Here is a 57158-nt window from a genome sequence, read left to right as displayed (position 1 = left end):
CCGACGTCGTCCTCGCGGCCGCACGCTCCCGCGGGGAGAAGCCGATCCTGTTCGGCGACGACCTGCGGCCCGGGACGACCGTGGTGTCCATCGGCTCGACCGCTCCGCACCAGCGTGAGATCGACGCTAGTGTCATCGAGCGCTGCGACGTCATCGTCTGCGACAACCTGGCCGAGGTGACGGACGAGACCGGCGACCTGATCGCTGCCGCGGAGGCCGGGATCTCCTTCCGGGACAAGTGTGTGTCGCTGCACGACCTCATGAGCGGGGAGGCCCAGGACGCCGTGGAGCGGGCCGGTATTCGGATGTTCAAGTCGGTCGGCGGCGGCCTCCAGGACGTGGTGACGGCGGGCATCGTGCTGGAAAAGGCGGTGGCGGCAGGACTGGCCGTCCCGCTGCCCGTGGATTTCGCCCGGTAGCCCCGGTTGTTCGGAAGACAACAGAGGTAACAGCCCTACGAGCCCCGGCCGCCTGCCGGGGCTCGTGCTATACGCTCACGCGGGAGGAGAGAACCGACGAGCCGTCAGAAGGGGTAGCGCTGGATGTCCTGCTGGACCGTGATCCACTGCACCTCGCTGAAGGTGTCGAGGTTGGCCCTACCCCCGAAGGTGAACGCCGCTCCCGGACGCCTTCGCGCCGCCGAAGGGAGCGGCCGCCTCGTCGTCCTCGGTCTGGTCGTTGATGTGGACCGTGGCGGACTCGATACGACCTGGGAGTCGGCTTCCAGGCCACCACGCACGGCTCGTCCGTGTCGTTGAACCAGACGTGGTTGGCCGCGCTGGACGAAGACATCGCCGGCGTAGAGCCGGACCTGCTCTCCACCGTCCATTTCCTTACCGACCGTGTCACGGAACGACGCCGTAGTCGATGGAGTGGGTACGGAGTATCGACGAGCGGACCCCGGGCTCCAACTCGCCGACGCGGGACACCGCGCCGTCGGGTAAGGTCACGCCGATCTTGCGTAGGCCGCCGTCGGTCTCGTCGGAGTTTTTGGCGGGGCTGCTGACCGTGGTCCAGATTTGTTGGCCCTTGCTGCTGGGCTCGTCCAGGACCGTGTCGTTGAGGATGACAGCCAGTCCCTTGCCATCGTGGCCGGTGACCACGCGTCGGTTGGTGGTTGCGCCCATGGGAGCCTCCTGTTGCTCCGGGTGTCTGGTGTTGATGGGTGGTGAGTGGATGGTCAGTTGCCGCGTCCGGCGGTCGCGCGCATGGATGAGACGAACGGAGCGTCGGTTGCCGCAGCCACGTCCGCCTCGGTGCCTCTGGCTGCAGGTCGTGCAGAACCGGGCGACCGTCTCGGATGTCGAAGACGGCGATTTCCGTCACGACGACGTCGACCTCGCCGCACGTGGTGAGCGGGTGCAGGCACTCGGAGAGGATCTTCGATTCGCCGCGGGAGTTGCGGTGGGTGTTGGCCACGACAAACCTTCGGGCGCCGATGTCGAGGTCCATCGCGCCGCCGACACCGAGCGTCCAGTCCCGGGATCGGACGGTAGTTCGATTCAGTGACGGCTCTGCTGGAGTCCACCCGCGGCTCCGGCGCACGGGTGACCTACTCGGGCGCCGTCTGGAAGGCACAGACTGGGAGACTGGTTACTTCATGCTCCCCGGCGTGGTGACCTGGCCGCCCCACGAGTCGGACCTCGTCGCCCGCGAGCAGTTCGTGCCGACCACGCCGGTCGTCCCGTCGATGACGTCGACGACGCGGACTGCCAGGGCCTGCGCGGCCCTGGGTGGCGATGGCGAACCCGCTCAGGTACTCCGCCACGTCGGTCTCACGGGGGGAGTCGACTGCGAGAGCAGACGGTGCCTAACTTGTTCTCCTCCGAACAGCACATGACTGTTGCCTATTTTTCGGCTTGTCCGCGAGATCGAGGTATTCGCATTTCGTATGACACCCATAAGAATTCTTCATGGGGATGGCGGCGGCTTGGGCGTGTGCTGTAGCGGTGCGTGATGTGGGCATTCCGTACAACGCTTCGGCCTTTCGCCTGGTCAGCCGTCCGGCGCGGCACAGGTGGTCATCGGACCCGCGCACCTCGGGACTGTCCGGTCGAGGGCACCGGAATTGGGTATACGTTGCCCTCGATGCTCCAAGGTCTCGGGAGGCGGCAGCCAATCCGCCGGCGTTGGAAACGCGCTGTCTCCGGCAGGCATCAAAGGCACGAATAGCTGGTAGTTAAAGGCGTGCCTTGCCCGTCGGGCCGCTGCGCCCGCAGGATCGTCGTGTGGCGGACGAGGGCTGTGCCCATGTCGGGGTGCCCACCCGTCGACGGTGGTGTGGGCGTTCTACCGGCTGACGAACGAAATCCATGGCCGTGATGACCCCGCCTTGTCTGACCGTTCTCACCAGGGGAGGGCGGAGGCGTGAGCCGTGGCTTTCGTGTCCGCTGTGACTCCGTCGCACCGCATCGGAAGGCCGCTTCATGACAACCGCTTCTCCCTCCAGCCCCGTCTTCGTGTCGGGCGCCGCCGCGGAGGCCGTATTCCAGTGGAAGGACGCGGTGTCCGCGCTGCAGGCCGCGTACGCCCAGCCTTTCGATGCGGCGTCCACGCCGCCGCGCACCGTGGCGACGGAAGGCGGTGCCTCGCTTCGGACCCTTCCGGCGATCCCGGCGGGTGCGCGTTATTTCGGTGCCAAGGTGATGGGCATGACCATGGCCGGGGCCACGCCTGGGTGCGAGTACGTGATCGTGCTGTTCGACCGGGAGACGGGCCAGATCACGGCGTTCGTCGACGGCAACCTGGTCACGGGTCTGCGCACGGCGGCCACGTCCGCCGCGGCCCTGGACCGCCTCGTGCCCGAGCGGCCGGCGCGGCTCGCCGTGCTGGGCAGCGGGCTGGAGGCGGCGATGCACACCCGTGCGTTCGCGGCTGTGCGTTCGCTGACCGAGGTGATGGTGTTCAGTCCGTCACCCGAGCGGCGCCAGGACTTCGCGCGGCAGATCTCCGAGGAACTGGGCGTGCCGGTGCGCGCCGTGGACGGGCCCGAGGAGGCGGTGGAGGGGGCGGACATCGTCCTGGCCGCCGCGCGGTCCAGGGGCGAGAAGCCGATCCTGTTCGGCGACTGGCTGCGACCGGGCATGGCCGTTGTGTCGATTGGTTCGACCGTGCCTCACCAGCGTGAGATCGACTTCAGCGTCGTCGAGCGCGCCGATCTGATCGTCTGCGACGTGCTCGAAGAAGTCCTCGAGGAGACCGGAGACATGCTGGCGGCCGAAGAGGCCGGCATCGCGTTCCGTGACAAGTCGTTCTCAATGAACGCGCTGCTGGCGGGGGACCTCGACGATCGTCTTCGGTCGGCGTCCCTCCCCATGTTCAAGTCGGTCGGCAGCGGTGTGCAGGACGTGCTTGTCGCCCAGGTCATCCTCACCAAAGCGCTGGAGAGCGGCCAGGTGACGAGTCTTCCGATCGAGTTCGACACCAAGCGCCCTCACCGCAGCCGCTGAGAGAACACCTGAAGTGCACCCAATAGGAGGATTTGAAGATGGTCAGCTACAGCCGTAGTGAAGCCCGGGACTGGGCCCGGGAAAAGATGGTGGGCGTGGCGAACGTCACCATTCCCACCATGACGTCGGATTTCAAGCACCTCAATGAGAAAGCGATCCGGCACGATATCGAGAAGACGGTCGAGCACGGTTTCGCCGGCACTCTGGCCTGCTCCGAGGTGGCGATCACGCCCGAGGAGTACGGCCGCTTCGTCGAGATCATGGTCGATCAGGCGAAGGGCCGTACCTTCGTCGTGCACCACGCGATCTTCAACTCTCTCGAGGACAACATCGAGAACGCGCGGCGGGCGGAGGCCGCCGGCGCCGAACTCGTGCTCCTTGGTTACCCGCCGTTCTTCCACCCGAAGTCGCTGGAGGACGTGTACGAGTACACCAAGGCCTTCTGCGACGCGACGAACATGGCGGTCATGCTGTTCCCGGTGCCGACCTGGGGCTTCTCCCGGTTCCACCCAGCCGACCTGCCGGTGCCGCTGCTGCGTCGGCTCATCGACGACTGCCCCAACGTCGTGGCGATCAAGGCTGAAGGCGGCGCGCCCGTGGTCATGGGCGCGATCGAGGCGTACCAGGCGTTCCATAAGGAGGTCGTGATCTCCTACCCGCTGGAGTGGGAGTTCGTGCCGCTGTCGCGGCTGATTCCGGTGCAGTTCTGCGGGACCAACTTCTCCGCCTACTACGGTCCCTGGCTGCCGCACATCTTCGACCTGCTCCAGAAGGGCGACCACGACAAGGCCACCGAGCTCTTCTACCAGTTCCAGCCCGCCCGCACCGCCTTCAACACCGTGGGGATGGGCGGCGGCGTCAACCGTGCGATGTGGAAGTACCAGTCCTGGCTCCAGGGCTACAACGGCGGTCCGCTGCGCCACCCCACCGGGCGGGTGCACCCCCGCCAGATGACCGTGCTGCGCAAGGGCCAGGAGGCGTCCGGCCTCAACCCGACCGACACCCCTGACGAGGAGTTCTTCGTCGGCCGCAACCCCGCCTGACAGCCACTCGTCCACACCGCCGGCCGGTCGCCCCTTTCATGGGCGACCGGCCTTGGGCATCCACGGGGGAACCGGTCAGGTCAGCCCGGCATCGACGAACTCGACAACAGATCCGGCCCCGCCATATCGGAATGTGCGGCACATCCCGGATCAGTGCGGTGGACGGAACCTCTACAGGCCATCCATTTGCTTGCTCAAATAGATGGCCTGTGTGCTGGCAGTCGTACACCGCCGACATGCTCGCGAGACGCGGCCACCACGGAATTTCGGTGACCACGCCCGTCCGCAGGCCCTACGGCAGCCCGCCCTCGGCGACCGGTGTGCCCACCTTGGCGGGCGTGTAGGAGGCGGGGGAGCCCAGGGGCGCGGTGCTGTGGGCCTCCTGCGCTCGGCGGACGATGTCGCAATCCCCACCGAATCCAGAAGGCCCGCGTGCCGCCACCAACGGGCCCGAACAGCACATGTAGGGCCGAATGCCCACTTCGGCGGATGGCCCGGTGAGCTGGTGCCAGTGGCGATGCTGGCTCACCCGTGCCGCGGAGGGAGGGCATGGCGGTGTCGATCCCTGCGCCGGACTAGCAGAGGTGGAGCTGGTGTGTGGTTCGCCCGTGCCAACGACCTGTGTTCCGTCGGTGGGTGTCGGATGAGGCGTCCGAGGAGAAGCGTCCCGTTCGCTCGCGAGCGCTCACGGTGTCATCCTGGCTGGTGCCGAGGTGATTCGCCTGAACGTGAGAAGTCATTTCTTCCTCAACCGCGGTCGCGTCCGTACTGAGGCCGGCGAGGACTACGCTGTGAGCAAGGTGCCTTACGCGGCCAAGCGCCCCGGACGCGACTTCTCTGTGCTGGCGATGGGCGCGGTGACGTCTGTCTTCGTCTTCGCCCTCGGTGGCACGATGGTGACCTCGTACGGCCTCATCACGACCGTCATCACCGCTGTCTTCGGCTTCGTCGTCGCGACCGTCTCCTGCTCCGTCGTCGCCTGGCACGGCTCGGGCACGAGCATGGGCGTCGACGCCATGTCGCGCGGTGCCGGGTTCGGCTTCCTGGGCTCCGGCGTCAACATGCTCGCTTACGCGCTCACTTGGGTCGCTTACGCGACCTTCGAGTGCTCCTTCATCGCCAGTGCCGTACACGCACAGTGGTCCGCGCCGCCGCTGTGGGTGCTGTACCTCGTCAGTAGCTTGGTGGTGGTACCGCTGACCTGGTACGGCGTGTCACAGATCGCCTGGCTTCAGTGGGCCACGGTTCCGCTGTTCTTCATCGGTGTGGTCTACCTGCTGGTGAAGTCTCTCGGCGAGTCCGTCACCGGCACGGTGCCCGCCGGCATCACTGTCTCCGGGCTGGTCCGGGCAGCCGCGCTCCCGCTGTCGGTCGTGCCCATCCTGAGTCTGGCGCTCGGTGACTACGGTCGGTTCATCAGGCGTCGTGACCGATACTGGGCGGCGCCTGCCGGAGCCGCGCTGATGATGGGCGTTTGGGTGCTGGAGGTCGTCGCCGGAGCGATGATCACGGCGCATGTCGGCTCCGTGGACCCAGGGGGATACAGCGTTCAGTTGATGGGCTTGACCGGTCTGCTCTGGGTGATCGTCACCCAGATGAAGGTCCAGTTCGTGAACTACTACGGCGCCTCGGTAGCGCTCACCAACTTCTCCTCGCGGCTGCTGCGGGCGCCGTGGGGGCGGCGCGCGTTTCTGCTTGTCACGGCACTCCTGGCTTTCTGCTTCTCGCTCCTGGACGTGATCGACAACCTGAGCTACATCGCTGGGCTGATGGGAGTCCCGCTCACTGCCTGGCTGAGCCTGCTGGTCACCGACTTCTACCTGCGCCGGGGTGGCCGTGCCCGCCTGGGAACCACCTGGGTCGAGCATCGCCGGGCCCACCTCGCACCCGTGGGCTGGCCGGAGGTCCTCGCGATGGTGACGGTGAGTGCATTGGGCATCACCCTGATCACCGTCCACGTCCCCGGCTCGTACGACAGCATCCTGGCGCTGCTTCTCTCTTGGGTTCTGACCCCGCCTCTGGCCTTGGCTCTGCGGCGAACCGACCGGGGCCGGTCACCCGTGCTGGCCATGAGTCCGAGCCCGGACTGGCGCGACGAGCCGGGAAGCGACGACGAGAACTCCGACGCGGACCAGAACAAGGTGCTCTGCGTCACCTGCGGGAAGGAGACGTTCCGCTACGACGCCGTTCAGGTCTCCGCGTCGGGTGCAGGCCGCTGCTTCGCCTGCGATGCCGCAGGACATGCAGGGTGACTGCGCCGCTCTTGGGGGCTGACCATGGAACCGGCCGACGGGGAGCAGAAGCCGTTGCCGCAGCGAACCAGACGGGATATGTCGTGTGTCCATCGCTGCAACAGTGATGGATTATGGATCGGTATAGCACTATTTAGGGTTTCTGGAAGTCTAGGGACGAACGTATGCATGCCAAAGGGCTTCCCCGAGGTTCGCGGGCCACCATGGGGTCGCCCGAGTTGGGTCGGCTCAGCATGCTCGCTGCTCTGGGGGAGGACCACAGCGAGTCGGACGTTCTGCGGCTGGCCCTGCATCAGGCGGTCGCCGATCTCGGCGGGCTCGGCGGCTTCGTACACGTGCGGGGCCCCGGAGGAAGCCGGCGACTGCGGCTGACGACAGCGGCCGGACTGCCGCCGAGTATCTCCCGGATGTGGGAGGACATCGGCTGGGACGAGGCACTGCCCCCGGCTCGTGCCGCGCGCAGTCTCGGCACCGTCTGGCAGCCGGCCACCGGGATTCCGAGCGGTTACGTGCCCACGGCCGCGACAGGCGTGGTGGCCGTCCCGTTGCCCAGCCCTGACCTGCCACTCGGCGTGCTCTCAGTCGTCACCGTACTGCCTGACCCGCCCACCCCCGCTCAGTACGCGTTCCTGACGTCCCTCGCCGAGTGGCTCTCCGGGGTGCTACAGCGCCCCGCGGCCGCGGAGCGCGAGACGAGCCCCATCTGGTGGCGGAGCGAGGCGCCGACCGACCCCAGGCTCCAGCAGGCGTTCAACGCTGCGCGTGTCGGTGCCTGGGACTGGGACATCCGCACGGGTGAGGTCGTCTGGGACGAGGCCATGCAGCGGGTGCTCGGCATCGATCCGGAGTCCTTCGACGGACGCATCGAGAGCTGGGTGGCGTTGGTCCACCCGGAAGACCGGCCGTGGGTGATGGCGGGGACCGAGCAGTCGGTGCGCGAGCGAGGCGGATACAGCTCCGAGTACCGGGTGTGCCGCCCGGACGGCACGACGGGCTGGGTCGAGGCCCGGGGCCGGGTCGTACTCGGCGAGGACGGAGAACCGGCCCGCATGACGGGCACGCTGTGGGACACCACCGAGACCCGCCTGGCGATGGACGCGGCAGGACGTGCCCTCCGGCACATGAGTGACGCATTCCTCGCGGTCGACGCCGGCTGGCGCATCTCGTTCGTCAACCTCAGGGCGGAACAACTGCTCGGATCCTCCCAGCTCATCACCGGGCAAGTGCTATGGGACATCGAAGCGGTCCGCACCTCCGGCATCGAGCAACGGTGCCGCAGCGCCGCCGCACAGCGGACGCCGACCGGCTTCGAGGTCCCGTGGCCTGGCGGCGGGCGCTGGTATCACGTACGGCTGGTCCCGGTCCCGGACGGCCTGACCCTCTACTTCACCGACGTCACCGAACGACGGCAACGGGACGCTGAGAGCGCCGCTGCGGAGCGTGCCGCGGCCGAGCGGGCGGCTCGCATGGAGGAGCTGACCCAGTCTTTGGCCAAGGCGATCACGGTGGACGACGTGGTGTCTGCCGTGGCGGAACGGGTAATTCCGCCCTTCGGAGCCACAGGACTGCTGATGATGTCCACGGAGGACGAGCAGATGCGCCTGGTCGGAGTGGTCGGCTTCCCTGAGTCGTCACGCGCCCGCATCGCGGAGGTCATGAACGCTGGCGGCACGGCAAGCGGTGAGGTGCTACGCACGGGCGTGCCGAAGTACTTCACCTCCAGGGAGGAGTACGCCGAAGCCCACCCGCAGTCGGCCGAGCTGGCCGCCCTCGTGGGGAAGAGCGCCGGAGCGGTGCTCCCGCTCATCGTCTCCGGAAGAGCCATCGGTGCTTGCGTGCTCTCCTTCGACACCTCCCGCGTGTTCGGCAAGGAGGAGCGGACTTTGCTGAGCGCCATCGGCGGGCTCATTGCCCAAGCGCTGGAGCGGGCCCGTCTGTACGACGCCGAGCACGCCCGCGCCCAGGCACTGCAACGCGGCCTGCTGCCCCGCGCGCTGCCCTCGGTGCCCGCGGTCACGGCCGCGGCCCGCTATCTGCCAGCCGCCGGGGAGGGCATACAGGTCGGAGGCGACTGGTACGACCTGATCCCGCTCTCGGCCGACCGCGTGGCCCTGGTCATCGGCGACGTCATGGGCCATGGTCTGTCCGAAGCGGCCACGATGGGGCGGCTGCGGACGGCCGTGCACACCCTCGCCGGACTCGAACTCCCGCCGGACGAACTGTTCGCCTCCCTCAACGACCTGGTCAGCGGTTTCGGCGACGAGTTCTACGCCACCTGCCTGTACGCGGTCTACGACCCGACCGACGGGACCTGCGTGATGGCCCGTGCCGGGCATCCGCCGCCGGCCATTGTCGACTCCACCGGAACGATCTCCTTCCCGGCCCTGCCCGCCAACCCTCCGCTGGGTGCCGGCACACCGCCGTTCGAGACGGCCGAGCTCCGGCTGCCGGAGGGCAGTCTGATCGTGGCGTACACCGACGGCCTCATCGAGTCATCGCTCCGCGACATCGACACCGGTATGGACCTGCTGGCCGGGGCTATCGGCCGACACCTCTCCACGGCCTGGGGTCGGCGCCCACACGGTAACCTCAAACCGGTCCAGGCCGTCCAAGGAGAGCTGGCCGAGGGGGCTTGGGAGGCCAGGGACGAGGTCGAGGCCGAGCAGCTGCTGCATATCTGCGACTCCTTGACCTCCGCGCTCGTCCCCGCTCACGGCTTCGCCGACGACGACGCTGCGATCCTCGTGGTCCGGACCCGTGTTGTCCCGCACCGAAACATCGCGTCGTGGACACTCCCCGACGACCCCGTCGCTGCGAGCCAGGCCCGTGGCCACGTCCGGCGGCAACTGGCCGAATGGCTTCTCGAAGATCTCGTCATGTCGACGGAGATCATCGTCAGCGAACTCGTCGGCAACGTCGTCCGACACGCACGCGGTCCCATCCGGCTCCGACTGCTGCGCAGCCGGACGCTGATCTGTGAGGTCTCGGACGGGAGCCTCACCACCCCTCGTATCCGGCATGCCGATGCCACAGACGAGGGCGGCCGAGGACTCCAACTGGTCTCCGCGCTCTGCCAGCGCTGGGGCACGCGAAGCACCTCCGAAGGCAAGTGCATCTGGACGGAGCAGCCCCTGCACCCCGAGTCGCATGTGCTGAACGAACCGGCTCTGCTGGACGTGCTTTGAGAACCCGGCCGCGTGCTGAGCATGGGGTGTGGTCTCCCTGTCCGTCGACCGCTCTTCCGACTCTTGCGGCGGGGGCCGCCAGTATTCGTTGACGTGCGACAACGCGGTACCTATGGCCGTCTGTCCTGGGGCATCTGCCCACGCAGTGTGCGGGAGGCACCGCCCTGAGCCAAGCGCTGAGCAGTTCCTCGGGGCCGTACACCGCCTGAAGTCCAGAACAAGCGACTCCGCTGCGGGACACCGCCACGAGCGGTAGCGGCCCGTAGGTGATCGCGGCCCGGTGCTGCTGCAGCGTGGCCAGGTCGTGGCTGTCGAACGCGGAGTTCTCCAACCACTTGACCGAGCCGAGAAAGAGTAACTGCTCACCACCCGCTGCCGGTCGGCGCCCGACAGGGCGATTTCGACATGGTTGCTGCGGGTCCAGTGTCCGCCGATCGCCGGGGCTGCGGGCAGGAGCCCGTCTGGCAGGAAGCGGGCGAGGGATTCCCGGATCAGGGGCTCGTTCGCGCGGCCCCGCCAGCTCGTCCCCTGCTCCTTGATCCTGCTCAGCGTGAGATCTCCCCGCATCCGCTCGGCCCTGCGGGCTTTCAAGACCCCGAAGGGCGAGTACGGCGCAGCCGGGTGGGGAGGTGTGCGCGGCGGGCCGGGCACGGTACGTTAGTCGGCCGGCCCATTGGGACCGGCGCGAAATGGCTGAACTGGCGAGCCTGCTGCACCAGTTGAACCTGAGGACGGAGAGGTAGGCCCACAGGCCGTGTCACTCTGCGTCCCCGTCGGCGGGGCCGCCCCCGGTCAGGTGCAGGGTCGCCTCGGCGCCCCCGTCGGGATGGTTGCGAAAGGTGAGGCGGGCGCCGAGCAGCCGGGCCTGTCCGGCGGCGATGGTCAGTCCCAGGCCCGTTCCCGTGGACGCGCCGCCAGTACGAAATCGCTGAGGACCGGAGGCGGTGACGACGGCCAGCAGGTTGGAGGCGAAGCCTGGGCCGTGGTCGCGGACTCGCACGACCGGTCCGCCGCCGTCGTTGTCGTCGTCCGTCTCGACGTCCACGTCGACCGTCACCGGCGGGGCGCCGTGCCGCAGGGCGTTGGTGGCCAGGTTGGTGAGGATCCGTTCCACGCGTCGCGGATCGGTCTCCGCGAGGGTGTCGGCGACGATCTTGACCTGCACCCCGTCGAGCCCGGCGACCGAGCGGTAGACCATCGCGCTGACCTGACGGAGCTCGTTCTCCACCGATACCGCGTGGGCGTCGAGGCGGGCGACCTCCAGGACGTCCTCGACCAGTCCGCACAGCTTGCGCACCCCGCACGCCACCAGGTCGGTGGCTGGCCCGGCAGGCAGCAGGCCAGTTGCGGTCACCATGGCCGCGACGGGTGTGCGCAGTTCATGCGCGATGTCGGCTGTCACCCGTCGTTCTGCCTCCAGACGGGCGCCGAGCGCGTCGGCCATGGCATTTACCGAGGCCGCGAGCCGTGCGATCTCGTCCCGCCCCTGCGGGCCGGCACGGGCGTTCAGGTCGCCGCGAGCGATGCGTTCCGCAGTATCAGCGGCGGCCGTAGCCCGGCGGCCCATCCGCACGCCGAGAGCCAGCCCGGCAAGGGACACCACGGCAGTGGCCGTCGCGCCCGTTGTGACCAGTGTCTGGTCCAACGTGGCCAGTTCGTGGGTCTCATGGGCGTAGGAACGTGACACCGTAAGCACGGTGCGGTCGGAGACGCGGGTCGCCGCCCACAGCACCGGATGCGGTCCGTCCTGGAGGTAGGTCACGCGGACGCCGCGGCGCACCGCCTTCGACACAGCCGGAGGCAGGTCCGGCGGGTCGAGCCGGGCCGCGGATTTGCGGCCGGCCGCGTGGTCGTAGACGGAGCTCATCAGCTGCCGGTCGAGGTCGGAGCGGGCGGTGGCCAGCTGGTCAGTGGCGGTGATGCGGTGGACGAGCAGTCCGACCGAACTCGCGACACACGTAGCCGCTGCGGCGACGGCCAGAGCCACCTTCGTGCCGATGTTCACGGGAACCGTACCGATGTCCAGGCCCTACGGGCGCAGCTTGTAGCCGAAGCCCCGCACCGTCTGGATGCGTTCATGGCCGATCTTGGCGCGCAGCCGCCGGATATGGACGTCCACCACCCGGGTGTCGCCGGACCAGGCGTAGTCCCACACCTTCTCCAGCAGCGCGTCCCGGGTGAGTACCATGCCGGGCACGGCGGCGAACTCCTGCAGCAACTTCAGCTGTGATCAGGCTGCCGAGCCACTGTCATGCGCGACTGGTTCCTTGTGCGGCACCGGGGTGGATCGCCTCGGGGAAACACAGGAACGAGTCGAGGAGCACCAGTTGTCCCCCTCCCTTGCTGAGACGTCCGCGCCGGACGCGGAGCGCCGTAAGAAGCCCCGGCTGCGGGGCCGCCGTCGGGCCCTGGCCATCGCGGGCATCCTGCTCGCCCTCGTGGGCGGCGCGGTGGCCGAGCCCAGCGCCGCATTCGCCCAGGCGCCGCCCGGACAGACCAACCATGGTTTCCAGCACCCCCCGGCGGGATCGGGCATCTCGCAGGCAGAGTGGAACGAGATTCTTCGCGCGGCGGGCTTCTGGTCCAACGTCAACATCGACGCCTACCCCAACTGGGGCGTCGGCCACCTCGAAGTCGAGCCCGGCCGCGGGTGGCCCGGCCAGAACGGTGGCCGCCGCTGGTTCGACTTCTGGGACTCCAACGCGCACGCCAACCGGTACATCTACTACGGCGGCAGGTTCAACGACTACCAGGGCCTCGTCAGTAACATCGAGCACGCCAACGGGGCCTCGTCGTCCCAGGCCCACTCGACGCAGGGCAACAACGTCGCTCCCTACGTGGAGTACGACATCGACGAGTACACCTCGACGGGCGTCCGGCGCAACGCGCGGCGGCTCGTGCGCAACCCCAACACCGGCAACGTCTACGCCACGACCGATCACTACAACTCGTTCAACCTCATCGGCCGGTTCTAGGCACTGGGACCGCTGGCAGAGCCGGGTTGGTGTGGCGGGCAGAACACGTCTGTCCGCCACCCCAACCCGCATCCGCGAAGGAGAAAACCACCGTGACCAGTACGACAGCCTGGATCCGCCCCCTGACCGAGGCACTGGCCGACCTCCCGGAATCGAAGGAGGTACGCGGCTCGCGCTGCCGCACCCTCAAGGACCTCTTCACCGAATGGGCCGCCGGGTTGGGCTTCCCCGACTACTTCGGCGGCAACTGGGACGCCTTCACCGACTGCCTCTACGACATCGTGCCGACGTCGGCCGTCGTCCGGGAGGCTGCGGACCTCCTCGCCGACGGACCGCCGAACGAGCTGGCCATCCTCCTGTCCATCCTGAGCGAGGCCGCCGGCGACGAGAGCGCCGCGCCGGGCCTGCTGCTCCTCCTCGACGACACCCCCGACCGCCTGTCCGACCTGGGCCGGCGCATGACGGAGGCCGGGTACGCGGCCTGTTGGTGAATTTCACCCCTCTTTGCCCGATTGGAAAACAATTACTCAATTCGCGCGGACGGGCGCCAAGGTCAGCTCGGCTCTGCTGGCTTGTCGGTCCATGCTCCGACCATCAACCTTGCCAGGAAGTGATCCGCCGGACTGTTCCGCCCGCATCGCATGGATGGTCGACAAGGTCGAATCCGCACTGCGTGCCCGCCGGTCAACTAGCCCATTGACGGCCCTCGGGCCGGCCCACGCCCCGTCTGCCCGAGTCTTGATCGACGGTGCTCCTCGTGCACCACAAGGCGCTGTCTCCCGCCCCACGTGGGATCACCTCCATGCCAGGCATCGGCCCCATCCCCGCCGCTGAGCTTCTGGCCGCGACTGACGGAGACCTGGAGGCGTTCCCCACCCCGAGCCGACTTGCCCCCTTCGCCGGCGTAACCCCTGCACCACGAGACTCCGGCCAGGTCGGCGGCAACCTCCACCGGCCCACGCACTATCACCGGCGGCTGCAACGCGTCTTCTATGCCTCCAGGCCGTGCTCGCCCTGCCCCGTCGACGCGTCAACGTTCTGTGGGCCCTGATGCGTGACTGACGGTGCTACACCGTCACACCACCAGTCACCCACGCCACTTGACATCCAGATGGGGAAGCATGTCGAAGAACACGGCGGTGGTCTGCCGTTCCAGGGCAGGTGGGTTGGGTAAGGACCGGCCGACGCTGTCGGCCTCGACGTGGACTGTCACGCCGTGTCCTCCTTGCTGTACCCGATGTCGGCGAATTGATCGCTCAACCACGTCTCCAGTGCACGTAGTGCTCCACTGGATCGCCCTCATGCCCCCAGGGCCACTGGGTGACGAGCCCGCCGGTGGCCGCGAAAACCACAGCTGCTTCCCGCGTCCGCACGGCACGAGACAAGGCGTACGCGAGCAGGTCGAGATCGGCGATGATGCCCGCGTGCCGTGGGTGGTCGGGCTACGGCCAGCGGGCAAATGCCTGGCCCAACAGGGGTGCCACATGCGGCTGGGACCAGTGACGGCTCGCGCTGAGCGCCCGGGTGCCGCCACTGTCGAGGTCGCGGTGGTACTGCCGTACGGAGGCGGTCAGCGGGAGGCATGCCGCCGGCACCCCGTACGGCATGGTGGCCACCACGTCGTCGACGAAGTCGCGAAGCGCCGCCTGGCTGCCCCGCGTCTCCGGTGAGAGATACCCCAGCACCTGGAGGTGGGCCTCGCCGCGCTTCGGGCCGCGAGCCGCTCGTGGCCGACGCCGTTCGGCCGGGTAGTCCGCCAGAAGGGTCTTGTGCACGCTGATCGCGCTTACTCGTTGTCGTGCGACATCGTGCTGGACCCAGGCTGTCGCCATTCCGGCGCGGAACGGCATCGTGGTGCGGGGGATGCGAGGGGCAAAGTTATCGCCCAGTCCGTGTCCGCCGCTGTCCGGCGCGTGTTCGGGACAGGGGCGCCTCCGTACTTCGCCGGCATCCGTCGCCGGGCGGACGCTACCCTGTCCGCCCGGCCTGGGTGCTCCTCAGAACATGGTGTTGTCGTTCGCCGAGGTCGCCGGTACGTCCTGGAGTGAGTCCCAGTGCTCGACGATCTTCCCGTTCTGTACGCGGAAGAGGTCGACGACCGCCTGGCCGCGCTCGCCGGGTGCGTTGGTGTAGTGGCTGTGGATGGCCACCAGGTCTCCCTGGGCGATGATCCGCTTGGGCTCGACCGTCAGCTGCGGGTACAGCTTGAAGTACCCCCCGATGGCGGCCTTCGTGGCGGCGGCGCCGTCTGCGACGGTCGGGTTGTGCTGGTGGTAGTCGGGAGAGACGTAGCGGTCGATGGCGGACACGTCCTTGCGGACGAGAAGCTGGTCGAAGTAGGCGGTCACCAGCTTCTTGTTGGCCACGGTGAGCCATCGCGGTCCCAGCTGTTGGGTCGGCGGCTGACTGATGGTGGAGAACATGTCGTTGCCGTTGACCGAGGTCGCCGGCACGGCCTGGTTCACGTCCCAGTGCTCGACGATCTTCCCGCCCTGGAAACGGTAGATGTCGAAGAAGGCGTTGCCGCGGTCCTCCGGCGACAGGGTGATGTGGGAGCGCAGGAGCACCAGGTCGCCCTCGGCTATGACCTGCCTGATATCGACCTTCAGGCTGGGGTACTGCTGGTGGAAACTGACGCCGAGCTTCTTGAACGCCCCGGTGCCGTTGGGGAGAGTCGGGTTGTGCTGGATGAGGTCCGCGCTCACGTAGCGGTCGACGACCTCGGTGTCTCCTCGCTCGAACAGGCCCTTGATGACATCGACGGCGACGAACTTCTGGTACTTCAGGCGAGCGTTCTCGTAGTCGCCGGAAGCGGTGGGGTGACCGGCTGACCGTGCAGCTGCGCCCGACGGGGTCGCGGCGGTGGCGGGCACGGCTACGGCAGTGGTGAGGGCGGCGGCAACGAGCGTCGCGGCGAAGGTCCTGCGGGTGACAGCGGTCATGGTGCTCGTATCTCCAATCTTGCTGGGCAAGCGGGGGGAAGGCAGCCAGGAAGTCCAAATTTGAAGTTCCTGATGGGCTTTACGTAAGCACAGGTTTATTGAACTTTCAAGTTATCCTCCGGGTGTACGAGGCTGATCGCCGAGGCATGGCTCGGCCGCCGTCCGTGGCGCGAGGAAGCGGATTGGGTCCCCCGAGGGCGAGCTGCTGGTCGCTGAAGACCCGTAACCGTGGAGCGCACCGAACCCTAGAAGGAATCACGTGACTGCTGTTCGTAACGCCGAGAGGCCTGACGTGAACCGGCAAGGTGACGAGGGAACGACGATTCTCGTGACCGGCGGCACCGGGAAGATCGGCCGGCGCGTCGCCCAGCGACTCGTCGCGGCGGGACTCGACGCTCGGATCGGCTCCCGCGGCGGCACCCCGCCGTTCGACTGGGAGGACCGCACAACATGGACGCCCTTACTGAGCGGGGCCCGCGCGGCGTTCCTCAACTACGCCCCCGACCTCTCAGTGCCGGGCGCTCCTGAGGCGATCGGCGCTTTTGCCGCGGCCGCTGTCGAGAGCGGTGTCCGGCGCCTCGTGCTGCTCACCGGCCGCGGTGGATCCGGCGCCCTCGAAAGCGAGGACCTGCTCAAGGCATCAGGAGCCGAGTGGACCGTCGTCCGGTGCAGTTGGTTCGCGCAGAACTTCAACGAGAGCGACTGGCTCCACGCCATCCTCGCCGGCGAGCTCGCGCTGCCCGTCGGCGACGTCCTGGAACCCTTCGTCGACGCCGACGACATCGCGGACGTCGCCGTCGCCGGGCTCACCGAGGAGAAGCACACCGGCCAGGTGTACGAACTGACCGGTCCCCGGCCGATGACCTTCGCCGACGCGGTGGCGGACATCGCTCTGGCCAGCGGACGTGATGTCCGGTACCGGACGATCTCGGTGGACGCCTACGCCGAGGGCCTGCGGGCACAGCATGTGCCCGAGCCGGTCATCGGGCAGTTGAGCCACCTCTTCGGGGAGGTACTCGACGGGAGCAATGCCCACGTCTGCGACGGAGTCGAGCGCGCACTCGGCCGTCCGCCCTGGGACTTCGCCGAATTCGCGCGGGACGCCGCCTCCTCCGGAGCGTGGTAGGTCGAACGGGGGCTCCCGGGCCCCAGAGAACGAGACGACGTCTCGTTCGCGGGCGACTGGGCTGAGATCTTCGCTCGACCTGACGCACCCAGAACGGCCAGGGCAGACGGTGGTGCGCCGCCTGTCCTGGCCGCTTTTGCGCCAACGGTCCTCACAACGGCACAGCGTCTCTGCCCACTCATCTTGAGCGAATGAGCTCGTCGCGACCGAAGTATCGAACGCTCTCCGCAGACCGGGTTACCGCCAGCGGCTCGTCGGTCTCGATCGATGGAGATCCGGTGCGCCGTGCCGCGGAGCCGGTGCCGCTCGCCCGGGAGCACTTCAGACGCCGTAGGCGCTTCGGATCGTTCCGGACGTCGTGAAGGCACTTGAGGGCGCGGAGTTGTTCGAGCTCACCTGCAAGTGGTGTGGGACAGGATCGAGGACGGCCTCAAGGTGTTTCCCACGACACCCCAGGTCATCCGGCTTGCGGAGCTCATCGGAGCCTTCTTCGCCGAGGAACCGGAAGTGATCCACTTCGCTGAGGAAGAGTTCTGAGAGGCACTCGTCGGCTCACGCTCACCATCGGCTCAGCCTGATCCATCGAGCGCCCGCTAGCCGAACCCGAGTCCCTCCAAGCCGAGCAGTGCGACGCACGGTGGGATCACGCGCTTGGCGTCACAGCGGACCAGGTCGTCGCGCTCCGGACCCAGAAGGTGGCGGCGCAGGCGTCTACTTACCTTTACGTCGGTACCTTACTTCAAAGTGGGTACTAACGTTTGGTTAGCGCTGACCCTAGGGTTAGTGCCATACAGGTACCCCACAAGGAGTTCTGAATTATGAGCATTGTCGTTACCGGCGCCACCGGCCACCTCGGCACATTCGTCATCGAGGGCCTGCTGGAGAAGATCCCGGCTGACCAGATCACGGCCGTGGTCCGCAACGCGGAGAGGGCCGCCGGCTTCGGCGCCCGTGGCGTGAAGATCGTGGTCGCCGACTACAGCATCCCCGAGACCTTCGAAAACGTCTTCTCCCCCGGTGACAAGGTGCTCCTGATCTCGGGAAGCGAGGTCGGCGGGGATCGGGTCGGCCAGCACAAGGTCGTCATCGACGCCGCGAAGGCCGCCGGTGTCGCGCTGCTCGCCTACACCAGCACCCTGGGCAGCCTGAAGGCCGCGCTCGCCGACGATCACCGCGGCACCGAAGAGGTGCTTCGGGCCTCCGGTCTGCAGTACGTGCTGCTGCGCAACGGCTACTACCACGAGAACTACACCGAGAACCTGGGCCCGGTGCTGGAGCACAACGCGGTCGTGAACGCCGCTGGCGAGGGCCGCGTCTCCTCCGCCTCCCGTGCCGACTACGCCGCGGCCGCCGTCGCCGTGCTGACCGGCGAGGGGCACGAGAACAAGACGTACGAGCTGGGCGGCGACGACGCCTGGAGCCTGGCCGAGTATGCGGCTGAGCTCAGCCGGCAGACCGGCAAGGACATCGCGAACAGCACCGTCCCCGTCGAGGCCCTCATCGGCATCCTGAGCGGCGCGGGTCTGCCTGAACCGGCGGCGGCCATCTTTGCGGGTGTGGACGCTTCCATCGAGAAGGGCGAGCTGGTTGTCACCACCGGCGACCTCACTCGTCTGATCGGCCGCCCGACCAGCCCCATCGCCGAGTCGATCGCCGCCGTCCTCAAGGGCTGAACCCCTCCGAGGGGCCCGTGAGGGTCCCAACCCTGCTTCGCCGCCTCTTCCACCGCAGCCTCGCCGAGCGGACCTCGGCGGCTGGTACGGCCGCGGCCAGGAAGAGGGCTCGGCCCGGCTGCGGGCCGAGCACGGCAATGCTTGCAGTCCTATCCCCCTGTGAGCCGCTCGGTTGGTCGGTTCTCAGGGAGTGGGACCGGGTGGTCAGTATCCCCGGGCGATCCACTTGTCCAGGTGCGGTGCCTCGGCGCTGACCGTGGAGGACTCCCCGTGCCCGGTGCGGACCACCGTGTCCGGTGGCAGGGTGAGCAGGCGGTCGCGGATGGAGCGGATGATGGTCGGGAAGTGCGAGAAGGACCGCCCGGTGGCGCCGGGGCCACCGGCGAAGAGGGTGTCGCCGGTGAAGACCGTGGCCAGGTCCGGGGCGTGGAGCGAGATCGCCCCGGGGGTGTGGCCGGGGGTGTGCAGCACGGTCAGTTCGGTGCCGGCCACCGTGATGCGGCGCATGTCGGACAGATAGCCGTCCGGGGCGCGATCCGGGTGGGTTTCTTTCCACATCAAGCGGTCGTCGAGGTGGATCAGGATCGGGGCACCGGTTGCGTCCGCGAGCGCGGGGGCGGCGTCGATGTGGTCGTCGTGGCCGTGCGTGCACACGATGGCCCGCAGGGTCCGATCGCCGACTGCCTTCGCGATGGCGTCGGCGTCGTGGGCGGCGTCGATGACGACAGCCTCGTGGTCGTCGCCGACTATCCACACGTTGTTGTCGACGTCCCAGGTGCCGCCGTCCAGGCTGAAGGTGCCGGAGGTGACCAGGTGCTCGATGCGGGCGCCGGGCATCAGAAGATCACCACCGAGCGCAGCACGTCGCCGTGGTGCATTCGCTCGAATGCCTTCTCGACCTCGTCGAGGGCGATGGTCTCGGTGACGAAGGCCTCCAGGTCCAGACGGCCCTGGAGGTAGAGGTCGATCAGAATCGGGAAGTCCCGGCTCGGCAGGCAGTCGCCGTACCAGGAGGACTTCAGCGCGCCGCCGCGACCGAACACGTCGAGCAGCGGTAGCTCCAGTTTCATCTCCGGTGTGGGTACGCCGACCAGGACGACAGTCCCTGCCAGGTCGCGGGCGTGGAAAGCCTGTCGATACGTCTCCGGGCGGCCCACCGCGTCGATGACCACGTCCGCGCCGAAGCCGTCGGTGAGTTCACGGATCGCCTCCACAGCGTCGGCCTGACGGGAGTTGACGGTGTGTGTGGCACCGAGCCGTTGTGCGGTGGTGAGCTTGCGGTCGTCGATGTCCACTGCGATGATCTTTGCCGCTCCGGCGAGCCGGGCCCCGGTGACGGCCGCGCCGCCGACGCCTCCGCAGCCGATGACGGCAACCGAGTCCCCGCGGCCGACCTCGCCGGTGTTGATGGCGGCCCCGATGCCGGCCATCACCCCGCAGCCCAGGAGTCCTGCGGCCGCCGGGGAGGCCGCAGGATTCACTTTGGTGCACTGTCCGGCCGCCACCAGGGTCTTCTCCGCGAAGGCGCCGATACCGAGGGCGGGGGAGAGTTCGGTGCCGTCCAGCAGGGTCATCTTCTGCTCGGCGTTGTGAGTGTCGAAGCAGTACCAGGGTCGCCCGCGGCGACAAGCACGGCAGTCGCCGCACACGGCACGCCAGTTGAGGATGACGTAGTCCCCGGGTGCCACCTCGGTGACGCCTTCGCCGACCGACTCCACCACACCGGCCGCCTCGTGGCCGAGCAGGAAGGGGAAGTCGTCGTTGATGCCGCCCTCGCGGTAGTGCAGGTCGGTGTGGCAGACGCCGCATGCCTGCACCCGCACCACCGTCTCGCCCGGCCCGGGGTCGGGGATCACGATCGTCTCGATGGTGACCGGCTCGCCCTTCGCCCGTGCGACGACGCCTCGTACCTGCTGGGACATGGGTGTTCCTCATTTCTACGGCACTGAAGGTGCCTGTTGACGCGGTTCAGGCGGCCGGGTGGACGCGCACGGGCAGCGAGGCCCAGGAGCGCAGGGTGTTGTTGGGGTGGCGGTGGGGCGTGTCGGTAAGTTCGATGCGTTCGACGCGGCGGGCCAGAGCGGTCAGCAGTACCTCGGCTTCCAGGCGGGCGACGTGCTGACCGATGCACTGGTGGATGCCCATGCCGAAGCCGACGTGGCCGGAGGGGTCGCGGGCGAGGTCGAACTGGTCCGGGTCCGTCCAGCGGTCCGGGTCGCGGTTGGCTGCACCGAGGAACATCAGGATCTTCGTGCCCTCGGGGATGACGGTGCCGGCGACACGGACGTCGGTAGTGGCGGTGCGGAAGAAGGTCTGCACGGGCGACTGCCAGCGGACCGCCTCGTCGAAGGCGACCCGGGCCAGCTCCGGCCGTTCACGCAGCCGCTGCCACTGCTCGGGATGGGTGGCGAAGGCGTACAGGGCGGCCGAGAGGCCGTGCACGGTGGTGTCGACTCCGGCGGTGAGCAGGGAGCGCACCACCAGCGGTGCCTGCTCGTGGGTCAGGTCCCCGCGGTCGGCGGCCGCCCAGATACGGGCGCCGAAGCCGTCCTCACTCAGCGCCTCACGTCGGCACTGGGCGTTGACCCAGGCAGACAGCTCGGCCACCCGGTGAGCGTCGGCCTTGACGAGATCGTTGAGCGGGCCGAAGGCGTTGAAGGCCATGTTGCCGTACGGCAGGAGGTTGTCCCGTCCGTCGGGGCCGAGGCCCACGGCGTCCGGGAAGACCCGCAGCGGGAACGCCTTGGCCAGTGCCGTGAACGCATCCAGCTCCGGCCCGTCGGCGAGCACGCGGTCGACCATCTCCTCGGCTGCCGCGTGCCAGGTCTCGCGCAGTCGGCGCAGTGCGGGCGGAGCGAGGATCTCGCGCAGGACCCGGCGCGGGGCGTCGTGCCGGGGTGGGTCGGCCTCCAGCAGCAGGCTCGGCGGGCGCCACGGCTTCTCGTGGCGGAAGTTGGTCCACCCCACGCCGGCGCCCGACTCGAAGCGCTGCCAGTCCACCAGAGCGGCGTGCACCTGCTCGTAGCGGGCCAGGGCGTGGACGTCGTAGCGCGACAGGTACACGACCGGGCCCGCCTCGCGCAGGTCCCGGTGCAGCGGCTCGGGGTCGAGAAGGACCTCGACGGCGAACGGATCGACGTCGCTGGCAGGGGGCACGACGGTGCCTTCGAGGGTCTCGGTCATGGACGGCTCCTTGGGCAAGGGAAGAGGGCTCACAGATCGAGGACAAGGCGGTCGCTGCAGGAGCGGGACACGCACAGGAACATGCAGTCGCTCGCAGCCCGTTCGTGATCCGCGAGGATCGAGTCCCGGTGGTCGGGGCGCCCGTCCAGGACCGGCGTCAGACAGGTGCCGCAGGTCCCCTGCTCGCAGGAGGACAGCACATCCACGCCGGCCCGGCGTACCGCCTCCAGCACGGAGACGTCCGGGGTGACAGTGACGGTGCGGCCCGTGCGCCGCAGTTCGACCTCGAAGGAGGTATCTCGCACCGGCGCGGCCTGCGCCGCGGCGATGAACCGCTCGGTGCGCAGCACGTACGACGGCCAGGAAGCGCAGGCGGTTTCCACGGCGCCGAGCAGCGGACCGGGGCCGCAGCAGTAGACGTTGGTCTCCGGCCGTGGGGTTCCCAGCCAGGCCGCCAGGTCCAGCAGACCGAGTTCGTCCTGCGGCACGACGTGGACACGGTCGCCGTACGCCGCGGTGAGCTCGTCCTGGAACGCCATCGACGCCCGGGTCCGGCCCCCGTACAGCAACTGCCAGTCCGCGCCGAGGAGTTCGGCCTGGTGCACCATGGGAAGCAGCGGGGTGATGCCGATGCCGCCCGCGATGAACAGGTACTTCTCCGACGGCACCAGCGGGAAGTGGTTGCGCGGCCCGCCCATGCCGACCCGGTCTCCCGGGCGTAGACGCTCGTGCACGTAGGCGGAACCGCCCCGGCTCGCGGGCTCGCGCAGCACCGCGATCCGGTACGTGTACGGATCCCACCGGTCGCCGCACAGTGAGTACTGGCGGGTCGTGCCGTCCGGCAGGACCAGGTCGATGTGGGAGCCGGGCGTCCAGTCCGGCAGGCGTGCGCCCGCCGGGTGTGTGAGAGTGAGGGCGACCACGCCCTCGGCCATCGGCTCCTTGGCGGAGACCTCCAGGGTCACCGCGTTCGCCGCGTTGCTCGGCGTCGGCAGTACCGTGCCGACAGCGGACGCGCCGTCCGGAACCACGCTGTTTCCGACCACGTCGTCGCCTCCCGTCCTTGGATTGGAGGCAGGATGCGGGGCAGGGGCGGCTGGTCGCGACGGCGTTCTCAATCAGTGAGAGACAAACTTTTCGCGATCGTCATTAGGGTGTTGCGCCGCCGTCACGTACGGCGCCCGAGTGGTGTTGTCGATCCTGTGGGGCCGGGGTGCCCAGTGCGCGGGAAACGCCGCGGGCGGCGGTTCGTACCACGGGTACGACGGACTGGGCGCCGACGTTGTTGGGCACGATCACCGCCAGCGCGGCGACGACCTCGCCTCGGTCGTCGCGCACCGGAGCGGCGACGCCGAGGGCTTCCGGATGGACGTATCCAGGGCAGTACGCGTACCCCTGCCGCCGGACTTCGGCGAGTATGGCCCGCAGCTGCGCGGGGTCGGCCGGGGTGTTCGGGGTGTAGCGGTGCAGTGGTCCGGCGAGGGCGCGTTCGCGCAGGTCGGCCGGGCCGTGGGCGAGTAGCACCAGGCCGCTGGAAGAGGCGTGCAGCGGGAGGCGGCCGGCGATGCGCGTGTAGTTGATGACAGCGCCCGGTGCTGACAGCCGTTCCAGGAACAGCACCTCGCCGCCGTCCAGCACACCCAGCTGCACGTGGTGGCCGACGACGTCGTGCACTCCCTCCATGAACGGCATCGCCGCGTTGCGCACGGACAGAGTGGGGGAGGCGCGGGTGACCAGCTCCCATACGCGCATGCCGATGCGTACCCGGCGATCTTCGTCCCGGGTGAGGAATTCGTGTGAGACCAGCTCAGCCACTAGTCGCGACGTGGTGGCCACGTGCAGCCCCGTACGCCGGGATATCTCGGAGACGGTCAGGGCCGGTTCCTCCGGCGTGAACGCCTCGAAGATCCGCACGACCCGTGACAGGACCGATTCGCCCATCTGTGTCCTCACCCGGCCATCATCAGGCGTCACCGCGGTGTGTCAACCGAGAGGGCACCAACGGCAGGCCTGGGCACGGCAGCATCAAGCCCACGGCTCCCACCCTCGCGAGGAAGCTGAACCGGGCGGGATGCCGGGCCAGCACGGCCGGCTGAACCGTGGTGCCACCCCGGGGGCTTTCGACGCCCCAGGATGGTCAAGGTCACCGGTACTCCGGCCCTGCCGACGACAAAGTCTGTTCGCCCCAGATGACCTTCCACTTACCGGTGTGCCGGGTGCCCCAGTGTTCGGCAATTTGCGCGACAAGAAGGAGACTGCGGCCCCCCTCGTCGAAGCTGCGGGCACCGCGCAGGTGTGGTGCTGTGCTGCACCCGGTCACCCGGTCACCCGGTGGGCCGGGCGGGCCTTGGTGCGCGAGTATCTGGTCGAGCCTTACACGGCAGCCTTTCGACGCTCGGTGCAATATGCCGTCGACCGGGGCGAGATCGCTGCGGAGTGTCCGACGCTGGAGTTGTGCCGAGCATGCTGTTGGGGGCGGTGATGGTCCGTGTGCTGGTAGACGACCAGCTGCCGACACGGGCGTGGCTGACGTCCTATATAGCGGCCGTGGTACTGCCGGCTCTCAGTCACACGTCCTCTGGCCGGGGCCGCGTACTGCGAACGCAGCATACGGCCGCCGAGGCGATTCCGGACGGCTGCTGGACTTTAGGCGACCGGGCTGGCGCCGAGTTCTGGGAATTTTCTGGGAATCAACCCGCCGAGGCGGTCGTACGCATCCGCTGACCTGCGTCGTCGGCCTGAGTCTCTCAGGAACCTCCCAGAACCTCTCCGGAAGGTGGAAGGCGACGCCGCCACGCTGTGCGGGTCCTCAGCACGCGGCGTCGTCCTGCCCCGAGACGGCGCCGCGTGTTCCCTCGAAATCGAAGCGGAGTCCTCTTCGACATGTCTGCCACCTCGGCCCATCCCCGGACCAGGCCTGGTTCCGGTCCCACGCCCCGCTCAACCCCTCGTCGTACATCCCAGGACCGCCCGGTCCCCATTGGCCTGATCGGTCCCTGGCAAAACGCTCTGGAAGGGGCGCTGTCCGCACTGTGCGGGGTGGTCTCCATGGCCTGCACGGCCGTGGTCGCCCTGCTGCTGACAAATGCTTCCTCGGTCGGATCGCTGGGATCGCTGACGATGGTCGTGACGGCCATGGCGGTCGGTGGATCGGTGGGAGCGGGCGGCAGTCCATCCGGAGACACGGGCGGCATGGAAGGGCTGGCCGAACTCTTCGGTGGCGGTGGTGGGAGCATGAGCCCCACGATGAGCGGGGCGGCCGACATAGTGCCGCTTGGGGTGACACTTGTCGGAGCCATCGTCCTGTGGATCGCGTTCGCTCGGCGGTTGCGGCAGGGCCAGCAGCGGCGATTCACCGGAGGCGAACTCGCCGTGCGAGCGGCCGGTGCCGTCGGCATGGCGATGTTCGTCCTCATCATCGTGGGCGCGCTGGCGCACGGGACGATCAAGCTCCCGGCCTCGGCCATGAAGGGGATGGGGGGAGCCGGCGGCAGCGCGTCCCGCGCTGGCAGCAGCCCCTTCGGGGACATGGGCGGTGGCGGCAACCCGTTCGGGACCATGGCCGGTGGCGCGTCGAGCCAGACCGTGTTGTCGTACCAGGTGAGCGCGGCGTCGGCCGCATTCGGCGCGTTGCTGTGGGTGGCCGCGGCTCTCGGCGTGGGGTGCCTGATCAGCCGCCGGGTGCGGCTGCCGCTCGGCGGTGTGCTGGACCGACTGCGTCCGACCTGGGCTCCGAGCCTGTCGGCTGTCGTCTGTACGGTCGTCGTGGTGTCCTTCGTGTCGACGGTGGCTCTGACGATCGTCGGAACGGCCGTCGGAGGCCGGGTCGGCACCGCGGCGGGTGCCGTACTGGTGCTCTTCCCGAATCTCCTTGCCGTCTTCCTCTCACTCGGCGTCGGCTCCGCGTGGACGGCCGCGATGCATCCCGTGCAGAGCGACAGCAGCAATCCGATGGCGCAGATGATGGGTGGAATGGGCGGCACGAGTGGCATGGCCGGCGGTCAGCAGACCGATCGCACCGAGCACCTCAGGGCCTTGTCGGCCGGTGCGGTGCCGCTGTGGCTGGTGGCTTCCGTTGTGACGGGACTCGTTCTTGTCGGTTGCGCATACCGGGCTGCCCGAGTCACGAACCCGACGCACTTCAACCCGCTGCACCCCTACCGCGGGCCGTTGGCACGGCACCTCGGGATGGCCGAGCGGTTCGGTGCCGTCACGGCCGTCGTCCTGGGCGCGGCGACCTGGCTGGCCGGACTGTCCGGGAAGTTCGGGATGAGCATGTTCGGCAGCGAGATGGGCGGCATGCGCGCGGAGCTCGACGGCAGCGTTCTGCGTACTGTCGCATTCGGGCTGGTCGTCGGGGGTATTGCGGGGTTCAGCGGCAGTCTTCTGGCCTGTGCGCGTGGTCGGCTGAGGGCGGTGTGATCGCCGGGCGCACGCGAACGGAACACCGCTATTCGTATCCTGGCCGGCAGGATCCCGGCCGTCACGGACAACGCCGTCCGCACTGCGTCTCTCGCCCCTGGCGAGGCCGGGAGCGTACGTCCGGCTTCCTGGAGGCCCCTTTGACTCCCACCCATCGTCCCGTGCTGCCTGCGGCCGGGGCCGAGCCAGGCGCGGCAACCGTCAAGGGCGTGAACTTGCTGGTCGTGGACGACGAGCCCACCGTGCGTGAGTTGCTGTGCGCGGCACTGCGGCACGCGGGGTTCACTGTGGCCGCGGCCGGCACCGGCCGCGAGGCGCTGGAGCGGGCTCGGGAGGCGCCGCCGGACCTGGTGCTGCTGGACGTCATGCTGCCCGACCTGGACGGCTTCGAGGTGATCCGGCGGCTGCGCGAGGAGCATCGTCATGCTGCGGCGTCCCATGCCGGGCATGTCCCGGTCGTGTTCCTGACCGCCCGGGACGCCACTCGGGACAAGATCGAGGGGCTGGGGCTGGGCGGGGACGACTACGTGACCAAGCCGTTCGATCTGCAGGAGCTGATCGCCCGCATCCGCGCCGTGCTCCGCCGCACCAGCGGTGACCCCACGGCGTTGCTGCGCGTCGCCGACCTCGAACTCGACCCCGACGGCATCCAGGCGACCCGCGCCGACGCGTCGCTGAGCCTGTCTCCCACCGAGTTCCGGTTGTTGCACTACCTGATGGCCAACGCCGGGCGGACGGTCTCCAAGGCGCAGATTCTCAGGCGGGTGTGGGATTACGACTTCAACGGCGACACGGGGATCGTCGACACCTACATCAGTTATCTGCGCCGCAAGATCGACAACGGCGGCCCGAAGCTCATCCACACGGTGCACGGTGTGGGTTACGTCCTGCGCGGGCCGAAGCAGTGAGGGGGCTGGGCGGGGGAGGAGTGCGCGGGCGCGCCTCACTGCGCAGCCGGGTGCTGCTGCTGGCCGTGGCCCTGCTGGCCATCGGGTTCACCGCCTTCAGCGTGGTCACCGGCAACAACCTACGCGGTTATATGGAGGACCGCGTCGACTCCCAACTCCGGGCCACCGCACAGGTGTTCTCCTTGATGCCGGAGGGAGTGGTGGAGAACCGGGCCGGACACAAGTCGCCGCCGAACATGGCGGACTTCAGCACGGACGTCCTCGGTAACCCCGTCATCACCTACGTCTCGTCGGACGGCACGGTGGAGAGCAGCATCGACTCCCTCGGCTCAGGCCGTCGTACGAGCGATGCGCGCGGCCCGGCGCTGCCCCGATGGGACACGGCCGCGGTCGTCGCACACGACGGTCATCCGTTCACGGTCGGGAGCACGAAGGGCGACACGCGCTGGCGCGTGATCGCCATGCCGAGAGTCTCCGCGAACCTGCTGCCCGGGGGCACGCCCACGACGTCGGCCGCCACCGGCTCCGTGGTGGTGGCGACATCGCTGGCCCAGGTGGACGGGACGGTGGCCCGCATGTGGCGGACTTACGAGAGCACCGGTCTGGCCCTGCTCGCGGTCCTGGCGGTGGCGGGCTGGTTCGCCGTCCGCTCCGGGCTGCGTCCTCTGTCGCGCATCGAGCAGACGGCGGCGGAGATCGCGGGCGGCGACCTGTCCCGCCGGGTCCCCGAACTGGCCGGTCCGAAAACCGAGTTGGGTCGCCTGGCCGCCGCGCTGAACGGCATGCTCGGGCAGTTGGAGGCCGCCTTTGCCGCCCGCGCCGAGTCCGAGGCGCGGATGAGCCGGTTCGTCGCCGACGCCAGCCATGAGCTGCGCACGCCGCTCGCCGGGATCAAGGGCCTGACCGACCTGTACCGCATGGGCGCGCTGCCCGAGCGGGAGGACGTCGAGGCGACGATGGTCCGGATCGCGCGCGAATCCGAACGCCTCACCAGACTCGTCGAGGACATGCTCCAGTTGGCCCGGTTGGACGAACACGCCCTGAAGACCGCGGCAAGCGCTACCGAGGTCTCGGCGGCGGATACCCCGCCCGACCTCGATGTCGCCCCGGCGGACCTGCGCACGCTTGCCGCCGACGCGCTCCACGACGTACGTGCTCTTGACCCGGCCCGCGTCGTCACGCTCACCGGCCCTGAGGGCGAGGGAACGCCGGGCTCCGCGCCCGCTCTCGCCGACGAGGCCCGGCTGCGCCAGGTGGTCACGAATCTGGTCGGCAACGCCGTGACCCACACCCCGGCCGGTACCCCTGTGCGGATCGGCGTGGGCACGGTCGGTGAGTACGCCGTGCTGGAGGTCGCCGACCAGGGGCCCGGGCTCTCGGAAGAACAACGCGGCCGTATCTTCGAGCGCTTCTATCGCGCCGACACGTCCCGTAACCGGGCCACCGGCGGCGCCGGTCTCGGGCTGGCCATCGCCCACTCCCTTGTCACCGCGCACAAAGGGCACATCACGGTCGAGTCGTCGCCCGGCCGGGGCGCCACCTTCCGGGTCCACCTTCCGCGCTTCATCGACCAGCAATCCTCGGACCACCCGGAGCCAGTCTCATTCCGGGGGTGACGGTCGTGCGCCATGCGGCCTGCGCCGCTCATGACAGCCTTGCGAGCCGGATCGTCGGCCCGCGGGCGGCACGGACAGGAGCGTCGGTGCGGCGAGTGCAGGCGCCGTCGCGGTGCTGTCCTGTGGCGCGGGGATGCCTCTGCCTCACGTCGGCCCGGGCGCTCGCACAGGGCTCTCTCGGCCTATTCCCGGGTCGATGACCCCGTCCTCCCAGTTTCCACAGCAAGGATCGGCGGTGTTCCCCGCCGCCCGTCGGCGAACGGATTGACAGCGGACTCCCCGTCAGTTCCCAGCTTTCTCCTCGTGTTTCCCCTGCTGCCCAGGTCAGAGTCGACCAGTGCGCGGCCGGGACGCGGGTGCGCACGGGAGCCGCCCCACCGACCCCATTGCTCGAGGAACCCATGACGCAAACAAGCAGTGGCCTGCGTATGGCTCGGAGTTTCCAGTCGCCGACACCGGCTGATGTCCCGGACTCGGCCGTGACGCGCCAGCCGACCGTCGAGATCGTCATACCGGTCTACAACGAGGAACGGGCGCTGCCCGACTGCATCCGGACCCTGCACGCGCGGCTGCGTGACGAGTTGCCGTACCCCTGGCGGATCACCGTGGCGGACAACGCCAGCGTCGACGCGACCCTCGACGTGGCCCGGGACCTCTCCGACGAACTACCCGGCGCTGGTGTCGTCCATCTCGACCGCAAGGGGCGCGGCCTGGCGCTGCGCACCGTGTGGGGTGCGAGCGACGCCGACATCGTCGTCTACATGGATGTCGACCTGTCCACGGGCCTGGACGGACTGCTGCCACTGATCGCGCCGCTCGCCAGCGGCCACTCTGATCTGGCCATCGGCAGCCGCCTCGCCGCCGGCGCCCGCACCGTGCGCGGACCCCGCCGTGAGCTGATCTCCCGCTGCTACAACGCGCTGATCCGGCTCAGCCATGGTGCCCGGTTCAGCGACGCCCAGTGCGGATTCAAAGCCGCCCGCACCGAGGTGCTGCGCCCACTGTTGTCGAAGACCGAGGACGACGCCTGGTTCTTCGACACCGAGCTGCTGCTGCTCGCTGAGCACAACGGACTGCGCATCCATGAGGTCCCCGTCGACTGGGTGGAGGACGTCGACACCCGCGTCGACGTCGTCGGCACAGCGGCCGACGATCTCAGGGGTCTGTGGCGGATGGCCCGGCTCAAGGCGTCCGGCGCTGCCCGCGTCCCTGTTCCGGCCCGCCCTGGGCCGGCCGCCGAGCATCCCGACGCGGTCCTGGCCCCGGACGCGGACCGCTCCCAACTTGCCTGGCAGATCACCTGCTTTGCCATCATCGGCATCGCCTCGACGGCAGGACAGGCCCTCCTTTACTGGCTGCTGCGCACCTGGTGGCCGCCGGCAGCAGCGAACTTCGTCTCCCTGCTGGTGCTCACGCTCCTCAACACCGAGGCGAACCGTCGTCTCACCTTCCGCTACTCCGCGGACGGCGTCGGCGCCGGACGCGCCCACCTGGGTGCGGGTGCGGTGTTCGTCGTCGGCTATCTCATCACCTCGGCGGCCGTCCTGGCCTTCCGTGAGGCCGTGCCGGACGCGTCGGCGGCCGCCGAGACCCTCGTTCTGGCCGTCTCCTCCGTCCTGGTGACCGGCATCCGATTCCTGGTGCTGCGGCTGGCCGTGTTCCGCCGCCGCGCCTCCTGAACCCCGTCCCCGAGAGCGATTGTCTCCATGACTTACATCACCGATGCGCCGACGGGTACCGTCCCGCGCCTTCCCGTCATCGGCCGCGCCCTGCCGCGCCGGGCGGCCCCCTACGCGCTGGGCGCGATCCTGCTGCTGTCCGCGCTGCTGTACGGCTGGGCTCTCGGCTCCCTCGGCTGGGGCAACAGCTACTACTCGGCCGCCGTGAAGTCGATGGGCCAGAACTGGACCAACTTCCTGTTCGGCTCCTTCGACCCGGCCGGGGTGATCACGGTTGACAAGCCCCCGGCGGCGCTCTGGCCGCAGGTGCTCAGCAGCAAGATCTTCGGTCTGCACGGCTGGGCACTGATCCTGCCCCAGGTGATCGAGGGCGTCGCCGCCGTCTTCGTGCTGCACCGCACGGTGCGGCGTTGGGCAGAAGAGGAAACGGCGCTCCTCGCCGCCCTGGTGATGACCCTGACTCCGATCACCGTGGCGATCAACCGGGACAACAACCCTGACACGCTGCTGGTGCTGTTTCTGCTCACCACCGTGTATGCGCTGACCCGCGCCCTGCAGTCCGAGTCCAGCCGGCACGGCACGTGGTGGCTGTGCGCGAGCGGTTTGCTGATCGGCTGCGGCTTCCTCACCAAGATGATGGTGGCCTGGATGGTGCTGCCGGCGCTCGCCGCGGCCTGGTTGGTCGGCGCGACCGGAACCTGGCTCGCGCGGGTCGGACGGCTGCTGATCGCCGGTGCCGTGTGTGCCGTCTCGTCGTTGTGGTGGGTGGCGATGGTCGCCTGGTGGCCGGGGGAGCGGCCGTACATCGGCGGCAGCACCGACGGCACTGCCTGGAATCTGGTGACCGGTTACAACGGGCTCGGCCGTATCTTCGGTGAGAGCGCGGGCAGTGGCGGTATGGGCGACCTCGGTGGCGCCTTCGGCGGTGAGGCGGGGCTGCTGCGGCTCTTCAACGGTCAGATGGCCGGCCAGATTAGCTGGCTCCTGCCGGTGACCGCCGTGGCGCTGATTGTGGCCGTGGCCGGGGCGGTATTGCGCCGTCGCGGCAGCAACACGGCGGGTGAGGCGCTGCCGGGCTCCGGGTGGGTGCTGTGGGGGACCTGGCTGCTGGTGTGCGGTCTGGTGTTCTCCACCCAGGAAGGTACGTTCCACCCGTACTACACGACTCAACTCGCCCCCGCTGTCGCCGCGTTGACCGCCGGACTGGTCACCGCGCTGGCCCGGGCGCACCGGGCCGGGGCCCGCTGGGCGCTGCCCGTCGGTGCCATGACCGTGCTGCTGACCATGACTTGGGCCGTGGTGGTGATCCGCCGGGATCCGTCCTGGCATGGGTGGCTGGCCTGGGTGGTACTGGTGCTGGGGCTGGTTGCGACGGGGCTGCTGGCCGCCGCCCTGTTGAAGCCGCAGTTGTCGGTGGCCGCCCTCGGCGGCGCGGTGCTGGCGGTCCTGCTCGCACCGGGCGCATGGGCCGTGAGCGTGCCTGGATCCGGATCGGGGATGGGCGCGGCGAACCCGACGGCCGGTCCGACGGCGATGTCCTTCGGCGGAGGACGCATGCCTGCAGGTGGTGGCAGCGGCAACCTGCCCGAGGGTTTTGAGATGCCGGAAGGCAAGGGGAGCGGGGACCTACCGGAAGGCTTTGAGCTGCCACAGGGCTTCGACGGTGACCCGGAAGCGGGCTCGGGCGGTAACGGCGCTCCGGGGACGGGCTCCGGCGGCACGATGCCCTCGTTCCCCGGAGCAGGCGGTGGCACGGATCGCTCCGGCGGGTTCGGTGGCATGAGCGGTGGCATGGGCGACGGCGCCACCCTCACCTCCGACCAGCGCAAGATCGTTGACTACGCCGAGAAGTACTCCAAAGGCGCCCGCATTACTCTCGCGGTGAACGGCGGCGGCATGGGAGCGGGCGCTTTCATTCTGGGAACCAATGCCACGTTGATCGGCATGGGCGGCTTCCTCGGCACCGACAACGCCCCCTCGGTTCAGCAGCTGGACACATGGACCGAGAGCGGTGAACTGCGATACGTGCTCAGTTCGTCCGGCGGGGACGGCATGGGCGCCCGGATGGGCGGCATGGGCGGTGCGGCCGCCGAGCGGTCCAAGTGGATCAGCGAGAATTGCTCCGTCGTACCCGCCAAGGACTACGGCGGCAATACCGCCGGCAGCGGCTCCGACGCAGGCGGCGCGACGGGCGGTTTCAGTGCGGTCCTGTACGACTGCGTCGCCAAGAGCACGATCAAGTAGCAGCCCCGGCAGAACGGACGACACCGCACCATGCCCGACTCGGCCGCAGCGCCTGCTCCGTACCGCCTCCTCGTGGTTGAGGACGATCCCAGCATCCGCATGCTGCTGGAATCGGCGCTGCGGCTGTCCGGCTACGAGGTCTTCGGCGCTGCCACCGGGCGAGAGACCCTCCGGGACATCGAGGACTGCCGTCCGGACCTCGTGCTCCTCGATGTCATGCTGCCCGACCTGGACGGCCTCGAGGTCACTCGCAGGCTGCGGGCGGCGGGGGTCCGGACGCCGGTGCTGTTCCTCACGGCCCGCGGTGAGCTTGCCGACCGCATCGCGGGCCTGAGCGCGGGCGGCGACGACTACGTGACCAAGCCGTTCAGCATCGAGGAGGTGCTGCTGCGCATCCACGCCATCCTGCGTCGGACCTACCCGGAGAGACTTTTCGACGGCGTCGACAGCGGGATCCTGCGCTTCGCCGACCTCGAGCTGGACGAGGACGCCCATGAGGTGCACCGGACCGGCGAGTATGTCCCGCTGTCGCCGACCGAGTTCAAGCTGCTCACCTATTTCATGGAGAACGCCAACCGGGTGCTCAGCAAGACCAAGATCCTCAACCAGGTGTGGGGATACGACTTCGCGGGCGACGGCCGCATCGTGGAGACGTACGTCAAGTACCTGCGCCGCAAGATCGACCGCTTCGACCCGCCCCTGCTGCACACCGTGCGCGGCGTCGGCTACTGCCTGCGCTTCCCCCAGGGCCATGGCACGGGAGCCGAACGGTGACCTGTCGTGGGTGGATGCGGGGCCCTCGCTCGCTGCGCGGTCGGCTCGTGTGGGGCGTAACCCTGCTGGCCGCCGTCGCCGTTCTGACTGTGCAGATGATCGGCGTCGTGGTGATGCACTCCTGGCTGCTGAACCGGGTGGACCAGCAGCTGGAACAGTTCGCGCTCCCCGACGGGGCTTTCGCACAGCGGGCCGAACCAGTCGTCAGACCCGCGCCGGACTCCACCACCCTTCCCTCGGACTTCCGGCTCACTTTCTACGGCGCCGCGGGCGAGGAGCAGGGCGCACTCGGCGGGGGAGGCACGCCTGGTCCGAAGCTCCCCCGATCGACCGGCGAACTGCGTCTGACGCGGGGACAGGAGGCCACCGTGCCCGCCCAGTCCGGGGACGTCCGGTGGCGGGTCCTGTGGCGGGCAGGTCCGGCGCGGACCACGTACGTGGTCGCCCTCCCGCTCGACACGGTGGAGGGGGCAATGTCGAAGATGCTGGCCCTCAACGCTGTCATTCTGGCCGCGGCCGTGGTCGGTCTGATCGCTCTCGGCCGCTCGGTGGTCCGCCTCGGCCTCCTGCCGCTGACCCGCATGGAGCACACGGCCCAGCTCATCAGCGCCGGGGACGTGGGCCTGCGGCTGCCCGACACCGACCCGCGCACCGAGACCGGCCGCCTGGGCACCGTACTCAACGAGATGCTTGACCGTCTCCAACAGGCCTTGGGGCAAAGGGAGTTCTCCGAGGCGCGGCTGCGTCGCTTCGTGGCCGATGCCGGACACGAACTGCGCACGCCCCTCACCACGATCCAAGGCTTTGCCCAGCTCGCCCTGCGCCACCCGGAGCGCCCCGCCGCACAGCGCCGGGAGGCCGACGAACAGGTGGCCCGCAACGCCGAGCGCATGAACCTTCTCGTCGACGACCTGCTACTGCTGGCCAAGCTCGACCAGGAGCCCGCCTACCGGAGCGACCCCGTCGACCTGCTGGCCCTCGCGGCCGACGCGGTGAGCGCGGCGGCCGTCCGTGCGGATGGCGAGCACCCCGCGACGCTCAGCCCCCTCGACGCGAAGACAAAGGACGCCGAGCTGGAAGTCGTGGAGACGGTGGGCGATCCCGATCGCCTGCTCCAGGTCGTGAACAACCTTCTGTCCAACGCCCTCGTCCACACGCCGCCGAGCACCCCGGTCGACGTACGCGTCGGAACCGCCCGGGCCGGTGCAGCCGCGGGCGGCACCGACCTGTCCGGCCGCACCAGTGCCTCCCCGCCCCTGGCCGAGTCAACGCCGATCGGAGTGATCGAGGTCGTCGACCAGGGACCTGGACTTCCGCCGGAGGAAGCCGAGCGGATCTTCGAGCGCTTCTACCGGGTCGACCCCTCCCGCTCCAGCGACCAGGGCGGCAGCGGCCTCGGCCTCGCCATCGCCTCGGCGATCGCCCAAGGGCACGGCGGTCGCGTTGAGCTGGACACCGCTCCTGGCGAGGGCTGCGCCTTCCGGCTGGTCCTCCCCCTGGCGGCCGGGGCGCAGAGTGTCTGAAGGGGAGCTGTTGCAGGGGCTCGTAGGTATCAGGTGCACGGCGCCACCGCCCCGTGGGTGACCCGTCTGGTGATCTCTGCCGGCCGCCCTGCTGACGCGGCACTCTGAGAAGCGTTCTGCCAGGTCAAGCCATCTCTACAGAGGAATCACACCCATCGCGGCATGTACCCGCCGGATCATAGTGGGAACGACGGCTCTGCCGACCTCGACATCCTTGCGGCTGCCGGTGACCCGCCGTGCCTGGCCACGTTTGAGTACGTAGTCATAGGCCCTGCCCAGACCTTCAGTCAGGACGGTGAGCTCTTCATGGGGGCAGGACGTAGATGAGCGGTTCGCTGACCGCGGCGACATGGCCTGGGGCTGCGTCTTCGAGAGCGACCGGGCCAGCGTCCGCGAGGACGGCGCAGACGGCCCGCAGGCCGCTGCGGCGTATCCGCCGCTCTATCACGTTCACTTTCTCCAGTTAGGCGATCTGATACGTCACACCGCACTGGGAGGTGTACAGGGAGTCAGCGAGCTCGGTCATGCGCAGCTCGCGGCCGGCAGCCCGGAGAGCCTGCCCAAGATCTCGTATTGCATGTGCGCCAGACCAGAGTCCTCCTTCAACTGCTGGTCCAGACGCCGGTCCAGCAGCGCCGCGGCGCCGTAGAGGGCCCGCCAGGCCCGCATCTCCTCACCGTTCAGCCATCGGGTGCGCCTCATGCCTCTACTAAACATATTGTTCAAATTTGGATTATATGTTACGGTGCTCCTGCCTATTTGAAACTTCAAGTGTCTTCCCTGTTAAGCCCATGTCCCCACCGAGAGGTCCCAACAATGGAGCTCAGCAGAAGGGCCCTGGGTCGGGCCGCAGCGGTCGGAGCCGTGGCGGTCGGTCTTCAGGCCGTCACATCCAAAGCAGCGGTAGCCGAACCCTCCAGCAGGCGAACGGCCGATGAGCAGGAACAGCTCCAGGCCTTGTACAAGAAGGCCCGGGCCGAAAGCGGACGAGTCACGGTTTACATGGGTGGTGACACCTCCGGATTCTGGGACTTCATCCCCCAGGCATTCCTCGCGAAGTTCCCTGGTGTCCAGCTCCACATGGTCACCGACCTGAGCAAGTACCACTACGCGCGGATCGACAATCAGCTCGCCACCGGCGACGTGGTCGCTGACGTCGCGATCGTGCAGACCACGCAGGACTTCGAGCGGTGGAAGGCCGAGGGCGAGCTGCTGAAGTACCGGCCCATTGGCTGGGAGCGGGTCTTCGACAACGCCAAGGACCCCGACGGTTACTGGACAGGCGCCCTCTACGCGGCGTTCTCCCCTGTGGTCAACACCAAGTTCCTCCCTGCCGATCCCGGTGACTTCCGAGCCACCGACCTGCTCGATCCCGCCTTCACCAACAAGATCGCCAGTGTCTGGCCCAATGACGACGACGCCATACTCTTCCAGTACAAGCTCTTCATCGATCAGTACGGCTGGAGCTGGCTGGAAAGGCTCGTCGCACAGAATCCCGCGTTCCTCCGCGGTGGGCCGAACGTGACCACCGCTATCGCTGACGGGACTTACCTGGCCACCCCGGCTCTGGCCGGGGCCCCCAGCGCCACCGCTGTGCAGGTGCTGCCTCATCACGACCGGTTCGTGTCCTGGGCGCAGCGCGCCGCCATCCTTCGGCGGTCCAAGCACCAGGCCACAGCCAAACTGTTCTTGAGCTGGCTGCTCTCCGCGGAGACCCAGAAGAACGTCATCGGAAGCTTCACCTGGCCGGTGCGCGCCGACGTCCCCCAGCCGGCATGGCTGAAGCCCCTCGCCGACTACCGCACCACCGACCCCCTTGCCTTCCCGAGGTTCATGCGCGACCGTGGCGCCGTCGAGCGGTTCAGGTCCCAGGTCGAGCTGTACGTCGGCTTGGTACAGGGTGCCGACCCCGCTGATCCGGCCGGAACGCTGGGCCGTACCCCGGGCCGGTTCTGACCAGGATGCCGGTACCCGCTCCGCTCACCAGTCGGCGTCGGCTCGTGAGCCAAGGGGTGACGGACCGGCGCTCGACCGCCCGGGAGGAGCGCACGGGGCGCTGGGTGCACCTCCTCGCGTTCCTGGCCCGGGCGGGCGCCTCGGACGTGTTGACGGGCTCCTTTGTGCCCGAACGCGCACGCAGGGCTTGTCCGGATTAGTAGTCGAGGCGGTCAACGGCCGCCTGTTCCTGGACAGGGGCCATCGGGGCCGATGACGTCAGTGATGCGACGGCCCGTCTCGCGCAGGTGCCTCTGCTGGACCTTGGTCAGCGGGTCGAACACCAGCCGGCGTACCTCGGCGACATGACCGGGGGCCGTGGCGACGACCTTGTCCCAGCCGGCGTCAGTAAGGATGGCCAAGGTGTAGCGGCCGTCAGAGGGGTCGGGTGTTCGGCGGATCCAACCCTGCTTCTCCAGGCGCTTGACCGTGTGGGACAGCCGGGACAGTGAGGCCACGGCGAACTCGGCGAGCACGCTCATCCGAAGAGTGCGCTCCGGAGCCACTGAGAGACCCGCGAGCACCTGGTACTCGAAATGACTTATTCCGGCGTCACGCTGAAGCTGGGCGTCCAGCGCGGCTGGAAGCTGCATCAGCAGGCCGGCCAGGGCTGTCCAGGTCGTCTGCTCCTCGGTATCCAGCCAGCGGGGCTCGTATGTGCTCATGGTCACAGATTAACTTGAATTGTCAAGTCAAAGCAAGTGGATCTAACTTGTCTTTTCAAGTGACATGACTTGACGCCTCAAGTGAAAAGGGCTTACGGTTGAGTTGAAGGTTCAATTAACCGACGGATTCCTGGAGCTTCTCATGCGAGCATTCAACGTCCCTGCCGTCGGCGCTCAGCCGACGGTTTCGGCCCTGCCCGTTCCGCAGGTCACCGAGGGCACTGTCCTGGTCAGGGTGAAGGCGGCAGGTCTAAATGCCCTCGACAACACCCTGGTCGCGGGAATGATGGCCGAGATGATGCCGCACCAGTACCCGCTGGTTGTCGGGCGTGACGCCGCCGGCGTCGTCGAGGCCGTCGGCGCGGGCGTCGACGACGTGCGTGTCGGCGACGAGGTCTTCGGACACATCCTCCTGGCCCCGCCCATCCAGGCGGGAACCGTGGCCGAGTACGCCCTCCTGCCCGCCACCGCGGTCGCTGCGAAGCCAGCCGGTCTTGACTTCACCACCGCCGCCGCGATCCCGTTGGCAGGGGCCGCAGCGTCGGCATCGGTGGATGCTGTCTCGCCGGTTTCCGGTCAGACCGTCCTGGTCGTCGGCGCTGGCGGTGGCGTTGGCTCCTACGCGGTCCAACTCCTGGCCGCCCGAGGCGCCACCGTCGTCGCCACGGGCACCGCCACGGATGCCGATCGCCTGAAGGGCCTGGGTGCCACGACTGTGGTCGACCACACGACTGGCGACGTCGCGGCGCAGGTTCGCGCCGCGTATCCCGACGGCATCGACGCGCTGATCGACCTCGTGTCCTACAGTGCTGACGCCTTGCCGCTCGACCTGATCCGCAGGGGCGGCAAGGTCGCCTCCACGCTCAACGCCGCAGACGAACAGGCCCTGGCCAGGGCTGGACTGACCGGAACCAATGTCATGGCTGGCCCGACACGTGAAGTCATCGCGCCGCTCGCCGAGCAAGCCGCTGCGGGCACGCTCACCGTCGACGTCACCACCGTGCTGCCCCTCGAGCGTGCCGCGGAGGGGCTGGCCAAGCTCGCCTCCCGGACGGCCCGGGGAAAGATCGTCGTGCGAGTCGCCGACTGAGCCTCCTTGGTGGTCCGGCGTATCGGCCGGACCGCCAAGTATCGATATGACTTCCTGACTCCAACAGGAGCCGTTGATCATGTGACTGTCGGCTTGTCTGCTCATTGGTCTGGTCGTGGTGAAACGACAGTCGTGACCATGGATCGTGTCGGATGAACTGTGCTCGGTCACCGAGCCGTTGCTGCCCGAACCGGCGCTGAAGCTGGTCGAGGGCAGACCTCGAGTGCCCGACCGGCAGGCGCTGTGCGGGATCCTCTCGGTCCTACACACCGGCAACCAGTGGGAGTACCTGCCACAGGAGCTGGGCTTCGGTTCAGGTATGACCTGCGCGCCTGGCGTCCTGGATCAGCTGCACGTGCTGCTGCTGGAGAAGCTGCGGTCGAAGGACGAGCTGGACTGGTCCCAGGCGGTGATCGATGCCTCTCACGTCAGGGCTGCCCGGCGCGGCTCCAAAGCGATCCCAGCCCGGTCGGCGGAGCACGTCCGGGCGGCAACACCACCTCATCGTCGACGGGCAGGGTATCCGACTCGCCGGGTTCCCTCGAGAGAGGTCACCGAGCCCGGGGCAGCCTCACGGGCCACCCGGACACCTCTCCTGCGTCGCCGCCATCCTGCGCGTCTGGGGCGCACAGAAAGGTCGCACCTGCATGCTGTCGGCGAAAAGTCCGGGCGCTCGTCGGGATCAATCGTTGGCGTCCCGGAGTGTGCGGAGGATGCGTTCCAGGGTGTTGCGATCCTGGGCCGCCAGCGGCGCGGTGACGTGATTGCGGAGATGCGTAACGTGGGTGATCATGGCGCGGTCTAGTGCCTCGCTTCCCTTGTCGGTCAGGACGGCGAACGAGGCTCGTCGGTCAGCGGGGTCGGGGTCGCGGCGGATCAGGCCTTCCTTCTCCATGCGATCGGCGAGCCTGGTGAAGCCCCCCGAACTGAAGGACACCGCCTCCGCCAGGTCTGTCATGCGCAGCCGGTGGCCGGGTGTGCGCCCCAGCCGCAATAGCACCTCGAACCAGGTGTCCGGGACTCCCAGATCGCGATGCACCAGGGGCTTCAGGCGAGTGAACGCTTCCACGAACAGGCCGTAGAGCGTCACGTCGTCGTCATTCAGCAGTTGCTCGTTCACTTCACCAGCGTGGCAGAAAGCCGCATACGGAAGAAGTTGCTGTTGCAGTATCTGCTGATGCAGATATATTGTCTGCGTTGGCAGATGCTTTCGAGTCCTCCAAGGATTTCGAGTCCGCCTCCAGTGATGTGGAGCCTGCTCATGCGCAAACGTCTCCTCGCGGCGCTCGGTGTTGCCGCGGCCGTCACCGCTGGCCTGGCACTCGGGCCTGCCGCGGCGGATGCCGCCCCCGCGTCGCACGGCCACCGCGCGATCACCATCGAAGCCGTCGAAAGGGGCACGGCGATCAACATGGTCGACGTCGCTCCTGCCGACTCCGCCCTCGGAGACCAGCTGATCGGAACCGGTGACCTCCTTGGCCGCGATGGTCACAAGCTGGGTACGAGCAGCTTCGTTGGCGTGTCCACGGATGCCAAGCCGCGTACTGCCGAGCTGCTGACCTTCGTCTACGAATTGCCCGGCGGCAAGATCGCCACGGCGGGCACAGCGAAGCTCTCGGCCACCGGGCCCGTCTTCGACGCGCAGTTCGCCATAACGGGTGGCACCGGAAGGTATGAGAACGCCTCAGGCCAGGTGCGTGTCCTGCAGAAGACGGTGGAACAGGCGAGGGTCACGTTCAAGATCCGGCACTGACGAAATCAACGACAGGGCGAGTACCAAGCAAGACCGAACGGAGTCACCTGTGAAGATCCTTTTGATCGGCGCCACCGGCATGATCGGATCTCGTATTGCCGCCGAAGCGCTCGACCGTGGTCACCAGGTCACGGCCGCGACCCGCTCCGGCCGCGCGGATGCCCTGCCCGAGCACCCGGCGCTGTCCGGCCTCGCTCTGGACGCCTCCGTGTCGGGCAAGGTCGACCAGGCCGCCGCCAGGCACGACGTCGTCATTTCCGCCGTCTCCCCGCCCCGCGACGGTTCCGATCCCGCAGTCCCGCTCCTGGCGACCTACACGTCCTTGATCGCGGGGCTGCGCACCGCGGGTGTACGTCGCCTGGTGGTCGTCGGAGGCGCCGGCAGTCTCAAGACCGCCTCGGGCCGGGACCGGGTCGACACCCCCGACTTCCCCGAGCTCTACAAGCAGGAGTCGCTTGCCCAGCGCGAGGTGCTGCGCCTGCTCCGCGCCGAGGTGAACGACCTCGACTGGACCTACGTCTCCCCGGCCGATGAGATCGCCCCCGGCGAGCGAACCGGTGTCTTCCGCCTTGGCGGCGACGAACTGCTGACCGCCGAGGACGGCACCAGCTTCATCACCGCCGAGGACTACGCGGTCGCCCTGGTCGACGAGGCCGAGAAGAGCACGGCGATCCGCCGCCGCATCACCATCGCGTACTGACGGACGCGGCCCGCTGCCCCTGCGCGATTCACACACCCCCCACCACCAGGAGATTCATTCATGAAGCGCAAGAAGCTCACCGTCGTCGCCGGTCTGGCCGTCGCCGCACTCGCCGTGGGCGGCACGGCGTATGCCACCCAGAACACCGATGCACACAAGGGCCCGTCGCACGCCCGCTCGGCTGAGTGGACCGAGGCCCACAACAAGAAGGTGGCGGTGGCCTTCATCGACCTGGCGTTCAACCAGAAGAAGCCGCAGGAGGCCGCTGACCGGTACATCGGGGCCACCTACACCCAGCACAGCCCGGGCTTCGCCGACGGCAAGAAGGCGTTCGTCGACGCCGTCAAGGACTACACGACGCAGTTCCCGCAGTTGAACGAGGACATCAAGCGGGTCGGTGCCGATGGAGACCTCGTCTACATCCACACCCATGAGACCACTACACCGACGGACCGAGGTTCCGCGATCGTGGACATCTTCCGGCTGGAGCAGGGCAAGATCGTCGAGCACTGGGACGTGACCCAGGCGGTGCCGGAGAAGTCCGCCAACGACAACACCATGTTCTGACCCGGCTGCCGTCCTCGGCCGCCGACCGTCCTTGACGTGTCGGCGGCCGAGGACGTTTCCGACGCGGCGCTCGCGAGGTGCCCAGTCAGGCGTCGGTAGCGTCACTGGGAATGGGCTTCAGGCCTTCACCGACCGCACCATCGTCGACCGGGACCGGCTCACCGAGGAACTCCGTCGGGTACGCACCCAGGAGAACGCACTCACCGACGGCGAGTCCGCCCATGGTGTGCGAAGCCTTGCCGTGCCCATCCTCGACACCTCTCCTCGGCACGCTTCGCTGTTTCCGCCAAATACGAGGCTCATCTGGAGCACGAGTCGGGGACATGCCTCCGTCATGGAAGACATGTGCCCGCGCCCCGACAGTCCGGACCCGGTGAGGAGGTCCGCTGTCGTAGTGCTCAGTCCATGGGGAAGGCCGACTTGGCTGACATCGCGAAGTCGGACAGGAGGTGCGTTCCATTGACAGGGCGGGAGGCGGGGGATGCCAGGAAGAGCACCAGGGCGGCGACTTCTTCCGGGGTCTGCACCGGGTAGCGCACATCCGAGAAGCCGTTGTCGCGGCCCATGTCGGTACGGGACATCGGCGTGTCCACGATGCTCGGGCACACGCAGTTGACCCGAACCCCACGCACACCAGACCCGTGACCAGCAACTTCACGATGCACACCGCTCACTGGGAGCAGTCCGAGCACCACCAAATATCTCTACGACGCCGACGGCAACCAGTTGATCCGCCGAGACCCGGGTCAGACCACTCTGTTCGCAGGTGACACGGAGATCGTCGTCAACACCGCCGTCACCCCCAACGTCCTTCTCGGCGGTGTGCGCACCTATACCCACGGAGGCACTGGCACACCCGTGGCAGTGCGCTCGAGTCTCGCGGGCGGCGGTCTGAAGTACCTGTTCAATGACCCGCAAGGCACGGCGACCCTTGCCATGGACGCCACCACTCAGCAGGTCGCTCGTCAGCAGTACACCCCGTACGGACAGCCCCGGGCCAGCGCCAACACCACGGCGTGGCCCGATCCCTCCCACTCCTATCTGGGTAAACCCCAGGACACTTCCACCGGTTACACCGATGTCGGCGCCCGCAAGTACGACCCCACCCTCGGCCGCTTCCTCAGTGCCGACCCAGTCTTCGACGCCACCAGCCCTCAGCAACTCGGCGGCTACACCTACGCCGGTGACAACCCCGTGGGCGGCAGCGACCCGAGCGGCCTGGAGTCCTGCTTCCCCGTCTACTGCAGCGGGAAGCACGGCACCTATGGCAACTTGCCACCGATTGCGCCGACCACCAGCAGCGATGACACCAGTACTACCGGTGGCACCGTTGCGGACTCGTCCCAGGGGTCGACGCTGATCAGAAGTGCCGCGAACAAGTCGGCTCTTCCGGCAGCGTTCGCTCCGATGCTGTACCAGAAGCTCATGTGGTACATCAACGAGTACCGGGAGAAAGCAGCCGCAAACAGCCCGAATGGGGTAGCGAACAGGGATTTCACCCTTGTGGTGGCGCAGGTTGACGTAGATGAACCCCAGGGGATGGAGAAGACGACGCCGCGGTTCGTTGTCTTCTCCAGTGCAGGGCTGAAGTCAGATCTTGAGTCGGAACTCGACGACCTGGGCGTGGCCGTCGTGAAAGCGCCCAAGCCCCCGAAGGGGCAGCCGTCTATCCATGCGGAGGAAGTGGCGGCGGCCTACGCGGAGGATGAGGATTTTCAGAAAGAGGATTTGGGCGGGAAGATCGTTAAGGTGCAGAATGCATACGTCACTACCCAAGTGTGTGGATCGGCGTGTGCGAGAGCACTCGGAAGGTTCGTCGGGCTGGGGGAGTCCGAGTCCGAGGAACTTAAGGGCTCGAACGGCATGCTGTTCGGGAAAATCGTCAACAAGGCGTATCTGAACGAGGCGAGGAAGGCCATTGGTCTGTCACCCGGGCGGGGGGCCGCGATGCGAGTGGTGACGGACGCCATAGGTTCGGTGGTTCTCCCGGAGCAGCTGATCGCAGAGGCTGAGGAGGAGGGGGGAAATAGTGAGTTTGATCCGAGAGTCCCTGTGTCCCGAGAGGAATGCCGGTCCGTGGTGCGAGTTCTAGAGATGTTGTCCATTGACACGGGATACGCGCATGCGGTCCACCCCATGATCCAGTCCGGCATGGGGGCGGAGACCCTCCTCGTCTCGACCTGGGGGAACGGACCGGAGATCCACCGGTGGGACCTCAAGAACGGTGTCTCGGTATGGGACTCTGCGGAGGAACTGCCGGGCTGCAACGGCGCCGTTCTCGTGTCCCTTCCGGACGGTCGTCGAACCCTGGCCGTGTCCACTGAAGAAGGTGTGGAACGGTGGAACGCTCTGACCGGAGAGCCGCTGGAGGGTCTGTATTCGGCGGAGTCGACTGTTTGGGGCCTGGCTGCGGGAACCCTGCCGGACGGCAGAACGGTACTTGTGGGCGCCGGCAACGACGGCACGGTCCACCGATGGGACGTCGCGAGCGGTGAACCCTTTGGTCCTCCGTTGCGGGGGCACGGCACGACCGTGCTGTCCGTAGGGTTGGTCCATCTCTCGGTATCGAAAGCCGTGATCGTGTCCGGAGATGACTCCGGATTCCTCCGGCGCTGGGACGCGGTGACTGCTGAACCGATCGGCGCGCCCATCGCTGCGCATGCTTCTCAGGTCAACGTCATTACCCCTCTCGTTACTGGCGGTACGCGAAAACTATTCGCTTCGAGCGATGCAGATGGCGAGATCTGTCGATGGGATGCGATCACTGGTGAACAGGTTGGAGGGCCGCTGACGGCTGGAGCGGATGTCTACACTTTGGCGACGGCGTGTCCAGGCGGTATGTCGTTGCTGCTTGCGGCAGGAGCGGGTGGGGGGGTCGTCGCATGGAACGCGATCACCGATGAGGTGGTGAACGTCTCATTGCCGGGCGTCTCCGTAGCCGCACTCGATCAACCCGACGGATCTGCGCTTGTGGTGACGGGTACTTCTCAAGGCAACATTACTGTCTGGTCGTTGTCGGAGTGAGCCCGCGCCTTTGGCGGTACAGGCGACACCGGGACGCTGAAAAGGCGCTTGTTCCGATGGGGCGTCAGATGGCCGTGGCATGTGCTCATAGCGGGGCGGCGGGTGCTCGGTGGTGGCGTGCCGCGTCGCGTTGGTGCGGCGTCCGTATCGAGATCTTCCGGCAACGACACCATGGCGCCCACCTCCACCCCGCCACGGTAGGAGTACGACGGCACCGCCCACACGTCAATCAGCGTCTTCCCAGCTCAACTGTCCCTCGAAAGGATCCGCACCCAAAGGCGAAGGCGTCGGTCCCCGTGATGACCGAGGCGGCATCGACGCTGAAGTCTCTGCGCGCTGCGGGGTCTTCCTGGAGGGACCGTCTACCACGTAGAGTACGGGTGGCGATCGCCTCGGGACGCCGCCTTTAAGGCCAGGAGCCACCGGGCGAATCCACCTCCCGGGCGTAGGGTCACATGGCCAGGGTCAGGGTGACGGCCGCAGCGACGGAAAGCAAGCAGAACACTACGGGGGCGATGGCGTTCGCGCGAGTGTCGGGGTTGGCGAAGTCGCCGGCTCTGCCGTGGAAGACGGCAGCGCCGAGGGTCAGGACGGCGAAGCCGGTGGCCGCGGCGATGCCCAGCGGCTGCCAAAAGAGGCCGACGACCAGGCCGGCGGCGGCGGCAATCTCGGCCAGCCCGATCAGGCGAACCGCCCTGGAGCTCAGCTTCATGTGCGACTGGAGGGTGTCGATGTTCGCCCCCTTAAGCCTGGCCTTGGGTACCCCGGCGGAGATTGTTATCAGGGTCAGCAGCACGCTGAGGATGGCTGCGGTGATGTACATGGTTTCAGTCCTTCCAGCTCGGTCGCGGCCCGGCAGGCGCTGGCCACGCCGACGAGGACACGAGAAAGTTTCTTTCGAAAGAAACTATAAGTTTGCTGCCGAAAGAAAGCAAGCGCTAATGTGATTCACATGGGATTCAGTGGCGAAGCCGTACCTTTCACCGAGGAGGAAGAGGCCTTCCTGGCGGCTCTGCAGCCTGCCGTCATGGCCATGACGCAGGCATTCGACAAGGCTATGCGCGCTCAAGGCCTGACCCGGACCGAGTACTTCGTGCTCTTGGCGCTGAGCAAAGCCCCCGACCACACCATGAAGCTCGGGGACCTGGCCGGCCTGTGTCACGTCTCGCCCCCGGTGCTGGGGCGCACCGTCCAGACCCTGGCCTCCGAAGGCCTGCTCCTGCGCGAACAGGCACCGCATGATGCCCGATCGTTCAACGCCGTTCTCACCGACGTCGGGCGCACCCGCCTGGAGCAGGCACTGCCGGTCTACGTCGCCACGTTGCGCCGCCTGGTCCTTGATCATCTCCATCGCGAAGACCTCGACGTGGCCAAACTTGCCGCCGCCTGGCAGCGTATGGCGGAGACGGCCTGACATGGCATGGTCCCGCTCGGTTTTCCAGCCTGTGCCGTAGCTGTTCGGGATGTTCGTGGTGCCTGTGACCATGAACATCCCGTGCTCGTTTGCCGACCGGCATCGTGGTGTTCGCCATGTTCCAGGCAGGTCGGCACGGAGGCAACGTGGCACGCAGGCTGTCAATCGGTCAGCTCAGGGTGCAGGAGATCATCCACCGGGACGGACGGCGGTCGCACACGATCGTCCAGCCGGCCGGTGGCGTACACGCGGGGCCGAGCGGTTCCTGTCGCAGTACGCGGGCACTGAATCGGACCGGCCGTACGCGTACCTGCTCGTCGACCACCTGCGGTGGCTGGAGCACGAGGGGCTGGCCCCGGAGAACGTCGGCTTCCGGGACCTGGAGCGGTACATGGGCGCGGTCGGGGCGAAGGTCGCCGCACCGCTGGGGTCGCCGTGGCGGGTAGGCAAGCGTCCGTACGGCAACAGCGCGCTGTCCTCGGCGGCGTCGTGTCTGAAGGGCTTCTACCTGCGTCAGGCCGAGCTGGGCATCAACACCGAGCTGGCCGAGACACTCGACAAGCGACGGATGCCGACCAGGCAGGACCGGGACCGAGTCCTGCTGGGCCACATCACGAGGGACATGGTCGCGAACCCGCTGGCACCCCGCAGGATCCGCCGTCCGGCATCCGAAAATGCTGCCGGACGGCGCCCGGGGGTTGCTGCAGCCCGTTGTGAACTCGGCTCGTGACCGGCTGGTCGTCGACTGGCTGAGCGACGGAGGCTTCCGCGTCGGAGAACTGTGTGGGCTGCACCTGTGCGACCTCCACCTGCGGGAAGGAGCCGGCTGCGGCGAGTGCCGCGCGCCGCACGTCCACGTGTGTCACCGCGAGGCCCTGCCCAATAGGGCCCGAGCGAAGACGAAGCGGCCCTGGGAACTCACGGACGGCACCATCCGGGGCGGGCTCATCAAGCGGGTCAGCCCGGCGATGATCCACGCCTACTTCGACTACCTCACGGGCGAGTACCCGCGCGGCGCTTCCCACGGGATGCTCCTGGTCCAGCAGCACGGACCGGACCGGGGCCTGCCATGGGCTCCGGAAGGCGTCCGCAAGATGATCGCGCGGGCCGCGGCACGGGCGGGTCTGGGCAAGCTCCGCCCCACGCCTTCCGTCATTCCTTCGCGACCGCGGTCCTCGATGCCTCGGACGGCAACCTCGTGGTGACCCGAGATGCTGGTGGCTGGGCCTCCACCCAGGTCGTCGACGAGATCTACGCCCACGTGGACGTCAACGATCCCGTCTTCAACACCGCGCTGCTGAAGACATGGGGGAGTGAAGATGTGCTCGCCGTCACCGCTCCGCGTCCTGGCCGACCCGGTCCATGCCCGTCGCACTCGCGACAGGCTTGAGGTGCTGACCGCTCTGCTCGGCGGCCCGTCGGTCGATCCGCTCTACCGCGACCCCGTGATCGAAATTCCCGCGGACCACCCCGTCTATCCCTGGGGCTGCAAGGTTGCCAGCTGCGGAAACGCCAAATCGTCACGCAGAGACATCTGCAGCCCCCACGAGAGAGAGTGGCTGCGCGCGCGGCGTGAAGGTGTCACGCGTCGCGCGTTCCTCAACGATGCCAGGCCAGTCGAGGTCCGGCGGCCCGACCCTGCGGCGGGCACACTCGACCTCCGGGGCCTGTTGCCCCTGACCAGGGCAGAGTTCCAGTGGGGGTTGTTCGCCCACACACAGCAGGCATCCCGCTACGACTGGCACGTGAGCGAACTCCGCGCCGTCGTCCGCTTCCTCCAGAACCACCGCGTCGCATCACTGTTGGAGCTCGAGCCGGCTGGCGAGCACGTCCCCACCCGGCACGTCGGCGTCCTGCGCGAGATCTCCGCCGAGCTGCGGATCATCTACTTCACCCCAGAAGAGACCAAGGAGGCCGGATACATCGAGACCGAGCACTTCGGGGTTCGTTTCCACCGCTCCCGCAGCGACTTCGATCTCACGCCGGTGTCACAGCGATGGCTGCGTGATCTCCTCTGGGATCACCTCGCCGACCGGCTCCGATCGCCCCAGGGGCCAGCGCGCAGAGGGGGCCTGCTCCACCACGACAGGCGAGCATGCACCGAACTCAGCGCCTTCCTCGAAGCGGTGGCGCCGGGCGGCGGACACGACCAGGCACTCCTCACCGAGGAGCACATGCGCCGCTACGTCGCCGACCACAACAAGCGCGTCCGGGAGGGCCTGCCGTCCCTCGCCATCCGGGCTGTGAACGGTAAGCCGTCCGTTGTCACGGGCAACACCCGCCGGTTCACCTTCAACCATGCCCGCGCGATCTTGAGGAACGCGCTGGACAGCGGCGAGGCCGAGCGGATCGGCCTGCCACGGACGTTCACCACCGGCACCAAGACCACCAACTGCTTTCCAGACCTACCTCGACCAGCACGAAATCCCACGGTCAAAGTCCTGGCGGACCCTCGGCACCTGACCTCCACACCCAAGATCACCGACAGAGTCAAGCTGAACCTGTGCCTCAGCCGTGCGGAGGCCAAGAGTGAGTGTACGGATTCGTACGGAAAACGTGACTCCGGGCCGGGCCTCCGGGAATCTGGACGGGTCGCCCGGGGCCGGGCCCGCCCGGACGTGGCGACTCGATGTCAGATCAACATCACCGTCAGGAATCGCCATGAGTCTTCGTTCTCTCAGCCGCAAGATGACCTATCTGACCGCCGCCTTCGCCCTCGCGGCGGGACTCGGTGTCGCCGGCGCCTCGAGCGCCGCCGCTGTGCCCGCCCAGAACTGCGGTGCCAGGACCCAGCCGGTCCCGGTCGACTACGGGCTCAAGCTGACCACCGACAACAACATCGGCCCCAAGCTCGGCGATCTCTACCTGGGTTACTTCGGCGACTGCCGCGGTGTCTACGCGGAGATTCGCTGGGACACCCCCGAGGACAGGAACCTCCAGACCGGCGCCCAGTGGCTGGACGCGCACGTCGAAGGCTCCATCTATCTGGAGGACGAGAACTCCAAGAAGTTCGGCTATGTGCCTTTCGCGCTGACGGCCAACGGCTCCACCACCACCTCGAAGATCATGACCATCGACAAGGACATGGACGGCAACAACTACGCCGCCCCGAAGGCCTTCTACCCTCGCGTCGACCTCCGGGTCGCACAGATCGACCAGGCGGGCGGCCTGACCTACGGCCCCCACGCCTGCTACATCTCCGGCAACAGCCACACCTTCAGCGACGGCGGCTGGCAGAAGAATGCGGGCGGCGGCTACTGCGCCGGCTGACCGGCACCCGGCCACTCGGGGGAAAGCCCGCTCATCCGTCGGGGTGAGCGGGCTTGGGGAGGGGGTCCTACCGTTAGCCACTCTAGGACCGGCAACACCTCGTGTGGGGTGGCAAGTTGCACAGTGCAGCCGGGGTTCCGGTGCCGCAGCGCACAGCGAGGGTGGAATAGCGCCGGTGGGCGCGTACGCAACCGGCTCAAACGCCTTCAGTACCGGCCCGGCACTCACGACGGCTTCGTAGCCGGCACCGGCCTGGCCCTCGACGAACCAGCGTCACCTTGACGAGCCGAAGTCAGTATCGCAGTCCATGAGCGCCGGACCAGGCCGGGCTGCGCAGCCGTGGCTTCGACGACGCTGGCCTCAGCAGCAACACCCGCACGGTGCCGTCCTGCGAGCACCCGCCTGTCCAGGCTGGCGTTGACCGCGGCAACGGTTGATGACCGCGTACAGGTTGCCGCCGGTCTTGGCCAGGGAGTCCGGGACGCCGGCCAGGACCAAGGCGAGTTCGGGGTTGCCGACCGGCGGCATCGGGGCCCGGCCCACCCCCCCTTGTCGCTGCTCCTCCTCTCGTAGGCGGACAGCCCCCGGTCCCGGCTCCAACTGGGCGAAGCGACGGTAGAGGTACCAGCCGAACGCCTCCACCAGGCGTCGGCCCCAGCGCTACTCGCCTGAGCCCTTCAGCAGCTTCTGGAAGCCTCGTCCAGGTCGACCTCGCCGCTGGTGACCGCGTTCTCGAAACACTCAGGGTGACGGTGACGGGTTCCTAACGACTCCTAACAAAAGGGGTTTCTGGAGCTCCGGGAATGACGGCGTGTCAGTTCTAGTTGAGGCTGGCCGAAGGGGGTGCGAGCCAGTCGAGACGAGGAGGACCGCTGCCAGGCCGTGGGAGATCGACAACGAGTTGTGGGCGCGGATCGAGCCGCTGCTGCCGGTCGTCCCGCGTAATCCGCGGCGTCCGGGTCGTAAGCGTCTGGATAGTCGCAAGGTGCTGTGCGGGATCCTATTCGTTCTGTACACCGGGATCCGCTGGGAGTTTCTGCCGCAGGAGCTGGGCTTCGGGTCGGGGATGACCTGCTGGCGACGGCTGCGGGATTGGAACGAGGCCGGGATCTGGCAGCGGCTGCACGAGCTGCTGCTGTCCGAGTTGCGGGCCGCAGACCTGCTGGACTTCTCCCGTGCTGCGGTGGACTCCAGCCACATCCGCGCGATGAAGGGCGGGCCGGCCACCGGTCCGTCCCCGGTGGACCGGGGCAAGTCCGGCAGCAAGCACCACCTGATCGTCGAGGCGCACGGCATCCCGCTCGCCGCGATCACCACCGGCGGCAACCGCAACGACGTCACCCAACTGATCCCGCTGATCCAGGCCGTCCCGCCGATCCGCGGCAAGCGCGGTCAGCCACTGCGCCGCCCAAAGCACGTGTATGCCGACCGCGGCTACGACCACGAGGTCTACCGGGACAAGGTCCGTCGGTTCCAGATCACCCCGCACCTCGCCCGGCGTGGCACCGGGCACGGATCCGGCCTGGGGGTGCACCGCTGGGTCGTGGAAGGAGCGATCGCGCTGCTGCATTGGTTCCGCCGCCTGCGCATCCGCTGGGAGATCCGCGACGACATCCACCACGCGTTTGTCACCCTCGGCTGCGCCGTCATCTGCTGGCGACGTCTGCGCACCGCACTCAATCGGTGCCAGCGATGCCTCCAGGATTGCCGTCCTGGAGGCCTTCGTATGCCTGGCTCCGCATCAGAGGCAGGCGTCCCCATCGCGGCTCGACCGAGAACGACTCGGAGTGCCGCCAGAGGAGTTCTGACCCGTTCGACACCGTCCTGACCTCGGCCGATTCGGGGCCAGACAGAGGGCGATTGCCTCTGACTGGCTCCGAGCAGCTCGGGTCGAACCCGGGTCGAATCAGAGCGGTTTCCTCTGACTGCCTCCGATCGCCTCTGCAACCCGTCCTAGCAGGTCACAACCGATACGGCTCGCAAAGGCGCAGGTCAGAAGGGTGCTCAGGAATACCCAGGTGTACAGCCCGTACTCGGCACCCACGTCTAGACAGACGTCCCCTGGGCGGACGAGCATCCCGACTCCGGCCACCTCGTCCTCGACGAAGTCCAAGCGGCGTGCCGCCCAGGTGAGTACACCGGCGACCCCGGTCGCGCGTCGAACGCCATTCCTCGGGAATCCGCGCATGGTCATCGACCGGCTTCCGCGTGCGCCGAAGACACGGCACCGGGTCCACCTGTAGTGCGCGTGCGGCGCACCGTGTACTCGTCAACGGTGGCCGACGCGCACCTTTCGCCCGACGGCGCAAGCCCGCTTTCCCTTGCCTCACCTGTCCGGGACACACCTGAGCCCACCACCCTGGTGCGGCGCTCCGGCGCGGCGCACCGAGCCCACACCATGAGGACGACCGGAAGCGCGAGGTAGCCGAACCGGCCGGCGGGAGCCAGCAGGAAGCCGACGCACAGGCCGATCGCGAGACACTGAGCAGCGGACGCCGCGTCGGCAGGTGGGCGTAAGACCAGCGAGGCGATGACGACGAGTGCGCCGATGAGGAGCAGTCCCACGGCCGCGTACCAGCCGACCGGCCCCAGCTCCGTGAGCAGACGCCCCGGTAGCGGGCTGTCCGCAGGCGTCTCGACCCCACCGCGGCCGGTGGGAAAAGCGATCACCTGCTGAACCATCGCGGCCGGCGACAGCAGTGCGCTCGGCAGGACCACGACCAGCGTTCCTGTGACCGCCACGCCCGCACAGCGCCAGGCCGCCCGGCCCCCTCGGACACATCCGACAAGGGCCACGGCCACCGCGATCGCGGGCCAAGCGGTCCACTTCAGGGAGCATGCCGCCGCCAGGGCCAGCCCGGCAGCCACGTACCGCCCCCGCGCGGCGAAGGCCAGTGCGAGACAGCACAGTCCGGCCAAGGGGAGGTCCACCCCGCTCACGCACAATGCCAACGCGACCGGCGGAGACGCGGTCAGTACTGCCATCGCCGTCCCGTAGGGAAGGCGTCCACGGCGGGTGGCACCAGCCGCAGTCAACGGCGGCCTCAGGACCCGGCGTCCGGCCCACAGGCATGAGATGAAGGCCAGGGCGCACCAAATGCGGGCGTCCCCCAGCAGACGCAGCGGCCAGGCGCCCTCGCCCAGCAAGGCCCGGGGCATACCGAACAGCGACATGCCGGGCAAGTACGGCGTGTAGTCGACAACATGGTGCGGATGCGCCAGGTAGGGCGTGGCTTGACGGAGCATCAGGACACCCGAGCGCTCGATCACGCCGACTTCACTCTGCTGTGCTCCCGTCAGCACCAGGTACGTCAGGGGCAGTACGACGGCTCCTGCCAGAGCGATCGCCAAACCTGCCGTACGGGCGCGTGGCCCCGGCTTCCAGTACGTGACCGTCGCCGCGCAGGCGTACCCGATGCCGGCGCTCAGCCCCCAGACGCGGTGCGTCTCAAGGTGCGACACCAGCGGAAATCCCAGCGCCCAGACAGCGGCGAGCGCCCATCCGACGACCCAGCACAGCTGGGTGTCCCAGTGGCGGGTGATCTCGCGTGCCAGTTCTGCGACCGTCTTCTCGACCCGATGAACCATCACCCTGTCATTGCAGCCCCGACTCGGTGTCGAGGTCATGACGGCTAGGTCGAGACCCGCTCTTCCGGTTCTCCCTACCTACAGCCGCCCTCGGGCGTGGGCCGTCGGCCGTACCGCGTTGCGGAACCGCGTCAGTCAGTCCTGCCTGCCGAGGACGGCCTCGCCGAGGTGTGTGAGGCGGTGCACGGTCAGGTTGTTCCGGCGCTCCGTCGCGACCAGTCCGGATCTGCGCAGTACGCCCAGGTGCTTGCTGGCCGACGGATTGGAGATGCGAAGTCGACGCGATATCTCGCCGGTCGAACTCGGCGATCGCACGGTGGCTCTGTCGGCGAGTCGTGGTTCGGGCTCACATTTTCCGAGGAGTGGCTACGGAGAGTCAGATCTTCGGTGCCATGCGATGACGGTCTGGATGGGCACGTAGCCGAGGTGAGGTGAGTTCCAGAGCCCGGTTGTCGCGGCCGGCGCTCATGTGGTTGAGCCAGCGTTCGTACCAGTCGAGGAAGTCAGTGGCGGAGGACACGTTCGGGCCCCAGTAGCCGTCGCTGTTGCCAATGAGGACGCGGCCGGTGAGCGGACCGGTCACCGCGATGACGCATACGTCGGTGCAGCCCATCTCGATAATGTTGAGGAAGAGGTCGCGTTCGTGTGCCCGAGGTTCTGTGCCGTCGAAGCCTCGGGTTGCCCCCGGTTCCCCTTGCGGATTCATGACCAGCAGGGAACACCTCTCCAGCGGTATGAGGCCGTAGTACGGTGCCGCCCCTGAGCCGCCGATGTGTCTAAGGAACTGCCGATAGGCGTCGGGAAGGACGATGTCGTGGTCGGCCTCAAACGCAGCGACGCGTGCTTCCGCCAGCCTCGGACCGGGGAAGAACTTGTGTTGCTCTTCCCCGAAGGAATGGCTGCGCAGCGGTTGGAAAGGGATCGCGGCCAGCTTGCGACGCAGGCGGGGTATGCGGGGATCCATCGTGCTTCTCTCGTCCGCGTCACCTTATGTGTGGCTGTAGTCAACTGGCCAGCAGTCCCCGCTTCCGCAGGAGCGCGAATCCGGCCCGACCGAACATCTGGCGCTTGAGCTCTTGATCCGGTCGACGTGGCCCTCCACGACGCCGGAGTTCCAGGACAGTGTGAGGCCGGCGATGACGGCGTCGAGGTCGCGTTCGAGGTGCTGCGCGAAGTGCCGGAGGCTGACTAGGTCGGTAGTGGAGGTGGCCGCTGCTGAGGAAACGCGTCCTGCCCGTCGCCGCCAGTCGACAACCGAACAGGGTGACGAGCATGACGGTCGCATAGCCGGCTTCACGAAAATCTTAGATGAGCCAATTCCAGTGGCCATCAGCCTGGACTCGGCTAGCCGCACGTCTGGACTTTGCCACGGCAGCCATCAACCCAGGCCAGGTCTTGGCCGGGCTGGTCCCCTGGGCGAACTCATCAACGCCGTACGGCAGTCCGCCTCGTCCGCTCAACGCCGCAGAATCCCGCCCCTTGTGCAAAGAACCGCCCAGCACACCACTCATCAGGATGACGCGCGCCCCTATCCCCGGTCGCCCATGACTACACTGCGCCTTGCGCATGGCCTCAGCGCGCGGCGTGGCACCGTCAAGCGTGAGGCCAGAAGGTGCCACGCATCTCCCGGGACTTTCGGGGCGGCTAGCCGCAGACCAACTCGTCACCGCCCACGCGGGCACGAGTGTGTCTGTGCGCCCCAGCCCGACGGCTCCCCTGCTGCCCTCCTGGTCGTACTACTGTCCTCGCGGGCAGTCCGGGCGGTCACCAGGACATGAATACACAGTGATCAACGAGGCCGGACGCTCGGCGTGGCTGTCGCGTGCGGCAGACGGAAGTCCAGGACCCGATTCATCTCACGCGAGGCAGCTTGTGCCGTCCTGAGGGCGTCAGTGACTACATCACCACGTTCGTGTATGAGCCGGTCGTAGATCGGGGCGTCGCCCTGCTCCGTTGTGCTCACCGTGCTGTTCCCTTCGTGACGATGACATCTGCCGTGTCCCAAGGGCTGCAGGCGGAGGCCGAGTGTAGGTGGCGCGCCCGGCCAGCATCGCATGGTTCCTCCGCGTGTCACCCGCGAGCCCCCACGCACCGACACTTGGCCGAGGAAGCCACGGGCCACTCAGGACTGATTCCATGCAAGCGTATGGCGCCAGAACAACCGTCGTCGCAGTCGTGCGCCAGGCAAGGTGTCTCCGGCTTTGCGGACGATGTCGTCAAAGCTCATGTCCGCTGGGCGAGAAGTAGCCGTCATGGAGGCGGGCCGCTGTGAGGAGCGGCCCTTGTTCTTGAGCTGGCTGTGACGTCGTTGATCGGGCTCTGGCACAGATCTTGGACGCTGTCGTGGATCTTGGGTTTCGACTGACTGCGATCATGAAGCTGCGCCAGTCTCACGATGGGATCGGGCCGTGAGATATCCGAGGGGTTGCGAGACTTGTGGAGGCTGCGGTATTTCCCGGCTCGTCGACCTTCCAGCGACATCCGGCAGCACGGGCAAGGTCGGCGACGGTGACCTCAGTGGAGCGCAGGCGAGGAAGCAGGCGATCTCGTCGGGCTTGCTGATGCTGCGGCGGGCCAGCATCCACCGCTGCCAGGTCGGCTCGTCGCCGTCGAACTCTCACGCTGCTGGCAAACGGGTGGCGGCCCAGTCATAGAACCGTTTCCCTTTGGCTCCCTGCCCTACCGACAGGCGCCGCCACGCCTTGGGCGGGGCCTGGGCGCGGACGGGGTCGATGCGCGGGCTGTGGACTGGCTGGGTTTTGGGCTCCGCGACGACGGAGGACAGGCCGTGTTCTCCTGAGACAAGGTCACCGGACTCCATGGAACCCTGACAGCTCCGAACCCGGAACTCCTGATCCGCGGTGTCAACCACGCCGCGCCGTAGGGTTGAGTACCGTTCGTGTCAAGGCAATTCGATTCGACGGAACGGGTGCACTCGGTGTCCCGTAGTGGCCCGCGCGTCAGGCCCGTCGACCTCCTTCGAATGGGTGGACGCCGTGCCGCGGGGACTCGGGTGTGCATGACAAGGTCAGGGCAGGGGTGATGGGGACTTCCCAAAGAGTCACGCTCAACGACGTGGCTGTGGCGAGCGGTGTCTCTCGCGCCACCGTCAGTTTCGTTCTGAACGATGACCCGCACCAGACCATCTCGGCCGCTACCCGCGACCGAGTGAAGGAGGCGGCTCAAAAGCTCGGGTACGTTCCGCACGGCGTGGCGCGAGCGTTGCGGGAAGGAACCTCGCGCGTCGTCGTCCTGAACATCGACGCGGGTATGGAAGGCGCGTACTCCCGCAGCTACATTCACGGACTCGACGCAGAGTTGACCGCCCACGGCCATGTCCTTCTGGTCCGAAATGGAAACCACACCGCACAGTCCACCCAGCAGGTCCTCGACGCTATCGTCCCCCGCGCCGTGATCCGCTTCGGTGAGACGTACCTCACGGGTCACGCCCTAGGGCGTGTATCGAAAGTGGATCTTGCACATAAGGTGTCGGCATGCCGCTGAGTCGCATAGCCCTCTCGTCCGGACGTTCGATCGAGCTCACCGAGCTGCGAATGTCTTCGACCTATGGAGGGATGCTGGAGGGCTACCCGTGCAAGCCCATCAACGACATGAAGGTCAGGAGCCTCCAGCGGCAGGCTGAACGTGCGTTTCCCTCCGCGCCGGTCCATCTGGTTCCTCCCTCCCGCGAGTACCCGGACCAGACTGCCGGTGCCTTCGGCCCCGTTGAGGTGCTGCCTTCCGTGGCCTGCATCGGCGCCTTCCGCTCGACAGCGGTCGCCCCTGAACTCGACCCGGTGCTGCACCGTTCCGCTCTCACCGTGATCTGGTTCCAGACCGGCTTGGATGTCCCGTCGGGCAAGGACGCCGACCTTGTGCTGCGCAGCATTCGCTGGGAGGAACTGGCCCAGGACTACGAGCTCTAGCGGCAGGCGCCGATCACAACCACTCGTTGATGGCAGCGATCAGGACGGTCGCCTCGTAACGGACCGCCAGCTTGTCATATCGCGTGGGTGCGCCACGAGGCGCCATGGAATCGAGTGAGGTGAGAGACCTTCACCACCGGGTTGTCGTAGCAATCCGGTTGAAGCTGGGGGC

Annotated in this window: 52 protein-coding genes and 5 pseudogenes (1 of these 57 running past the window's edge); 34 read left to right on the top strand and 23 right to left on the bottom strand. The window is 67.9% G+C overall.

From position 1 onward, the window contains the following. On the top strand, nt 1–419 hold the 3' portion of the coding sequence (locus ACIQPR_RS47030; RefSeq protein ID WP_403663267.1) for an ornithine cyclodeaminase family protein. Its footprint begins 604 nt before the window's first position; only the last 419 of its 1023 coding nucleotides appear in the window; the start codon falls outside the window, past its left edge; it ends in the stop codon at nt 417–419. 177 nt (nt 420–596) lie between these two features. Here the strand turns inward: ACIQPR_RS47030 and ACIQPR_RS47025 are convergent, their stop codons facing one another. Both ACIQPR_RS47025 and ACIQPR_RS47020 read right to left on the bottom strand, forming a co-directional pair. After that, on the bottom strand, nt 597–704 hold the full coding sequence (locus ACIQPR_RS47025; RefSeq protein ID WP_403663370.1) for an aldehyde dehydrogenase family protein: 108 nt from the start codon (nt 702–704) through the stop codon (nt 597–599). 141 nt (nt 705–845) lie between these two features. Next, entirely contained in the window at nt 846–1127 is a 282-nt protein-coding gene (locus ACIQPR_RS47020; protein WP_403663264.1) for a hypothetical protein, read from the bottom strand. Nucleotides 1128–1275: 148 nt separating this feature from the next. On the opposite strand from ACIQPR_RS47020, the gene ACIQPR_RS47015 reads away from it, so the two are divergent. From ACIQPR_RS47015 to ACIQPR_RS46995, 5 genes are all read left to right on the top strand, one after another. Continuing rightward, the gene (locus ACIQPR_RS47015; protein ID WP_403663261.1) at nt 1276–1509 is read left to right on the top strand and encodes a hypothetical protein; all 234 of its coding nucleotides are present in this window, start codon (nt 1276–1278) and stop codon (nt 1507–1509) included. A 917-nt stretch (nt 1510–2426) separates the two neighbouring features. After that, complete coding sequence (locus ACIQPR_RS47010) at nt 2427–3449, top strand: ornithine cyclodeaminase family protein (RefSeq protein ID WP_403663258.1); 1023 nt, start codon at nt 2427–2429, stop codon at nt 3447–3449. A gap of 119 nt (nt 3450–3568) precedes the next feature. Next, nucleotides 3569–4492 carry a dihydrodipicolinate synthase family protein gene (locus ACIQPR_RS47005; RefSeq protein WP_403663255.1) on the top strand — a complete coding sequence of 308 codons (924 nt, stop codon included), beginning with the start codon at nt 3569–3571 and terminating at the stop codon, nt 4490–4492. 791 nt (nt 4493–5283) lie between these two features. After that, a complete protein-coding gene (locus ACIQPR_RS47000; RefSeq protein ID WP_403663252.1) occupies nt 5284–6744 on the top strand; it encodes a purine-cytosine permease family protein in 1461 nt (486 codons plus the stop codon). 233 nt (nt 6745–6977) lie between these two features. Next, on the top strand, nt 6978–9929 hold the full coding sequence (locus ACIQPR_RS46995; protein ID WP_403663249.1) for a SpoIIE family protein phosphatase: 2952 nt from the start codon (nt 6978–6980) through the stop codon (nt 9927–9929). 169 nt (nt 9930–10098) lie between these two features. Here ACIQPR_RS46995 and ACIQPR_RS46990 read toward each other — a convergent pair. From ACIQPR_RS46990 to ACIQPR_RS46980, 3 genes and pseudogenes are all read right to left on the bottom strand, one after another. Beyond that, nucleotides 10099–10502: pseudogene (locus ACIQPR_RS46990) on the bottom strand (ATP-binding protein); the annotation flags it as partial. 184 nt (nt 10503–10686) lie between these two features. Continuing rightward, nucleotides 10687–11934, bottom strand: a complete 1248-nt coding sequence (locus ACIQPR_RS46985) for a sensor histidine kinase (RefSeq protein ID WP_403663246.1) — start codon at nt 11932–11934, stop codon at nt 10687–10689. 24 nt (nt 11935–11958) lie between these two features. Next, a pseudogene (locus tag ACIQPR_RS46980) lies at nt 11959–12147 on the bottom strand (winged helix-turn-helix domain-containing protein); the annotation flags it as partial. A gap of 109 nt (nt 12148–12256) precedes the next feature. On the opposite strand from ACIQPR_RS46980, the gene ACIQPR_RS46975 reads away from it, so the two are divergent. The 3 genes and pseudogenes from ACIQPR_RS46975 to ACIQPR_RS46965 all read left to right on the top strand — a co-directional run. Continuing rightward, nucleotides 12257–12904: a ribonuclease domain-containing protein gene (locus ACIQPR_RS46975; protein ID WP_403663243.1), complete on the top strand. Its 648-nt coding sequence runs from the start codon at nt 12257–12259 to the stop codon at nt 12902–12904. A 92-nt stretch (nt 12905–12996) separates the two neighbouring features. Then, nucleotides 12997–13395: a barstar family protein gene (locus tag ACIQPR_RS46970; RefSeq protein ID WP_403663240.1), complete on the top strand. Its 399-nt coding sequence runs from the start codon at nt 12997–12999 to the stop codon at nt 13393–13395. A 302-nt stretch (nt 13396–13697) separates the two neighbouring features. Continuing rightward, nucleotides 13698–13966, top strand: a pseudogene (locus ACIQPR_RS46965) (IS110 family transposase); the annotation flags it as partial. A gap of 25 nt (nt 13967–13991) precedes the next feature. Here ACIQPR_RS46965 and ACIQPR_RS46960 read toward each other — a convergent pair. The 3 genes from ACIQPR_RS46960 to ACIQPR_RS46950 all read right to left on the bottom strand — a co-directional run bounded on the left by ACIQPR_RS46960 (nt 13992) and on the right by ACIQPR_RS46950 (nt 15846). Next, on the bottom strand, nt 13992–14117 hold the full coding sequence (locus tag ACIQPR_RS46960; protein WP_403663237.1) for a hypothetical protein: 126 nt from the start codon (nt 14115–14117) through the stop codon (nt 13992–13994). 229 nt (nt 14118–14346) lie between these two features. After that, nucleotides 14347–14679, bottom strand: a complete 333-nt coding sequence (locus tag ACIQPR_RS46955) for a hypothetical protein (RefSeq protein WP_403663234.1) — start codon at nt 14677–14679, stop codon at nt 14347–14349. 222 nt (nt 14680–14901) lie between these two features. Beyond that, complete coding sequence (locus ACIQPR_RS46950; RefSeq protein WP_403663231.1) at nt 14902–15846, bottom strand: nuclear transport factor 2 family protein; 945 nt, start codon at nt 15844–15846, stop codon at nt 14902–14904. 292 nt (nt 15847–16138) lie between these two features. Here ACIQPR_RS46950 and ACIQPR_RS46945 point away from each other — a divergent pair, with 292 nt between their 5' ends. The 3 genes from ACIQPR_RS46945 to ACIQPR_RS46935 all read left to right on the top strand — a co-directional run bounded on the left by ACIQPR_RS46945 (nt 16139) and on the right by ACIQPR_RS46935 (nt 18645). Then, entirely contained in the window at nt 16139–16972 is an 834-nt protein-coding gene (locus ACIQPR_RS46945; protein WP_403663228.1) for an NmrA family transcriptional regulator, read from the top strand. A 405-nt stretch (nt 16973–17377) separates the two neighbouring features. Continuing rightward, a complete protein-coding gene (locus ACIQPR_RS46940; RefSeq protein WP_403663225.1) occupies nt 17378–17509 on the top strand; it encodes a hypothetical protein in 132 nt (43 codons plus the stop codon). 281 nt (nt 17510–17790) lie between these two features. Next, complete coding sequence (locus tag ACIQPR_RS46935) at nt 17791–18645, top strand: SDR family oxidoreductase (RefSeq protein WP_403663222.1); 855 nt, start codon at nt 17791–17793, stop codon at nt 18643–18645. A 204-nt stretch (nt 18646–18849) separates the two neighbouring features. Here ACIQPR_RS46935 and ACIQPR_RS46930 read toward each other — a convergent pair whose 3' ends face one another. The 5 genes from ACIQPR_RS46930 to ACIQPR_RS46910 form a co-directional block, all read right to left on the bottom strand. Then, complete coding sequence (locus tag ACIQPR_RS46930; RefSeq protein ID WP_403663219.1) at nt 18850–19482, bottom strand: MBL fold metallo-hydrolase; 633 nt, start codon at nt 19480–19482, stop codon at nt 18850–18852. Next, entirely contained in the window at nt 19482–20567 is a 1086-nt protein-coding gene (locus ACIQPR_RS46925) for an S-(hydroxymethyl)mycothiol dehydrogenase (RefSeq protein ID WP_403663216.1), read from the bottom strand. The genes ACIQPR_RS46930 and ACIQPR_RS46925 overlap by 1 nt, the downstream gene beginning before the upstream one ends. 46 nt (nt 20568–20613) lie before the next feature. Continuing rightward, complete coding sequence (locus ACIQPR_RS46920; RefSeq protein WP_403663212.1) at nt 20614–21828, bottom strand: cytochrome P450; 1215 nt, start codon at nt 21826–21828, stop codon at nt 20614–20616. Between the two features lie 29 nt (nt 21829–21857). Further along, entirely contained in the window at nt 21858–22874 is a 1017-nt protein-coding gene (locus tag ACIQPR_RS46915) for a PDR/VanB family oxidoreductase (RefSeq protein WP_403663209.1), read from the bottom strand. A 103-nt stretch (nt 22875–22977) separates the two neighbouring features. Further along, entirely contained in the window at nt 22978–23781 is an 804-nt protein-coding gene (locus ACIQPR_RS46910; RefSeq protein ID WP_403663206.1) for an IclR family transcriptional regulator, read from the bottom strand. 930 nt (nt 23782–24711) lie between these two features. On the opposite strand from ACIQPR_RS46910, the gene ACIQPR_RS46905 reads away from it, so the two are divergent. From ACIQPR_RS46905 to ACIQPR_RS46875, 7 genes are all read left to right on the top strand, one after another. Next, the gene (locus tag ACIQPR_RS46905) at nt 24712–26250 is read left to right on the top strand and encodes a streptophobe family protein (protein ID WP_403663203.1); all 1539 of its coding nucleotides are present in this window, start codon (nt 24712–24714) and stop codon (nt 26248–26250) included. A 209-nt stretch (nt 26251–26459) separates the two neighbouring features. After that, complete coding sequence (locus ACIQPR_RS46900) at nt 26460–27158, top strand: response regulator transcription factor (RefSeq protein ID WP_403663200.1); 699 nt, start codon at nt 26460–26462, stop codon at nt 27156–27158. A 20-nt stretch (nt 27159–27178) separates the two neighbouring features. Continuing rightward, complete coding sequence (locus ACIQPR_RS46895) at nt 27179–28774, top strand: sensor histidine kinase (protein ID WP_403663197.1); 1596 nt, start codon at nt 27179–27181, stop codon at nt 28772–28774. A 428-nt stretch (nt 28775–29202) separates the two neighbouring features. Then, entirely contained in the window at nt 29203–30453 is a 1251-nt protein-coding gene (locus ACIQPR_RS46890) for a glycosyltransferase (RefSeq protein WP_403663194.1), read from the top strand. A 27-nt stretch (nt 30454–30480) separates the two neighbouring features. After that, nucleotides 30481–32697 (top strand): glycosyltransferase family 39 protein, encoded by a 2217-nt coding sequence (locus tag ACIQPR_RS46885; protein WP_403663191.1) that lies wholly within the window; start codon nt 30481–30483, stop codon nt 32695–32697. Between the two features lie 30 nt (nt 32698–32727). Further along, nucleotides 32728–33471: a response regulator transcription factor gene (locus ACIQPR_RS46880; RefSeq protein WP_403663188.1), complete on the top strand. Its 744-nt coding sequence runs from the start codon at nt 32728–32730 to the stop codon at nt 33469–33471. Between the two features lie 14 nt (nt 33472–33485). Continuing rightward, nucleotides 33486–34994 carry a sensor histidine kinase gene (locus ACIQPR_RS46875; protein WP_403663185.1) on the top strand — a complete coding sequence of 503 codons (1509 nt, stop codon included), beginning with the start codon at nt 33486–33488 and terminating at the stop codon, nt 34992–34994. Between the two features lie 522 nt (nt 34995–35516). On the opposite strand, the gene ACIQPR_RS46870 is transcribed toward ACIQPR_RS46875, so the two are convergent. After that, on the bottom strand, nt 35517–35696 hold the full coding sequence (locus tag ACIQPR_RS46870) for a hypothetical protein (RefSeq protein ID WP_403663182.1): 180 nt from the start codon (nt 35694–35696) through the stop codon (nt 35517–35519). A 114-nt stretch (nt 35697–35810) separates the two neighbouring features. Between ACIQPR_RS46870 and ACIQPR_RS46865 the strand changes: the two genes are divergently transcribed. After that, nucleotides 35811–36950: an ABC transporter substrate-binding protein gene (locus tag ACIQPR_RS46865; RefSeq protein WP_403663179.1), complete on the top strand. Its 1140-nt coding sequence runs from the start codon at nt 35811–35813 to the stop codon at nt 36948–36950. A gap of 212 nt (nt 36951–37162) precedes the next feature. Here ACIQPR_RS46865 and ACIQPR_RS46860 read toward each other — a convergent pair whose 3' ends face one another. Continuing rightward, nucleotides 37163–37654, bottom strand: a complete 492-nt coding sequence (locus ACIQPR_RS46860) for a MarR family winged helix-turn-helix transcriptional regulator (protein ID WP_403663176.1) — start codon at nt 37652–37654, stop codon at nt 37163–37165. 142 nt (nt 37655–37796) lie between these two features. Here ACIQPR_RS46860 and ACIQPR_RS46855 point away from each other — a divergent pair, with 142 nt between their 5' ends. Next, nucleotides 37797–38744 (top strand): NADP-dependent oxidoreductase, encoded by a 948-nt coding sequence (locus ACIQPR_RS46855; RefSeq protein ID WP_403663173.1) that lies wholly within the window; start codon nt 37797–37799, stop codon nt 38742–38744. Between the two features lie 145 nt (nt 38745–38889). Continuing rightward, nucleotides 38890–39012, top strand: a pseudogene (locus tag ACIQPR_RS46850) (IS5/IS1182 family transposase); the annotation flags it as partial. 414 nt (nt 39013–39426) lie between these two features. Here ACIQPR_RS46850 and ACIQPR_RS46845 read toward each other — a convergent pair. Further along, entirely contained in the window at nt 39427–39864 is a 438-nt protein-coding gene (locus ACIQPR_RS46845; protein WP_403663170.1) for a MarR family winged helix-turn-helix transcriptional regulator, read from the bottom strand. 141 nt (nt 39865–40005) lie between these two features. Between ACIQPR_RS46845 and ACIQPR_RS46840 the strand changes: the two genes are divergently transcribed. The 4 genes from ACIQPR_RS46840 to ACIQPR_RS46825 are packed head-to-tail and all read left to right on the top strand — an operon-like array spanning nt 40006 to nt 42227. Then, nucleotides 40006–40497: a hypothetical protein gene (locus ACIQPR_RS46840; protein ID WP_403663167.1), complete on the top strand. Its 492-nt coding sequence runs from the start codon at nt 40006–40008 to the stop codon at nt 40495–40497. A 49-nt stretch (nt 40498–40546) separates the two neighbouring features. Then, nucleotides 40547–41197, top strand: a complete 651-nt coding sequence (locus ACIQPR_RS46835; RefSeq protein WP_403663164.1) for an NAD(P)-dependent oxidoreductase — start codon at nt 40547–40549, stop codon at nt 41195–41197. 60 nt (nt 41198–41257) lie between these two features. Then, the gene (locus tag ACIQPR_RS46830; RefSeq protein WP_403663161.1) at nt 41258–41764 is read left to right on the top strand and encodes a nuclear transport factor 2 family protein; all 507 of its coding nucleotides are present in this window, start codon (nt 41258–41260) and stop codon (nt 41762–41764) included. Nucleotides 41765–41795: 31 nt separating this feature from the next. After that, entirely contained in the window at nt 41796–42227 is a 432-nt protein-coding gene (locus tag ACIQPR_RS46825; protein ID WP_403663158.1) for an IclR family transcriptional regulator C-terminal domain-containing protein, read from the top strand. Here ACIQPR_RS46825 and ACIQPR_RS46820 read toward each other — a convergent pair. Next, entirely contained in the window at nt 42163–42396 is a 234-nt protein-coding gene (locus ACIQPR_RS46820) for an SDR family oxidoreductase (RefSeq protein ID WP_403663367.1), read from the bottom strand. The genes ACIQPR_RS46825 and ACIQPR_RS46820 overlap by 65 nt on opposite strands. Nucleotides 42397–42490: 94 nt before the next feature. On the opposite strand from ACIQPR_RS46820, the gene ACIQPR_RS46815 reads away from it, so the two are divergent. Further along, entirely contained in the window at nt 42491–44788 is a 2298-nt protein-coding gene (locus ACIQPR_RS46815; RefSeq protein ID WP_403663155.1) for an RHS repeat-associated core domain-containing protein, read from the top strand. A gap of 451 nt (nt 44789–45239) precedes the next feature. Here the strand turns inward: ACIQPR_RS46815 and ACIQPR_RS46810 are convergent, their stop codons facing one another. Beyond that, nucleotides 45240–45611, bottom strand: coding sequence for a DoxX family protein (locus ACIQPR_RS46810; RefSeq protein ID WP_403663152.1), 372 nt, complete (start codon nt 45609–45611; stop codon nt 45240–45242). 129 nt (nt 45612–45740) lie between these two features. Between ACIQPR_RS46810 and ACIQPR_RS46805 the strand changes: the two genes are divergently transcribed. From ACIQPR_RS46805 to ACIQPR_RS46795, 3 genes are all read left to right on the top strand, one after another. Next, nucleotides 45741–46202 carry a MarR family winged helix-turn-helix transcriptional regulator gene (locus tag ACIQPR_RS46805; protein ID WP_403663149.1) on the top strand — a complete coding sequence of 154 codons (462 nt, stop codon included), beginning with the start codon at nt 45741–45743 and terminating at the stop codon, nt 46200–46202. A 64-nt stretch (nt 46203–46266) separates the two neighbouring features. Beyond that, nucleotides 46267–46932 (top strand): hypothetical protein, encoded by a 666-nt coding sequence (locus tag ACIQPR_RS46800; RefSeq protein ID WP_403663146.1) that lies wholly within the window; start codon nt 46267–46269, stop codon nt 46930–46932. After that, nucleotides 46916–47407: a hypothetical protein gene (locus tag ACIQPR_RS46795; RefSeq protein ID WP_403663143.1), complete on the top strand. Its 492-nt coding sequence runs from the start codon at nt 46916–46918 to the stop codon at nt 47405–47407. The genes ACIQPR_RS46800 and ACIQPR_RS46795 overlap by 17 nt, the downstream gene beginning before the upstream one ends. Before the next feature lie 591 nt (nt 47408–47998). Here the strand turns inward: ACIQPR_RS46795 and ACIQPR_RS46790 are convergent. Together ACIQPR_RS46790 and ACIQPR_RS46785 are read right to left on the bottom strand one after the other, a co-directional pair. Then, entirely contained in the window at nt 47999–48157 is a 159-nt protein-coding gene (locus ACIQPR_RS46790) for a hypothetical protein (protein ID WP_403663140.1), read from the bottom strand. Nucleotides 48158–48190: 33 nt separating this feature from the next. After that, nucleotides 48191–48502, bottom strand: a complete 312-nt coding sequence (locus ACIQPR_RS46785) for a hypothetical protein (RefSeq protein ID WP_403663137.1) — start codon at nt 48500–48502, stop codon at nt 48191–48193. 361 nt (nt 48503–48863) lie between these two features. On the opposite strand from ACIQPR_RS46785, the gene ACIQPR_RS46780 reads away from it, so the two are divergent. Then, a complete protein-coding gene (locus ACIQPR_RS46780; RefSeq protein WP_403663134.1) occupies nt 48864–49472 on the top strand; it encodes a hypothetical protein in 609 nt (202 codons plus the stop codon). Between the two features lie 889 nt (nt 49473–50361). Then, nucleotides 50362–51144: pseudogene (locus tag ACIQPR_RS46775) on the top strand (IS5 family transposase); the annotation flags it as partial. A gap of 518 nt (nt 51145–51662) precedes the next feature. Here ACIQPR_RS46775 and ACIQPR_RS46770 read toward each other — a convergent pair. The 3 genes from ACIQPR_RS46770 to ACIQPR_RS46760 all read right to left on the bottom strand — a co-directional run bounded on the left by ACIQPR_RS46770 (nt 51663) and on the right by ACIQPR_RS46760 (nt 54024). Then, nucleotides 51663–53099, bottom strand: a complete 1437-nt coding sequence (locus ACIQPR_RS46770; protein ID WP_403663131.1) for a glycosyltransferase 87 family protein — start codon at nt 53097–53099, stop codon at nt 51663–51665. A 96-nt stretch (nt 53100–53195) separates the two neighbouring features. Then, nucleotides 53196–53375, bottom strand: coding sequence for an ArsR/SmtB family transcription factor (locus ACIQPR_RS46765; protein WP_403663128.1), 180 nt, complete (start codon nt 53373–53375; stop codon nt 53196–53198). A gap of 61 nt (nt 53376–53436) precedes the next feature. After that, on the bottom strand, nt 53437–54024 hold the full coding sequence (locus ACIQPR_RS46760) for an SMI1/KNR4 family protein (protein ID WP_403663125.1): 588 nt from the start codon (nt 54022–54024) through the stop codon (nt 53437–53439). 2051 nt (nt 54025–56075) lie between these two features. Between ACIQPR_RS46760 and ACIQPR_RS46755 the strand changes: the two genes are divergently transcribed. Together ACIQPR_RS46755 and ACIQPR_RS46750 are read left to right on the top strand one after the other, a co-directional pair. Continuing rightward, nucleotides 56076–56564 (top strand): LacI family DNA-binding transcriptional regulator, encoded by a 489-nt coding sequence (locus tag ACIQPR_RS46755; RefSeq protein WP_403663122.1) that lies wholly within the window; start codon nt 56076–56078, stop codon nt 56562–56564. Next, the gene (locus ACIQPR_RS46750; protein WP_403663119.1) at nt 56555–56986 is read left to right on the top strand and encodes a hypothetical protein; all 432 of its coding nucleotides are present in this window, start codon (nt 56555–56557) and stop codon (nt 56984–56986) included. Before ACIQPR_RS46755 ends, ACIQPR_RS46750 begins: the two co-directional genes overlap by 10 nt. Nucleotides 56987–57158: the final 172 nt, after the last annotated feature.

Source organism: Streptomyces sp. NPDC091280, assembly GCF_044768565.1.
Lineage (GTDB): Bacteria > Actinomycetota > Actinomycetes > Streptomycetales > Streptomycetaceae > Streptomyces.
Note: the sequence above shows the minus strand (reverse complement) of the source record. Positions and strands in the feature narration are given on the sequence as shown.

Bases quoted from the DNA above. Each gene is read 5' to 3' on its own strand.
- ACIQPR_RS46750 (WP_403663119.1), top strand. From the start codon at position 56,555: ATGCCGCTGAGTCGCATAGCCCTCTCGTCCGGACGTTCGATCGAGCTC.
- ACIQPR_RS46870 (WP_403663182.1), bottom strand. From the start codon at position 35,696: ATGAGGCGCACCCGATGGCTGAACGGTGAGGAGATGCGGGCCTGGCGG.
- ACIQPR_RS46760 (WP_403663125.1), bottom strand. From the start codon at position 54,024: ATGGATCCCCGCATACCCCGCCTGCGTCGCAAGCTGGCCGCGATCCCT.
- ACIQPR_RS46925 (WP_403663216.1), bottom strand. From the start codon at position 20,567: ATGTCCCAGCAGGTACGAGGCGTCGTCGCACGGGCGAAGGGCGAGCCG.
- ACIQPR_RS46865 (WP_403663179.1), top strand. From the start codon at position 35,811: ATGGAGCTCAGCAGAAGGGCCCTGGGTCGGGCCGCAGCGGTCGGAGCC.
- ACIQPR_RS46995 (WP_403663249.1), top strand. From the start codon at position 6,978: ATGCTCGCTGCTCTGGGGGAGGACCACAGCGAGTCGGACGTTCTGCGG.
- ACIQPR_RS46880 (WP_403663188.1), top strand. From the start codon at position 32,728: ATGCCCGACTCGGCCGCAGCGCCTGCTCCGTACCGCCTCCTCGTGGTT.
- ACIQPR_RS46770 (WP_403663131.1), bottom strand. From the start codon at position 53,099: ATGACCTCGACACCGAGTCGGGGCTGCAATGACAGGGTGATGGTTCAT.
- ACIQPR_RS46785 (WP_403663137.1), bottom strand. From the start codon at position 48,502: ATGGTTGAAGGTGAACCGGCGGGTGTTGCCCGTGACAACGGACGGCTT.
- ACIQPR_RS46805 (WP_403663149.1), top strand. From the start codon at position 45,741: ATGGGATTCAGTGGCGAAGCCGTACCTTTCACCGAGGAGGAAGAGGCC.
- ACIQPR_RS46875 (WP_403663185.1), top strand. From the start codon at position 33,486: ATGCGGGGCCCTCGCTCGCTGCGCGGTCGGCTCGTGTGGGGCGTAACC.
- ACIQPR_RS47005 (WP_403663255.1), top strand. From the start codon at position 3,569: ATGACGTCGGATTTCAAGCACCTCAATGAGAAAGCGATCCGGCACGAT.
- ACIQPR_RS46885 (WP_403663191.1), top strand. From the start codon at position 30,481: ATGACTTACATCACCGATGCGCCGACGGGTACCGTCCCGCGCCTTCCC.
- ACIQPR_RS46935 (WP_403663222.1), top strand. From the start codon at position 17,791: ATGAGCATTGTCGTTACCGGCGCCACCGGCCACCTCGGCACATTCGTC.
- ACIQPR_RS46920 (WP_403663212.1), bottom strand. From the start codon at position 21,828: ATGACCGAGACCCTCGAAGGCACCGTCGTGCCCCCTGCCAGCGACGTC.
- ACIQPR_RS47010 (WP_403663258.1), top strand. From the start codon at position 2,427: ATGACAACCGCTTCTCCCTCCAGCCCCGTCTTCGTGTCGGGCGCCGCC.
- ACIQPR_RS46780 (WP_403663134.1), top strand. From the start codon at position 48,864: ATGAGTCTTCGTTCTCTCAGCCGCAAGATGACCTATCTGACCGCCGCC.
- ACIQPR_RS46930 (WP_403663219.1), bottom strand. From the start codon at position 19,482: ATGCCCGGCGCCCGCATCGAGCACCTGGTCACCTCCGGCACCTTCAGC.
- ACIQPR_RS46890 (WP_403663194.1), top strand. From the start codon at position 29,203: ATGGCTCGGAGTTTCCAGTCGCCGACACCGGCTGATGTCCCGGACTCG.
- ACIQPR_RS46810 (WP_403663152.1), bottom strand. From the start codon at position 45,611: ATGTACATCACCGCAGCCATCCTCAGCGTGCTGCTGACCCTGATAACA.
- ACIQPR_RS46855 (WP_403663173.1), top strand. From the start codon at position 37,797: ATGCGAGCATTCAACGTCCCTGCCGTCGGCGCTCAGCCGACGGTTTCG.
- ACIQPR_RS46830 (WP_403663161.1), top strand. From the start codon at position 41,258: ATGAAGCGCAAGAAGCTCACCGTCGTCGCCGGTCTGGCCGTCGCCGCA.
- ACIQPR_RS46840 (WP_403663167.1), top strand. From the start codon at position 40,006: ATGCGCAAACGTCTCCTCGCGGCGCTCGGTGTTGCCGCGGCCGTCACC.
- ACIQPR_RS46905 (WP_403663203.1), top strand. From the start codon at position 24,712: ATGTCTGCCACCTCGGCCCATCCCCGGACCAGGCCTGGTTCCGGTCCC.
- ACIQPR_RS47020 (WP_403663264.1), bottom strand. From the start codon at position 1,127: ATGGGCGCAACCACCAACCGACGCGTGGTCACCGGCCACGATGGCAAG.
- ACIQPR_RS46950 (WP_403663231.1), bottom strand. From the start codon at position 15,846: ATGACCGCTGTCACCCGCAGGACCTTCGCCGCGACGCTCGTTGCCGCC.
- ACIQPR_RS46860 (WP_403663176.1), bottom strand. From the start codon at position 37,654: ATGAGCACATACGAGCCCCGCTGGCTGGATACCGAGGAGCAGACGACC.